Annotated in this window: 37 protein-coding genes, 1 tRNA gene and 2 pseudogenes; 18 read left to right on the forward strand and 22 right to left on the reverse strand. The window is 55.2% G+C overall.

From position 1 onward, the window contains the following. A partial coding sequence (locus ACI9KD_RS07700; protein ID WP_414980580.1) for a serine hydrolase occupies positions 1 to 470 on the reverse strand: 470 nt, incomplete at its 3' end. A gap of 102 nt (positions 471 to 572) precedes the next feature. On the opposite strand from ACI9KD_RS07700, the gene ACI9KD_RS07705 reads away from it, so the two are divergent. The 4 genes from ACI9KD_RS07705 to ACI9KD_RS07720 are packed head-to-tail and all read left to right on the forward strand — an operon-like array spanning position 573 to position 5,689. Continuing rightward, a complete protein-coding gene (locus tag ACI9KD_RS07705) occupies positions 573 to 1,751 on the forward strand; it encodes a phosphoglycerate dehydrogenase (protein ID WP_414980581.1) in 1,179 nt (392 codons plus the stop codon). Between the two features lie 12 nt (positions 1,752 to 1,763). After that, complete coding sequence (locus ACI9KD_RS07710; RefSeq protein ID WP_414980582.1) at positions 1,764 to 3,041, forward strand: purine-cytosine permease family protein; 1,278 nt, start codon at positions 1,764 to 1,766, stop codon at positions 3,039 to 3,041. A 6-nt stretch (positions 3,042 to 3,047) separates the two neighbouring features. Continuing rightward, on the forward strand, positions 3,048 to 4,601 hold the full coding sequence (locus ACI9KD_RS07715) for a hydantoinase/oxoprolinase N-terminal domain-containing protein (protein ID WP_414980583.1): 1,554 nt from the start codon (positions 3,048 to 3,050) through the stop codon (positions 4,599 to 4,601). Next, positions 4,598 to 5,689: a DUF917 domain-containing protein gene (locus ACI9KD_RS07720; RefSeq protein WP_414980584.1), complete on the forward strand. Its 1,092-nt coding sequence runs from the start codon at positions 4,598 to 4,600 to the stop codon at positions 5,687 to 5,689. Before ACI9KD_RS07715 ends, ACI9KD_RS07720 begins: the two co-directional genes overlap by 4 nt. Before the next feature lie 15 nt (positions 5,690 to 5,704). Here ACI9KD_RS07720 and ACI9KD_RS07725 read toward each other — a convergent pair whose 3' ends face one another. From ACI9KD_RS07725 to ACI9KD_RS07745, 5 genes are all read right to left on the reverse strand, one after another. Beyond that, on the reverse strand, positions 5,705 to 6,964 hold the full coding sequence (locus ACI9KD_RS07725) for a serine hydrolase domain-containing protein (protein WP_414980585.1): 1,260 nt from the start codon (positions 6,962 to 6,964) through the stop codon (positions 5,705 to 5,707). 5 nt (positions 6,965 to 6,969) lie between these two features. After that, positions 6,970 to 7,479 (reverse strand): hypothetical protein, encoded by a 510-nt coding sequence (locus tag ACI9KD_RS07730; RefSeq protein WP_414980586.1) that lies wholly within the window; start codon positions 7,477 to 7,479, stop codon positions 6,970 to 6,972. Positions 7,480 to 7,590: 111 nt separating this feature from the next. Then, positions 7,591 to 8,127: a DUF4252 domain-containing protein gene (locus ACI9KD_RS07735; RefSeq protein ID WP_414980587.1), complete on the reverse strand. Its 537-nt coding sequence runs from the start codon at positions 8,125 to 8,127 to the stop codon at positions 7,591 to 7,593. An 8-nt stretch (positions 8,128 to 8,135) separates the two neighbouring features. Further along, positions 8,136 to 8,675, reverse strand: a complete 540-nt coding sequence (locus ACI9KD_RS07740) for a DUF4252 domain-containing protein (protein ID WP_414980588.1) — start codon at positions 8,673 to 8,675, stop codon at positions 8,136 to 8,138. A gap of 150 nt (positions 8,676 to 8,825) precedes the next feature. Beyond that, positions 8,826 to 10,514, reverse strand: coding sequence for an amidohydrolase (locus ACI9KD_RS07745; RefSeq protein WP_414980589.1), 1,689 nt, complete (start codon positions 10,512 to 10,514; stop codon positions 8,826 to 8,828). A gap of 147 nt (positions 10,515 to 10,661) precedes the next feature. Here ACI9KD_RS07745 and ACI9KD_RS07750 point away from each other — a divergent pair, with 147 nt between their 5' ends. The 4 genes and pseudogenes from ACI9KD_RS07750 to ACI9KD_RS07765 all read left to right on the forward strand — a co-directional run bounded on the left by ACI9KD_RS07750 (position 10,662) and on the right by ACI9KD_RS07765 (position 15,159). Further along, positions 10,662 to 12,668 carry a M3 family metallopeptidase gene (locus ACI9KD_RS07750; RefSeq protein ID WP_414980590.1) on the forward strand — a complete coding sequence of 669 codons (2,007 nt, stop codon included), beginning with the start codon at positions 10,662 to 10,664 and terminating at the stop codon, positions 12,666 to 12,668. 172 nt (positions 12,669 to 12,840) lie between these two features. After that, positions 12,841 to 13,764: pseudogene (gene rimK / locus ACI9KD_RS07755) on the forward strand (30S ribosomal protein S6--L-glutamate ligase); the annotation flags it as partial. Beyond that, positions 13,765 to 14,043, forward strand: a complete 279-nt coding sequence (locus ACI9KD_RS07760) for a cation:proton antiporter regulatory subunit (RefSeq protein ID WP_414980616.1) — start codon at positions 13,765 to 13,767, stop codon at positions 14,041 to 14,043. Positions 14,044 to 14,088: 45 nt separating this feature from the next. Further along, positions 14,089 to 15,159 (forward strand): succinylglutamate desuccinylase/aspartoacylase family protein, encoded by a 1,071-nt coding sequence (locus tag ACI9KD_RS07765; RefSeq protein ID WP_414980591.1) that lies wholly within the window; start codon positions 14,089 to 14,091, stop codon positions 15,157 to 15,159. A gap of 42 nt (positions 15,160 to 15,201) precedes the next feature. Here the strand turns inward: ACI9KD_RS07765 and ACI9KD_RS07770 are convergent. Together ACI9KD_RS07770 and ACI9KD_RS07775 are read right to left on the reverse strand one after the other, a co-directional pair. Next, positions 15,202 to 15,278 (reverse strand) — tRNA-Arg (locus ACI9KD_RS07770). Positions 15,279 to 15,367: 89 nt separating this feature from the next. Next, positions 15,368 to 15,889, reverse strand: coding sequence for a hypothetical protein (locus tag ACI9KD_RS07775; protein WP_414980592.1), 522 nt, complete (start codon positions 15,887 to 15,889; stop codon positions 15,368 to 15,370). 353 nt (positions 15,890 to 16,242) lie between these two features. On the opposite strand from ACI9KD_RS07775, the gene ACI9KD_RS07780 reads away from it, so the two are divergent. Continuing rightward, a complete protein-coding gene (locus ACI9KD_RS07780) occupies positions 16,243 to 17,397 on the forward strand; it encodes a DUF819 family protein (RefSeq protein WP_414980593.1) in 1,155 nt (384 codons plus the stop codon). Positions 17,398 to 17,420: 23 nt separating this feature from the next. Here ACI9KD_RS07780 and ACI9KD_RS07785 read toward each other — a convergent pair whose 3' ends face one another. After that, positions 17,421 to 17,846 carry a YqaA family protein gene (locus tag ACI9KD_RS07785; protein WP_414980594.1) on the reverse strand — a complete coding sequence of 142 codons (426 nt, stop codon included), beginning with the start codon at positions 17,844 to 17,846 and terminating at the stop codon, positions 17,421 to 17,423. 189 nt (positions 17,847 to 18,035) lie between these two features. On the opposite strand from ACI9KD_RS07785, the gene ACI9KD_RS07790 reads away from it, so the two are divergent. Both ACI9KD_RS07790 and ACI9KD_RS07795 read left to right on the forward strand, forming a co-directional pair. Next, complete coding sequence (locus tag ACI9KD_RS07790) at positions 18,036 to 18,497, forward strand: (2Fe-2S)-binding protein (protein ID WP_414980595.1); 462 nt, start codon at positions 18,036 to 18,038, stop codon at positions 18,495 to 18,497. Then, positions 18,494 to 20,746 (forward strand): molybdopterin cofactor-binding domain-containing protein, encoded by a 2,253-nt coding sequence (locus ACI9KD_RS07795; protein ID WP_414980596.1) that lies wholly within the window; start codon positions 18,494 to 18,496, stop codon positions 20,744 to 20,746. Before ACI9KD_RS07790 ends, ACI9KD_RS07795 begins: the two co-directional genes overlap by 4 nt. Before the next feature lie 34 nt (positions 20,747 to 20,780). Here ACI9KD_RS07795 and ACI9KD_RS07800 read toward each other — a convergent pair whose 3' ends face one another. After that, the gene (locus tag ACI9KD_RS07800; RefSeq protein ID WP_414980597.1) at positions 20,781 to 21,818 is read right to left on the reverse strand and encodes an AraC family transcriptional regulator ligand-binding domain-containing protein; all 1,038 of its coding nucleotides are present in this window, start codon (positions 21,816 to 21,818) and stop codon (positions 20,781 to 20,783) included. A 118-nt stretch (positions 21,819 to 21,936) separates the two neighbouring features. Between ACI9KD_RS07800 and ACI9KD_RS07805 the strand changes: the two genes are divergently transcribed. The 3 genes from ACI9KD_RS07805 to ACI9KD_RS07815 are packed head-to-tail and all read left to right on the forward strand — an operon-like array spanning position 21,937 to position 23,944. Beyond that, positions 21,937 to 22,257 carry a 2Fe-2S iron-sulfur cluster-binding protein gene (locus tag ACI9KD_RS07805; protein ID WP_414980598.1) on the forward strand — a complete coding sequence of 107 codons (321 nt, stop codon included), beginning with the start codon at positions 21,937 to 21,939 and terminating at the stop codon, positions 22,255 to 22,257. Between the two features lie 25 nt (positions 22,258 to 22,282). Continuing rightward, positions 22,283 to 23,527 carry a cytochrome P450 gene (locus ACI9KD_RS07810; protein ID WP_414980599.1) on the forward strand — a complete coding sequence of 415 codons (1,245 nt, stop codon included), beginning with the start codon at positions 22,283 to 22,285 and terminating at the stop codon, positions 23,525 to 23,527. 33 nt (positions 23,528 to 23,560) lie between these two features. Beyond that, on the forward strand, positions 23,561 to 23,944 hold the full coding sequence (locus ACI9KD_RS07815; RefSeq protein WP_414980600.1) for a YchJ family protein: 384 nt from the start codon (positions 23,561 to 23,563) through the stop codon (positions 23,942 to 23,944). Positions 23,945 to 23,963: 19 nt separating this feature from the next. Here ACI9KD_RS07815 and ACI9KD_RS07820 read toward each other — a convergent pair whose 3' ends face one another. From ACI9KD_RS07820 to ACI9KD_RS07835, 4 genes are all read right to left on the reverse strand, one after another. Next, positions 23,964 to 25,115 carry a serine hydrolase domain-containing protein gene (locus tag ACI9KD_RS07820; protein ID WP_414980601.1) on the reverse strand — a complete coding sequence of 384 codons (1,152 nt, stop codon included), beginning with the start codon at positions 25,113 to 25,115 and terminating at the stop codon, positions 23,964 to 23,966. Between the two features lie 67 nt (positions 25,116 to 25,182). Then, positions 25,183 to 25,782: a hypothetical protein gene (locus ACI9KD_RS07825; RefSeq protein ID WP_414980602.1), complete on the reverse strand. Its 600-nt coding sequence runs from the start codon at positions 25,780 to 25,782 to the stop codon at positions 25,183 to 25,185. After that, positions 25,779 to 26,060, reverse strand: a complete 282-nt coding sequence (locus tag ACI9KD_RS07830) for a hypothetical protein (protein ID WP_414980603.1) — start codon at positions 26,058 to 26,060, stop codon at positions 25,779 to 25,781. Before ACI9KD_RS07830 ends, ACI9KD_RS07825 begins: the two co-directional genes overlap by 4 nt. 5 nt (positions 26,061 to 26,065) lie before the next feature. Continuing rightward, the gene (locus ACI9KD_RS07835; protein ID WP_414980604.1) at positions 26,066 to 29,263 is read right to left on the reverse strand and encodes a WD40/YVTN/BNR-like repeat-containing protein; all 3,198 of its coding nucleotides are present in this window, start codon (positions 29,261 to 29,263) and stop codon (positions 26,066 to 26,068) included. 156 nt (positions 29,264 to 29,419) lie between these two features. Here ACI9KD_RS07835 and ACI9KD_RS07840 point away from each other — a divergent pair, with 156 nt between their 5' ends. Together ACI9KD_RS07840 and ACI9KD_RS07845 are read left to right on the forward strand one after the other, a co-directional pair. Continuing rightward, positions 29,420 to 30,235: an enoyl-CoA hydratase gene (locus tag ACI9KD_RS07840; protein ID WP_414980605.1), complete on the forward strand. Its 816-nt coding sequence runs from the start codon at positions 29,420 to 29,422 to the stop codon at positions 30,233 to 30,235. A gap of 5 nt (positions 30,236 to 30,240) precedes the next feature. Then, positions 30,241 to 30,669, forward strand: a complete 429-nt coding sequence (locus ACI9KD_RS07845) for a CoA-binding protein (RefSeq protein WP_414980606.1) — start codon at positions 30,241 to 30,243, stop codon at positions 30,667 to 30,669. On the opposite strand, the gene ACI9KD_RS07850 is transcribed toward ACI9KD_RS07845, so the two are convergent. The 5 genes and pseudogenes from ACI9KD_RS07850 to ACI9KD_RS07870 all read right to left on the reverse strand — a co-directional run bounded on the left by ACI9KD_RS07850 (position 30,666) and on the right by ACI9KD_RS07870 (position 37,159). Continuing rightward, a complete protein-coding gene (locus tag ACI9KD_RS07850; RefSeq protein WP_414980607.1) occupies positions 30,666 to 31,175 on the reverse strand; it encodes a shikimate kinase in 510 nt (169 codons plus the stop codon). The genes ACI9KD_RS07845 and ACI9KD_RS07850 overlap by 4 nt on opposite strands. Then, positions 31,168 to 31,500: pseudogene (gene mscL, locus ACI9KD_RS07855) on the reverse strand (large conductance mechanosensitive channel protein MscL); the annotation flags it as partial. The gene ACI9KD_RS07850 and the pseudogene mscL, both read right to left, overlap by 8 nt. A 117-nt stretch (positions 31,501 to 31,617) precedes the next feature. Continuing rightward, the gene (locus ACI9KD_RS07860) at positions 31,618 to 33,093 is read right to left on the reverse strand and encodes an aldo/keto reductase (RefSeq protein ID WP_414980608.1); all 1,476 of its coding nucleotides are present in this window, start codon (positions 33,091 to 33,093) and stop codon (positions 31,618 to 31,620) included. Between the two features lie 2 nt (positions 33,094 to 33,095). Then, positions 33,096 to 34,598: an APC family permease gene (locus ACI9KD_RS07865; protein WP_414980609.1), complete on the reverse strand. Its 1,503-nt coding sequence runs from the start codon at positions 34,596 to 34,598 to the stop codon at positions 33,096 to 33,098. A 2-nt stretch (positions 34,599 to 34,600) separates the two neighbouring features. After that, entirely contained in the window at positions 34,601 to 37,159 is a 2,559-nt protein-coding gene (locus ACI9KD_RS07870; protein WP_414980610.1) for a M1 family metallopeptidase, read from the reverse strand. A 139-nt stretch (positions 37,160 to 37,298) separates the two neighbouring features. Here ACI9KD_RS07870 and ACI9KD_RS07875 point away from each other — a divergent pair, with 139 nt between their 5' ends. Next, positions 37,299 to 39,809: a M1 family metallopeptidase gene (locus ACI9KD_RS07875; RefSeq protein WP_414980611.1), complete on the forward strand. Its 2,511-nt coding sequence runs from the start codon at positions 37,299 to 37,301 to the stop codon at positions 39,807 to 39,809. Next, positions 39,799 to 40,305: a DUF6702 family protein gene (locus ACI9KD_RS07880; RefSeq protein ID WP_414980612.1), complete on the forward strand. Its 507-nt coding sequence runs from the start codon at positions 39,799 to 39,801 to the stop codon at positions 40,303 to 40,305. Before ACI9KD_RS07875 ends, ACI9KD_RS07880 begins: the two co-directional genes overlap by 11 nt. 17 nt (positions 40,306 to 40,322) lie before the next feature. Here the strand turns inward: ACI9KD_RS07880 and ACI9KD_RS07885 are convergent, their stop codons facing one another. The 3 genes from ACI9KD_RS07885 to ACI9KD_RS07895 all read right to left on the reverse strand — a co-directional run. Then, positions 40,323 to 41,708 carry a M24 family metallopeptidase gene (locus ACI9KD_RS07885; protein WP_414980613.1) on the reverse strand — a complete coding sequence of 462 codons (1,386 nt, stop codon included), beginning with the start codon at positions 41,706 to 41,708 and terminating at the stop codon, positions 40,323 to 40,325. A gap of 2 nt (positions 41,709 to 41,710) precedes the next feature. Continuing rightward, positions 41,711 to 43,552 (reverse strand): M1 family metallopeptidase, encoded by a 1,842-nt coding sequence (locus ACI9KD_RS07890; protein WP_414980614.1) that lies wholly within the window; start codon positions 43,550 to 43,552, stop codon positions 41,711 to 41,713. Between the two features lie 122 nt (positions 43,553 to 43,674). Then, positions 43,675 to 44,621 (reverse strand): prolyl oligopeptidase family serine peptidase (locus ACI9KD_RS07895; RefSeq protein ID WP_414980615.1); only part of this gene is annotated, 947 nt, incomplete at its 5' end.

A 44,621-nucleotide genomic window follows, 5' to 3' on the forward strand; every position in this document is an offset into this window, starting at 1 on the left:
GGCACATAGGTTTCAACGGGGGCATCCATGCTGACTGAGCCTTCGGCAACCAGCGTCGCCAGCGTGGCTGATGTCAGGACTTTGGTGACAGACCACCCGAAGTGCCGTTCCTGCGGCTCCATCTTTGGATAGGCCTCAAAGACAATCTGGCCATGATGGAGAATGACTACGCTATCGAGCAGCGTGTCGCTGGCAACATAGTCTGCAAACTCGACGCTTGCATTGTCAATGCGCACTGACGCAGCAGTGATATCACGGTTTTGAGCGATATCCAGGTCAAGGGTGGAATCCCCTCGGGCGATTGTGGCGCTGCGCAGGTAGGACTCGGCGTGCAGGTGAAACTGCAGGCTGACACTGCCGCCGATGTCAAAATTCTGCGGCGTCACGCGGGTAAATACTTCCCGGGCATCCTCTGCCCCTGCAGCGATTAACGGGGCGCTGAACAGTAGTATCGCAAGCAGTTTGAGCATGAGAAATCTCCGGAGTGTAAATATCTATCTTATGTTTTCTGACAGTCTATAGGCTATTGGACCTACAATTACGCGCTCCTGAAGCCAGGACCACCTACTTTTATGTACAAAATTCGCACCTACAACACTATCTCGGTCAAGGGACTCAACCGCTTTTTACGGGAGGGCTATGAGGTTGCCAGTGAGCTGCCGCATCCAGACGCCCTTTTGATTCGCAGCCAAAAGCTCCACGATATGGAGTTTCCGGAATCGCTTAAGGCCATCGGACGCGCGGGCGCAGGGGTGAACAATGTTCCTCTGGAACGCTGCAGCGAGGAGGGCGTTGTTGTCTTTAATGCGCCTGGTGCTAACGCCAATGCCGTGAAAGAACTAGTGCTGGCGGGGATGCTGCTGGGTTCGAGAGATATCTATACGGGAATGAAGTTTGTGGAGTCCCTTGAGCAGCAGGAGGGCCTGGATCCACTGCTTGAGAAAGAAAAGAAGCGTTTCGCGGGCACCGAGCTCATTGGAAAGACTCTAGGCGTTGTGGGTCTTGGAAACATTGGCTCTCTGGTAGCCAACATGGGTCTGGCATTGGGCATGAAGGTGATCGGATATGACCCGGCGATCAGCGTTGAGGCAGCCTGGCGCCTGTCCAGCGACGTCGAAAAAATGGATAACCTCCATAGTTTGTTTGGAAGAGCCGATTACATCAGCCTGCATCTACCTGTGCTTGATGCGACCCGCGGGTTGGTCAGCGACAGTCTGCTTGCGGGGGTCAAATCCTCTCTGGTGCTCCTCAACTTTGCCCGGGGCGAGATTGTTGATAACAGCGCCATTATCCGTGCCTTGGACGAGGGGCGAATGCATCGTTATGTGTCGGATTTCCCGGCTAACGAGACACTCCGTCATCCGGGGATTCTGCAAATGCCGCATATTGGTGCGAGTACCGGTGAGGCAGAAGAGAACTGCGCGGTCATGGTGGCCGATCAGCTCATGGATTTTCTTGAGAATGGCAACATCGCCAACTCTGTGAATTTCCCAAATATTGCTTTACCGCGCACCACGCCGGTGCGGGTCACTATCAGCAATCTAAACGTTCCCAAGGTGCTGAATCAGATCACCGCGATCATTGCCGAGCATGACATCAATATTGTCGACATGCTCAACAAGAGTCGCGCCGACCTTGCTTACAACATTATCGATCTGGAAGCCTGTCCCAGCGATGATTCCCTGGAGGCACTGCGGTCCATCGAAGAGGTCATCAACGTCCGTGTGTTAGGGTCTTGTCAGCACCCCTGACAGGACTTTGTTGTGGCTGAAAGCCTCGCTTACGACGCGGACGCACGCACACCGGTAGACCCTACGGAGGCCGTCAGCGGCTTTCAGATCGGCATTGTACTCATCGGCATTTCCATCACTCTGCCACTGATGTACAGCGCCGGTGAGCTTGCTCAGGGCATGGGCCTACGTTCTGCGATGACGGCCACGCTTATCGGCGCCTTAGCGCTCAGTCTCATGTCCATACCTGCCGCTATTGTTGGGGCGAGTACTCGGCTTTCCAGCTACATGATCATCGAGCACACCTTTGGTTATGTGGGCGCCAAGTTCATTAACTTTGGGTTTGGTGTGTTCCTTCTCGGCTGGTATGCGGTGACCGCGGAGCTCTTTGGTCGGACACTGTTTTTGGCCGCTAGTGAGCTTACGACGCTAGCGCTGCCGGAATGGACCTACACCGTTCTGTCCAGTCTTATCGTGACCGTCACCACGATTTATGGCTTTAAGGCTATTGATCGACTCGCATTGATTGCCGTACCGTTTTTACTGCTTTCCCTTGCGGGAGTTGTGGTGTTGTCGCTGCGTCAGGTTGCATTGACCGAGCTTCTGAATATGCCGGGAAGTGGGGCTATCGACATGCCCACAGGTGTTTCTGCGGTGATCGGTGCGGCCATCGTTGGGGTTGTGCTCACACCGGACCTCACTCGCTATGCGCGCACTACGCGAGATTGTGTGGTGGCATCTTTTGTCGGGCAGGGCGGGGGTATGTGTATCGCCTACATCGTCGGAATGATCCCGGTGCTGGTGTGGGGCGAGCTGGAGCCGATGACCTATATGATCCTCATGGGTTTTGGAGGTCTGGCGCTGGTGGTTCTGGTGTTCGCCACCTGGACGACTAACGTCATCAACTTGTATTCCACAGCACTGGCATCTCGTGCGTCTGTTCCGCTGGGAGACTATCGCTCGGTGGTGATCATTATGGGCGTAGTCGGCACGATGGCTGCCATCGTGGGGATTTCCGATCAACTCATCGATTTTTTGATACTCATGGGGCTTCTCGTGCCGCCGATCGCCGGTATCTATTTTGCGGATTTTTATATTCTTGGGCGCAGAGACTTTTCTGCCGATCATCTTGAGCATCGCCCCGCGATTCGTTTCAATGCCGTCGCAGTCGCTTTGGGTGCCGGCCTGGTAGCTGCCTGGCTTTATTACGCGGGAGCGTCGGTCACCACTATTGGGGCCCTGGACGCACTGCTTTTATCAATGCTGGCCTACACACTCGTTGAATGGCTAGCCAGCATGCGTAAGGGGTAAGAGTTTATGCGGATTGGTATCGATGTCGGTGGCACGCACACGGACGCGGTAATGCTTGATGGGCACAAAGTCGTAGCCTCGACCAAATTTCTGACCTCGGCGAACGTCAGGGACGGCGTGTTAGGCGCTCTGGATGTGATCTTGGAGGCTAGCGGCGTGGCTCACGAAGCCATCGAAGCGGTGATGATCGGGACCACCCAGTTCACCAATGCTGTGATCGAGCGTCGAGAGCTCGCTCCCACGGCAATCATTCGCATCGCACTCCCCTCCGGGGAAATGATTCCGCCGATGACTGATTGGCCCGAAGATATTGCCGATGCCATCGGACGTCATGCCTATATGGTGCACGGCGGATTGACCTACGACGGTTTTCCCATTGGTGTTCTCGATGATGCAGAAATTGACGGCGTCATTGACGACATAGCGGCAAAGGGTATTCAATTTGTCGCCATTTCTGCTGTGTTTTCGCCGTCGAACCCCGAGCAGGAATTCGATGTCGCGAAGCGGCTGCAAGCAAAGATCCCCGAGGTCGGCTTGACGCTGTCTCATCAGATTGGCGGCATGGGCCTGCTCGAGCGCGAGAATGCGGCCATTCTTAATGCCAGCCTTCGGCCCCTGGCCAAAAATGTCGTACAGGCTTTTGAAGATGCACTGGCTGCCAGAGATATACGCTGTCCTTTTTACATTAGCCAGAACGATGGCACCTTGATGTCCGCAGAGTTCGCCGCAGAGTTTCCTGCCCTGACCTTTGCTTCGGGGCCGACCAACTCCCTGCGCGGTGCGAGCCTGCTCACGCAGCTAAGTGATGCGGTGGTTGTGGATATCGGCGGTACCACCTCAGATATCGGCGTGCTGCAAGGCGGCTTCCCAAGACAGTCCAATGTGGCAATCAAAGTGGGTGGCGTTCGTACCAACTTTCGGATGCCGGATATTCAGGCGATTGGCTTAGGTGGTGGCAGCCGTGTCAGTGCGGACGGCGCAACTATCGGTCCCCAAAGCGTGGGTTATCGCCTGGTGACAGATGGCTTGGTGTTTGGAGGCGATACGCTCACGACTACGGATATCGCAGTTGCCGCGGGTGTCGCGGATATCGGTAGCCCGGAGAAGCTTGCGACACTCTCTGCTGATGTCGTCGAGACTGCGATGTGCCGCATGCACGAGGTCATCGATGAGGGTATTGACCAGATGAAGTCCAGTCGCGATCCAGTGCCCGTGATTCTCGTGGGTGGAGGTGCGGTTTTGGTGTCTCGAGATCTTGCCAATGCATCACAGTTACATCGGCCAGAGCACGCGGGCGTTGCCAATGCTATCGGCGCGGCGAACGCACAGGTGGGGCGGGAACTTGAGCGTATCGTGTCCTATCGCGAGCAGCCCCGAGAGCAAGTGCTAGCTGAACTTAAGACGCAGCTCAGTGCTGAACTCATCGAGGCCGGTGCCAAGCAGGCGAGCATTCGAGTCGCCGATATAGAGGAAACGGCGATCTCGTATATGGCAAATGAGTCAACGCGTTTGCGAGTGAAGATGATTGGTGATTTGGACTTTGCGGGGAGCCAGGCATGAGCGTAACGATCACTCATGAGGACATAGAAGAGCTGTGTATGGGCTCAGTGTTTCTTGCCACCGGCGGCGGTGGTGATCCCTATATCAGTCAGCTGTTGGTTACCGAAGCGCTGAAAAAGCACGGCCCGGTCACGCTCTTTCCCCTGCAGGATCTCCCGGATGATTCTCTGGTGGTTGCCGTGGGCGAAGTGGGAGCCCCCTCTATCAGCTTGGAGCATTTGCCCATTGGCAATGAGTGTCTGGAGGTGGTGGATCGTTTCGAAAAGTGGGTGGGCAGGTCCATTAGCCACCTTGTGTCCTTCGAAGTGGGTGGCGCAAACTCTGTGATTCCTCTCTTAGCCGCGGCGGCAAAAGGTATTCCTCTCATCGATGGTGACGGCATGGCCCGGGCTCTTCCCGAGGCGCAAATGATGACCTTTGCTATCGAAGGCGTGAAGCCCAGTCCCGCCGTGGCGGTGGACTATAGCGGCGGCGCTGTGTACTTCGATGTGAAGGATGCTGTCTTGTATGAGCGACAAATCCGCAATTTGTCCATGGCTATGGGTGGTATGGTCTTTACGGCCGAACACCCCATGACCAGTGAAGAGGCCCGGCGCGCGATTATCCCCGGCACAATTAGCTTTGCCTTGGAACTGGGTCGAACGCTCAAGCGTTTCTCTGGGAATGCCGCCCATATCGAAGCGCCTCTTCGGGAGCTGTTTGACGCATCCGATTACGGGCAGTTCAAGCGTCTCTATACCGGCAAGGTCGTGGATATCAGTCGCAAGACTGTCGGTGGCTTTGATGTGGGCGAAGCACTGCTGGAGTCGACGATTGATGACTCGCCGCCATTGCGTCTGACAATTAAGAATGAATTTCTACTGGCAGAGATCGACGGTCGCGTGGTCGCCAGTGTGCCGGATCTGATCACCATGGTGGATCATGAGACATCGGCGCCGATCAACGCCGAGCGCGTGCATTATGGCCAGCGAGTCAGTGTTTTTGGTATCGGTTGTCCTCCGCATTACCGAAGCGAAAAAGCGTTAAAAGTTGTAGAGCCCCGTGCCTTTGGGTTCGACATCGATTACATACCTATCGAAGACCTCTAGCCCCAGGGCAGAGCGTCAGTCGATCGTGTCTTCAATAGCTCGAACCAGTATTTGCTGGGTTTCGTGACCCACATTCGCCGCGCCACCCTCGGCATCGGGCCAGCTCGACAGCATGACAATGACGGTGTCAGCCTCCGGCGCAACATGAATTAACTGCCCGTGTACGCCACGCGCTTGCACGGAGCCTTTTCCATCGCCGACTCCCCATACAAATGAACGGTAATAGGGGCGGGTACCCGGCGCGGCTTCATAGGGCCAGCTTCGGCTGCCATCTCGCGATATGAGGTCTTCTATCCACGCTGTGGGTACTACTTGCTCCTGCCCACTCACGCCCTTGTTCAGCATAAGAAGACCGACTCTCGCGACATCTCTGAGCGTGGCATGCATACCGCCGGATGCCAGAGTGAATCCCCCGGTGTCTACAGTGATGCCGGCATCCTGCTCAGCGCCAATACGCTGCCAGATTCGCTCGGATACCAGGTCTGCAAAGCGCTGTCCTGTCGCCGCTTCAAGAACCCAGGCCATGACGTCCGTGGTACCCGATTTGTAAGCAAAGGTACCCTGCCGCCCGGGCATTCTGCCTACGGCCGGGAGAAAGACATAATTGCCCGTCACTGGCACTCCGGCGCAGTCTGGCCCCATGAGCAGTCCATCAGAGCAGTCCTGTCGTCGCACGGTGCTATCGGCTGCAGCGTAGTCTTCGTTCCATTCGGAGCCGTCGCGCATATCCAGAACATCTCGGAGGCGATCCGGTCCCCAGCCGCTATTGGCAAGGTCTGGTACGTAATCGGCAACGGTTTTGTTGAGGTCAATGAGTCCGTCTGCAGCAACACTTGCTGCGGTAAGACCGGTGATTGTTTTACTCACGGACCAAAGAAGATGTGTTCGTTCAGGGGTAAGGCTGCCGGCGTAACGCTCGAAGACGGCTTTCCCATCCTTAATCACCAAAAGGCCGTCAACGTACTGCTCCTCCATGACTTGGGAGAGCTTTGTGGGAGATCCGTCCCACTCAATAGACATGTCATCGGCCGCGACGGACAGGTCCGCAATAGGCCGTGGCGTGACAGTTCCCCGGCGGATGGCTTTGCTGGGCAGTACTTCACTCATATGGGTGTAAGCCCAGCGATTGAGTGGTCCGAACTGCCAGGTTGCGCCATTGAGTCCCGGCGGGCGCTGATCGTCGACAGCGGCTATGCTACTGCTGGCGATTGTGAGGGCCGTCAGGCCTAAGAGACCCTGTGCGAATAGCGATGCAGTAACGGTAGATCTAGGCATATGATTTAGGCGTCCGGCTGTGAAAGAGGATTGGTAAATAGTTCCTGAAGCGGCGGTGGGTTGCACAGTGTGCTCATGGCATCGGGGGGCACATTCTCGGTTACGCCTAGATCGGCGTACAAGGAGTTCAGTTCGCGCAGGGTTTCGCAGGCCTCATAGAGTTCGTACACCATGCCTGAAACCACGACCGCCGCGCCGATGTAAGGCAGTGATTCTGCGGGAATAGCGGCGATGCCCCGCGCTGCCACACGTTTGGTTCTTGCGGTCAGATTTTTACCGAAGCGACGAACCGCAGTATTGGCTTTGAGGTGTTTGGTTTTGAGCGCGCGCGTTTGTCGCTCACTGCCTGCCAACTTAGCGGAAAGTGCCGAGCTTGCTGTGCGGACTCCCAGAGTCGTGGCGAGGGCGCTCGATATAGCCGCGTTGAAGGCGCTGCTGGTAAGCAGAAGAATATTGCTCCCCAACAGTGTAAGCATGGTGAGCAGAACGGCGGTGTGCCGGATGAGTCGCAGCATCGCGTTAATTCCGTGCAGGAGCCCAGAGGGCTGACCTGCAGAGAATACGCCGGTCGTGTCCTTAACTGAATGCCGGCTTGTTACTCGAAGCAGGAGCGACGCGAAGAGTGTCTACTCTCTGCTGATAGTGCTCAGGGCAAGAGTATCTGCACCCGGTACTACGGATGACAGCGCCGAGAGATTTTCTGCGGCCATCTCGCCCATGATGTTCACGAACAACAGTTCCTCGTGATTCACGGCCACCACAGCGACGCCAAGGAGGAGGCCCTCTTGCTCTTTCACAAAGATGTGGACTCGGGAGTCGTCCTCTACGACACGAACGATTGGGCTCCAGCGCTCGTCGAAGGCTTTTGCTGTGGCTATGCCTACTTGGTCGCGAAGCACTTCATGATCAACACTCTCTGACAAGTGGGTAACACTGACCCGCACGCCCTCGAGGGATTGCAGTAGCGCCTTGGTCTCTGGGTCGTCATCCACATGTCGTGCCGCAAACTGAAGCAAACGTGGCCCAAGAGAAATAGACGTATCGGTTTTCAGGCCTTCCTGCTTCGGTGTATCAAATTGAACATAGCCTGGGTTGCGAGAGGATGCGGTGACACCACAGCCCGCAAGGAGTGTGGTGACAAGCAGTAGCGTTAGAATTTTCATGCTTTGGCCTACAGTGCCAGATCGAAGTCGACGCCAAAGTCGTCGACTACGTCGATGCCCGCGACTACGCTGTTCAGATGGGCCGGGTCAATGTCACCCAGGACATTTACAAACACGGCTTCTTCGGCATTGACCGCCATGATCATCAGGCCCTGAATGCGATCCGCGCTGTGTTTTACATAAACGTTCACGCGATCTTCAGGTTCCTGAACGCGCACGATCTGCTCCCAGTCCTGATCTGCCAGCTTGCTGCTAACCGCATCCATGCGCGCGTCGGCCGAGCTTGTATCACCGTTGGTGTTGTAAACATGGATGCGCACTGAATCCAGACTCTTGAGTGCTTCTTCGGCAACGGGATCGTCGTGCTTCATGGAGCCCACTAGCTTCAGCAGTGAACCACCGAGATTGACCATCACTCGAGGTTCACCGTAATCCTGTGACAGTTCGGAAAAGTCGACATAGCCGGGCATGTCGGCGGTTGATTCATCGGCGGACCACGCAGTTTGAGTGGCAAATACTAAGGAGATTACTAATGCTATTGCTTTCATGGTTCTGACCTTGCGTGAGACTCTGAGTAAGCAAAGTGCGCAAGGTTTGAGCAAAGGTCACGCCTTTAGCGATGAGCGGAGCATCGCATAAGACGAGCCGTCGAAGACGGCTGTATATGTCTACTTTTAGGGTGGATTTGAGCCCCTGAATCAGGCCTCGAAGACAGGTTGGCCGTCCAGATACGTGGCGACAATGGGGATGTCTTTTATCGCTGTGGGGTCTGTGGTCATTGGATCTTGGCCTAACAGTACAAAGTCAGCCAGTTTGCCCGGAGTTAGTGAGCCTTTGTCGTGCTCTTCAAAGGACGCGTAGGCGCCATTCATGGTGCACACCTGCATCGCTTCAGCGGCGGTGATTCGCTGGTTTTCACCCCACACTCGACCCTGGGAATCCTGCCGGGTGATCATGCTTTGAAGCGCCATCATGGGTTCGTAGGGGCCGGGAGTGAAGTCTGAAGCCGGCGCGACCATGATGCCCGCATCGATAAAGGAGCGGTGGGCGAACATGTCACGCATTTTGTCCGGACCATAATCCACCCACTTGTTGCCGTGGTAGTAGGCGTAGGTATAGAAGGGGGTGGGTATGGTGCCTGTCGCTTTGATGCGTTTGATTAACTGAGGGTTCACCAGTGAGCAATGCTCGATACGAAAACGCGGATTACTCCCTTTCCAGTCCGCCAGCACACGTTCGTAAGCGTTAAGAACCATATCAATGGTGACATCTCCGTTGGCGTGAATGCCTATGCGAAAATCATTGGCGACGGCCTCATCCACGGCAGCATCTATTTGTTCCTGGGACATGGTGAGAATGCCGTAGTCGTCCGTACCCTCAAACGGCGTGCTCATACGCATGGTGCGCTCGGAGGCACTGCCATCGGCGGCATACTTCACTGCGCCAACGCGCAGCATTGGGTTGCCAAATCCCGAGCGCATACCGGCTTCTTTCATGGTGGTATAAATCTCTGAGTTACCGCGCGGCATGAAGGCTACCCGGGTGTAGAGTTCTCCGGCATCGAGAGCATCCATGTAGGAAATCCAGCCTTCCAGGTCTGCAGCAGCATCGGTGGTGCTGGTCAGGCCTGATGCTGCCATGCGTTTGGTCATCAGGCTGGCGCCTTTTCGGTTGGTCTCCCGGTCTACGACGGGCCATTCGCCTACGCTGTCAAAAACGTCCATTGCCAGTTCCGCAACCTTGCCCGTGAGTTGGCCGTCCTCCCGAAAGAAACGGCCGCCTTGGGGGTCGGGCGTTTGATTGTCGACTCCGGCCATAGCAAAGGCTTTTGAGTTAACCACGGCAGTGTGGCCACCCCGGTGACGCACCATAACGGGCTGGGACGGAACTACGGCGTCGATATCTTGCAAAGTCAGCGGGCGGCCTTCATCGAACTTGGTGTCGTCGTACATGTGAGCCAGCACCCATTGCCCCTCGGGCGTCCGCTGGGCCTGCTCTTTTAACAGGGCCTGGACTTTGGAGATCTGGCGAACATTTACGTCCACGCTGATCGCCTCGTTGGCGAGGAGGGGATGCGAGTGCGCATCGATGAATCCGGGGGTTATGGTGAGTCCCCGGGCGTCGACGCGTCGGGTGTTTGGGCCGGTCAGGTTTTGAATATCATTGATGGAGCCCATCGCCATGATTCTGTTGCCTCGAATCGCCATGGCCTCGGCGAGGGAGGTGCTCACATCCATGGTGTGAAAGGTACCGCCGGTGACGATGAGATCGGCTTTGCCTACGGCCATATTTGCCCAGCTGGGTCGGCCGAAGGCGGCCATGGCGGATGCGGCCGCCAAAGTTTTGAGTAAGTGTCGTCGTTGAGTGTTCGCTGCAGAGTTGGGCATGGGCTGAAACCTTCTTATAAAATGGCTAAGCCGAGCCTACGTGGACCGTGCTTGACTGACAAGCTAAGCAAACAGGTCGACATGGCGTACTATTCATCGCCTTTCAAACGTCCTTAGCGACTTATCTTCCCCCAGGACTGCAATTTTATGAGCAACCCGTTTTTTGAGCCTCTAGCAGACACAGGCATCCCTGATTTTCCGGCGATCCGCTTTGAGCACTATCGCGAGGCTTTTGATCGCGGGTTTGAGCAGCAGCGGGAAGAGGTTCATGCCATCGCTTCTAATCCCGAGGCGGCCACCTTTGCGAATACCCTTGAAGCTCTTGAGAACAGTGGGTCTTTGCTAACTCGCGTCGAGGATGTCTTTTGGAATCTCACATCGTCGGACACAAATGACGAGTTGCAGGCGCTGGAGTGTGAAATAGCACCACAGGCTAGTGCCCACCGCAGCGGTATCTATGCCAACGTACAGCTATACGCCCGAGTACGGGCGGTGCGTGAGGTAGAGGAGTCTTTGAGTCCTGAGCAAGAGCAGCTGCTTGAGGAGACCTTGCGAACTTTTATTCGCGCCGGTGCTGAGCTCACGGACGCCCAGCGCAGTCGAGTGAGCGCGATCACCGAGCAGTTGGCCGTGCTGTGCACCCGCTTTGGTCAAAACGTGCTAAAGGACAATAACGACTACGCCTTGATTTTGCATTCACAGGACGAGCTTGCGGGTTTGCCCGACTATGTTCTTGAGATGGGGAGAGACGAGGCGCGGGCGCGGGGAATGAACGACGCCTATGTGTTCACACTTTCCCGCTCGTCCATCACGCCATTTTTACAGTACGCGGACAATCCCGCGCTGCGCGAGGAGATTTACCGTGCTTACAGCAGTTGTGGTACGCGCAGCGTCGATAACCGTCCGCTGATCCGCGAGATCGTGGCCTTGCGTAGCGAGCGTGCTGCGCTGCTGGGCTTCGCTAGTCATGCGGACTTTATGCTTGATGACCGTATGGCAAAAACAGCGGTGGCGGTGCGCGAGTTACTAGATAAGGTTTGGCAACCTTGTCAGGAACAGGTCAGCAAGGAAGCTGTGGCACTGGCTGAGTGTGCGGGTCTTGCCAGTGAACACGAGCTAGTGCCCTGGGATTGGTGGTATTACACCGAAAAACTGCGTCAGGAGCGCTTTGATCTGGATCCTGATGAGATTAAGCAGTACTTCAAACTGGAGAACGTTCGCGACGGTGTTTTTGAAGTCGCCAACAAGCTTTACGGTATTGTTTTTCGAGAGCGTGCTGATCTTCCGTTGTATCACCCCGACGTGCAGGCCTATGAAGCTACCGAGGCCGATGGAACGCTAATCGGCTACTTCTTGTTTGATTTTTATATGCGCTCCTCAAAACGCAGCGGTGCCTGGATGTCCGAGTTTCGTGCGCAGTCCTACAATGGTCAGCGCGCAGCCCCGGTGATCGTCAACTGCTGCAACTTTCCAAAATCGGAACCCTGCCTACTGGGTGTAGATGAAGTGCGAACGCTGTTTCATGAGTTTGGGCATGGCTTGCATGGTCTTTTGAGCAACGTGCGTTACGCGAGTCTGGGTGGCACCAACGTTAAACAGGACTTTGTGGAACTGCCGTCCCAGATTATGGAGCACTGGGCCATGGAACCAGAGGTGCTGAAGTCCTATGCGCGGCATGTGCAAACGGATGCACCGATACCTGATGCACTCATTAGCAAGCTCAAAGCCTCCGAGCAATTCAATCAGGGGTTTGCCACGACGGAGTATCTGGCAGCCTGCTATCTGGACCTTGCCTGGCATAGTGACCCTGATGCGGGAGCGCGCGATGTCGAAGAGTTTGAGGCTCAGGCACTGCAGGATATTGGCAAAACACCGTTGATTGATCCTCGCTATAAGGGCACCTATTTTCAGCATATCTTCAGCGGTGACCACTACTCAGCAGGCTACTACGTATACATTTGGGCGCAGGTTCTGGATGCCGACGGTTTTGAGGCCTTTAAGGAACGAGGACTGTTTGATCCGGCGACGGCGTCGGCATTTCGCACTCAGATTCTTGAGCGCGGCGGCACGGTTGACCCCATGACGTTGTACCGGGCGTTCCGAGGTAGAGACCCCGAGGTAACGCCTTTATTGAAAAATCGCGGCTTGTTGTAATCACTGTAAAGCAACTAGTCTCATATCAACGCTGTAGAATAGATCAAAAGAGCGTCTTGGCTGGGTCTTTATGCACCGCAAGGCGGTCATCTGACATTTACTTGCGTAACAGTAATGTCTGCGACTATAGATCGGTTCGTTATTCCTCCACTCCACCGTATGAGGCAGCTTTATGAAGCTAGCGATACTCTCCTGTGCACCGAATGCCTACAGTACCCGGCGCTTAAAAGAGGCCGCCGAACAACGTGGGCATACAGTTAAGGTTTTGAATACCCTGAAGTTTGCCATCGATCTTGAGGAGGGCTCGCCGGAGCTTTATTACCGCCAGAAACCCTTGAGCAGCTACGATGCAGTACTGCCAAGAATTGGAGCATCCATTACCTACTACGGCACCGCGGTAGTACGACAGTTTCAGGAAATGGACGTGTTCTGCGCCAACACAGCTCACGGGATTGCGAATTCGCGAGACAAGCTGCGCAGTCTGCAGATTCTCAGTCGACATCACATTGGGCTGCCACGAACGACCTTTGTGCGGGACCGTAAAGATGTGCTTCCTGCTATCGAGCGAGTGGGCGGCGCACCTATCGTGATCAAGCTGATTGAAGGAACTCAGGGCATCGGCGTGCTTTTGGCGGAGTCCGTTAAGCAAGCCGAGTCTATTATCGAGCTTCTGCAGAGCCAGAAGCAGAACGTGTTGATTCAGAAATTTGTCGCCGAGAGTAAGGGCAAAGATATTCGAGCATTTGTGGTGGGTGATCAGGTGGTTGCTGCCATGCGCCGGGTGGCTCAGGGTCAGGAGTTTCGCAGTAACGTGCACCGCGGTGGTGTTGCAGAGCCGGTAGAGCTGGATGAGCGTTACCGGGAGACCGCCGTGCGCTGTGCGCAGATTCTCGGTCTTCGGGTCGCGGGAGTGGATATGCTTGAGGGCAAAGATGGCCCCCAGGTGATGGAGGTCAATTCTTCGCCGGGCCTGGAAGGTATAGAAACGTGCACGGGACTGGATATCGCCGGTGCTGTGGTTGATTATCTTGCAGCCCAGGTGGACTTCCCCGAGATTGATATCCGCCAGCGCCTCACCGTCAGCAAGGGGTATGGGGTGACGGAGCTGTATATCCCCGAGGGTTCAAAGTTTGTGGGGCAGACCATTATGCAATCCACGGTGGAAGATAAGGACCTTAACGTTCTGACTCTTTATCGCGACGGTAAAGTGTTTCCTAATCCTCGCCGGGAGCGGGTGTTAGAGGCCGGTGATAAATTGCTGTGTTACGGCAAACTCGAAGCAATGCGCGACATGATTCCAGCAAGGACCCAGCGCAAGCGTCGACCAAAAGTTCAGGAGCTCGATACAGCCATCACCTCAACGAACTCCCATTAGAGTAAACATCCGAGCTGTAGGAACTGACGGAGAAACAACGCAGTCGTGACGGTAGAAAAAGCATCAGATTTGATCATTGGGAAGGTGAGTGTTGCCCCGGGTGAGCGGCAGCTTATAGATCTGCCAGTGGCGCCCATGTACACCCATGATGATCTCTCAATCACCGTGCAGGCCATACGCGGGAAGCGTCCGGGCCCCACGCTGTTTATCAGCGCGGCAATTCACGGAGACGAGATCAATGGCGTCGAAATTATCCGACGTCTTCTTCAACATCGCGCGCTCAAAAACCTTCGAGGGAGTCTGCTGGCGATTCCTATCGTGAACGTTTACGGTTTTTTGAATCACACGCGTTACTTGCCCGATGGCCGGGATCTCAATCGCTCGTTTCCCGGCTCCTCCAAAGGCTCCTTGACGGGCCGGGTGGCGTACACCTTTGTCAACGAAGTAGTAAAAAAGTGTACCCACGGCATCGATTTGCATACTGGGGCTCGGCATCGGAGCAATTTTCCGCAGATACGTGCTGACCTTGATGACCCAAAAGCAGCGGAGATGACTATGGCTTTTGGGGTTCCTTTGGCCATTGATGCAAAAATTCGTGACGGCTCTTTGCGTGATTGTGCAGGCGATTTGGGTATCCCGGTCATTTTGTATGAGGCGGGAGAAGCCCTGCGCTTTGAAGAGGTCTACATTCGTGCCGGGGTACGGGGCATCATCAACGTCATGCGCAATATTGGCATGCTTCCCACTTCGCGCAGCCGAAAGTCCTTGCCCGAGCCCATTATCAGTAATGAGACTACCTGGGTCCGGGCCGGGGAGAGCGGTGTGCTACGTACGTTTGCAGCTCTTGGCGACAAAGTCACCGAGGGGCAGACGCTCGCTATCGTCGCGGATCCCCTGGGTGCAGCGGAGTCTCCTATTGTGGCGCCCTCGGGAGGTGTCGTGATCGGGCGAACCAACCTCCCGTTGGTCTACGAAGGGGATGCAACTTTCCATATCGCGCACTACGGGCGAAGAGCGGGTGCCGTAGAAAGACATCTGGAGCAATTTCAGGAAGAGCATACGCCAGATACATCACAGCCTCCCCCGGCGTGGCAAGTAGATATGCCCATTGTTTAGGGGGCACATGGGTCGATGTTTAGAGGGAGATGCTTTAGAAATTGGTGCGCCCGGAGAGATTCGAACTCCCGACCAACTGGTTCGAAGCCAGTTACTCTATCCAGCTGAGCTACGGGCGCAATAGGTACGATGTAGCAGGGTCTTACGAAGGCTAGTGTACCGCTAATCGGGGTAAAAATTCTCGCGTTTTTTGCCCCGGCACTGCAATTTACGCAGCGGCTTCCTGTTCTACATCAGATTCTTCAACGTCGGCGTCTTTCGGCTCTAATTCTTCCAGCTTTTCTTCCAGCGCCTTCAGTTGCGCCTTTAGGTCAGCGTTTTCCGACTTCGTCTGCTTGTAAGACTTTTGCAGCAGGTCGTTAGCTGTAGTCTTCTCCGCTAGCTTCTTTTTGCTGGCGTCGAGATTTTTCTTCATTTTTGCGGGATCAAACTGTCTTAGCGTACCCAGTTCTTCGCGAACCTCAGTAAGGTCGCTTTGCAGAGTCTTGGTGCGTGCCTTCTGCTTGGCTACATCTTCCAGCAGGTTTTCGCTGCGCTGATGAAGCTCACGATTCCGCTGCTCGACCTTCTTGTTCTTCGATGCATCGATTGAGAGCGCAGAAATTTGCTCCAGCTGTTTGGCGATGACGGCCTTTTGATCTTCTGTGGCCTTCGCGAGCTTGCTAATCTCTTCTGACTTAGCATCAAGCTGCGTCTGGTATTCAGTGCGAAGCGTCTCTTCCAGCTCCATGATTTTTTCAAGGTTTCTTGCAGTAAGCATTCAGTCTGTCCGTTGATGTCCGTCTTGTTTGTCGCAGATCAACCCGGACGGTTTTTCCGGAGAGACTTCTTTCGGAGAGACTTCACTAGAGAGTCTTAACCGTAAGGCGTCTAAACGATGATCGCGTGCGGCCCGCAACGGACCGTCGATTTCATAAGCTGGGAGTGCCAAATGTGGAGACACACCTGGACGGTCGATTATGAGCGGCGCAAAGGGTACCCGTAGATGCGTGGAAGTGCAAGAAATCACTGAAAAAAAGTAAGGGGAACACGGGCTTTGACCGCGTGGCTCAGAAATCCACGGGATGCGTGTAACATGTCGGCATGTTTGTAAGCACACTCTCTATAGCGGCCGTTTTGGCAGCACTCATTGCGATCTCCGAATGGTTGGCGACGCGCACTTGGCTCCGACACTTTGGGGCCGCATTGCTGGTTATCCTGCTGACGGCCCTTGTCGCAAACCTGGGCATTATTCCTACCTACGGCCCGGAGACACCAATTTACGACGCTATATTCACTTACGTCGCGCCCCTGGGTATCTTTTGGCTGTTACTGCTGGTCGATTTACGCAGTCTCGGTCAGGTAGGTGGGCCCACGCTTCTACTGTTTCTCTTTGGTGCCTTTGGCACCGCACTGGGAGCGGCCTTAGGTCATTGGGTGGTCGGTGGAGCAGATGCGCTGGGGAGTCAGCATGCGGTTTTGGCAGGCATGTTTACCGGGACCTATGTAGGCGGCAGCGTGAATTACAACGCCGTCGCACTGGAATACGGTGTGATGGAAGATGCCGCGCTCTACGCTGGCGCAGCGGCCGTGGACAATGCCATGACCACCATTTGGATGGTGGTCTGCGTAACTCTGCCGCGTCTGCTCGCCGGATTTTGGCCTAAGCCAGCTGCACAGGCTGAGCGGGTGAGTTCGGGTCCTATACAGGATGAGGGTGAGATCGCACGTATCTTTGATCTCGCGGCGGTAATTGCTTTGGGGATTGCGGCCGTGGGCTTGTCGGAGATTATCGCGGACCTGTTACAGCAGCGCGCTGACATTGATGTGCCGTCGATATTGGTGCTCTCGACCCTGGCGCTGTGTTTGGCGCAACTACCTGTGGTGCAGCGGCTTCGCGGTGCTCGTTTGTTGGGCTTGCTGGCGGTTTATCTGTTTCTTGCAGTTATTGGTTCGCTCTGCGATGCCCAGGCGCTCATGCGTATGGGGGAGTTGGCTCCGGTGCTGGGGGTGTTTGTCCTTGTACTGGTAAGCGTCCACGGAACTGTAGTCTTTGGTGCAGCTCGACTCCTTAAAGCCGACCTGGAAACCGCAGCCGTCGCTTCTCAGGCAAATATTGGTGGAGGCACCTCCGCACTGGCGCTGGCAAGAAGTCTCGGACGCAGTGACCTCGAGCTACCTGCGATTCTGGTGGGATCTGCGGGACTGGCACTGGGTAATTACCTGGGCTTTAGCATGGTGAGTCTGCTTGGCGGCTGAACATAGGACGCTAAAGGTATTGTTTACAAAGCGTAGATCGCGATGAGCAGTACAAATCCATAGCGCAAGGCTTTGCCTATCCCTACCAAGACAAGGAAGGTGGTTAAACGCACGTTCATTACCCCTGCGATGAGCGTGAGAGCGTCGCCACCGATAGGCAGCCAAGCGAAGAGTAACGACCAGACTCCTCTACGCTGAAACCAGCGCTGGGCTCTGGCTATCTGGGCAGGCGAAAAATAGAACCAGCGTTTGTCTTGAAATTTCAGCAGTTGGCGACCAATAGCCCAGTTCACCACCGCCCCCAAGGTGTTGCCCAGCGTTGCTGTAAATAGTAGCAGTGCAGGGTCGGCACCTTCTTGTAGCGCCAGCACGAGCACGATTTCTGAGTAAAATGGCAAAATGGTGGCTGCAAGGAAGGCTGAGCCAAACAGTAGTAGATAACCTTCCAAGATTACTTCTCCATTGCCGAGTATTGCTGGGACCGCCTTACGGTAACGAGGGCAGCCGAAATTATCACAATACGCTATGCTTACTACACAATAATGCCTGTGTGCTGCCTTGTGTACATAGTTTGGATGACGCATTTAAACGGGCTTTAGCGCGGCTCTGGACAGATGGTGTAACCAGGAGGACGTAGCGTGATCGAATTTAAGCTAAACGGTAAGCAGGTATCGACTGACTCACCCGGCGATACACCCTTGCTATGGGTGATTCGCGACGAGCAGCAGCTCAAAGGGACCAAGTTTGGTTGCGGTATTGCCCAATGCGGAGCATGCACGGTGCAGCGCGACGGCGTGCCCATCCGGTCCTGCGTGCTCCCGGTGAGTGCAGTCGCAGGTTCTGAGGTCACCACCATTGAAGGTCTTGCCAGCGCAGAAGGTACGGCACTCAAAGAGGCCTGGGTCGACGCCCAGGTACCGCAGTGTGGCTATTGTCAGTCGGGACAGATTGTCACAGCGGAAGCCTTTCTTAAGTCGAACCCCAATCCCAGCGAAGAGGAAATTACCCAGGCCATGACCGGGAACCTTTGCCGCTGCATGTCCTATACCCGGATACGCAAGGCGATAAAGTCCGCTGCGCAAGCTGAGGTGAACTCATGAAGACTGTAAATACGGGCGTCAGTCGTCGAAGTTTTCTTGCGGGAAGTCTTGGTACGGGATTGATGATGGGTCTGGGTGTGGTTTTACCGGGCTGCTCAAAAGAAGAAGCGGTGAGGGAAATTGTCGCAACCGGTGGCAGTCGCATATTTTCTCCTGCGGTGTGGTTTGAGATCAATGAGGCCGGTGAGGTTCTGGTGAACATCGCCAAGGCAGAAATGGGTCAGCACGTGGGTACGGCGCTGGCGCGCATAGTTGCGGATGAGCTTGGTGCCAGCTGGGACTCGGTCAGTCTGGTGCATGTCGACACCGATCCCAAGTGGGGCTATATGGTTACTGGCGGATCCTGGTCTGTGGTCACTAGCTTTGAGATGTTGTCCAGAGCCGGTGCCGCAGGGCGCACGGTATTGATCGATGCAGCCGCCGAGCTGTTAGCTGTTGATGCGGCACAGTTGAGCGCGGAGAACGGCGTCGTATCCGGCGCGGGGCAGTCTTTGAGTTTCGCCGACATCGTTTCCCGGGGTGATATCAGCCGTACGTTCAGCGAAGACGAGCTTGCGGCAATGCCGATTAAGCCTGCGGCGGCGCGGACACTAATTGGTAAGGCTGCCTTGGCCTTAGATGTGCCGGCTAAATCCAAAGGCACCGCAGTCTATGGGCTGGATTCAGAGTTGCCCGGCATGGTTTACGCTCATCCCATTGTCGCGCCTACGCGATACGGCAGTGTGATCACTTCGATAGATGATAGTGCTGCCAAAGCGATTGGCGGATACCAGCAAACGCTGGTCATTGAGGATTCATCGGGATTTGTTCAGGGCATGGCGTTGGTGATTGCCGACAGCTTTCCCGCTGCTATGAAAGCGACGGAGGCGGTTAAAGTTGAATGGGATGTGGGCGAGACCGCGTCTGTCAGCGAGGACGATATTTTTGCCGAAGGCAAAGCGTTGGTAGATGATCCATCCAGCGGAGTCCTGTTCGTCGATGCCGGAGATACATCGGCAGCCATATCATCTGCAACAGACACTCTGTCTGCTACCTACCGAACGAGTACTGCCCTGCACTTTGCGCTTGAGCCGCAGAACGCGCTGGTGGAGTTTCGTGACGGACAATGTCACGTGCACGCAGGGAATCAGTGGCAGTCCTTGATTATTCCGACGCTGGCGCAGTCCCTGGATATGGAAGAGAAGGATATTGTGCTGCACACCTACTACCTCGGTGGTGGTTTTGGTCGGCGTTTGTTCGGGGATCAAATGATTCCCGCAGCCCATGCGGCCCGCCAATTGGGTAAGCCGGTGAAGCTGATTATGACGCGGCCTGCGGACAGCCTGTTTGATTGCGCAAGATCGCCCTCCGTTGCCCGTCTTGATGCAGCCTTTGCCGAAGATGGCAGTCTTACTGCCATAGAGCATGCCGCAGCGGCCGGCTGGCCGACATTGTCTATGGCCCCCGGTTTTATGGGTGAGGGCGTGGATGGCAAGGGTAAATTTGATGGCTTCTCGATTAATGGCTCTGATCATTGGTATTCCCTTGCCAATCATCGGGTGCGGGCAATTAACAACACGCTCGCGCAAAAGACTTTCCTCCCGGGATGGCTGCGCTCGGTGGGACCCGGGTGGATCGGTTGGGGTGTCGAGTGCTTTATGGATGAGATTGCCGCAAAGTTGGGTGTGGACCCGCTGGAGTATCGTCTATCCCTGCTAGATGCTGTAGGGAGACAAGCCGGCAGCGCGCCTATGCAGGTAGGCGGTGCTTCACGTCTCGCAGCTGTGCTGGAAGATGTGCGCATACGCTCGGGCTGGGGTTCGTCCCTGCCGGAAGGTGAGGCACTGGGTGTTGCGGTTGCCCATGGTCAGGAACGTGCGATGCCGACCTGGAGTGCCTGTGTGGCGCATGTTGCTGTCGATGGAAAAGATGTCACGGTGAAAAAGCTTTGGCAGACATTAGATTGCGGCACTGTGGTGCATCCCGATGGTGCTATGGCACAGGCAGAGGGCGCCTCACTTTGGGGTCTGAGTCTTGCGCTGTATGAAGGCACGGCCTTTGAGAATGGCCAGGTGAGGGATCGCAACCTGGATACCTACACGCCCTTGCGCATGGCTGATGTTCCAGAGCTGGACATCAAGTTTATCCAGAGCGATGAGTTTCCTACCGGCCTGGGGGAGCCGCCTTTAATTGCGGTTGCACCGGCGATCGGGAACGCAATCTTTGCTGCCACGGGGCAGCGCGTCAGAGACCTGCCGATCAGGCTCTGATTGATCTGATGACGCATAGGCAATCTTCGTCCTTTTAAAGAGATGGTGAGGATTGCCGATAATTTTTGGGGGTCATACTCGTCCAGCGCTTGAAAGCTTTTCTAAATGCAGCGGCGTCGTTGTAGCCCAGGGATGCTGCGACTGTGTCTACCGTTTGCCGAGGCTCCAGCAAATAGCGTCTGGCCAGTTCCTCCAGAAACTGTTCCCTTATTCTTCGATAGTTAGTGCCCTCACATTCAAGACGTCTCCCCAAGGTACGTTTTGACACAAACAGGGCCCGAGCTATTTCTGGTTCTCCAATCGACTCTATGGGCCGCAGGAGCATGAGTGTGCGAACGCGATCGGCCATGGAACTGCTCGACCTGGGCGTTTGTTCAAGGAGGGCATTACACAACTGCTGTGTCAGCCTGAAGGAAGCATTGTCGCTGGTTGCGTTTGCCGCCGTCGCTAACTCACCGGGTAAGACGTAGCTGTTGCTGTTGCAATCAAAACTGTAGGGCGCGTGAAGGAAGTTGTCGTAGCGCTGGGCATGCGGAGGCGGGCGGTGTGCAAACTCAATGATCGCTTCCGATGCGGGTCGCCGAAGTACCGCTTCGACGAAGGACTGCAGCACCATGGCGAAGCACTCAGCCATCGTTACCTGGGCAAATGCGTTGCCATCGATGGACATGCGCAAGCGCAGTTCACAAAGGATCCGCTCCTTGGACACGTCTATATCTATGGCAACCCAGGGCATTCGCATAGGTAAGTAATCCCTAAGCGCATAAAGCGCACTTAGCAGGTCGGGGCTGCACAAGGCCAGATATCCTAGTGGCCCATGAGCAGAGGGTTGTAGCTGCTCGCCAAGGCGTAAACCAAAATCTGCGGAGCCGAGTAACTCGCGACCATTTTTCATGATCTGAAGTTGTTGCTCACCGCTAATAAACGTCTCATCTGCGGGCATGAGGATGGTTTCGGGCAAGTCTGTACCCAGCAGGAGTTTGCTCAAATCCCGTTCCTGCAATTGCGCTACGCGCGCGACGATGCGCGAGTAAGTACTGGGTAGGAGGAACTCATTAGCGTCGAGACTCATAGTGACCCACATAAATTTTATGGCAAATTATAACCCCCCTATGGCAAATTATAACCCTCAATGCCAAGGCTTATTCAGTACAGTGGTTGGCATAAGATAAGTCACTGAGAGCCCTGCTATGCCTACGATCACCTTGATAGAGCACAACGGTACGAGCCACACGATTGAAGCTGAGGTCGGCAAGACCTTGATGATGAACGCCCTTGATAACGCCGTGCCTGGTATTGATGCTGATTGTGGTGGTGCCTGTGCCTGCGGGACCTGTCACTGTTTTGTCGAAGAGCCCTGGGCTTCGGTAACAGGCGGTACAGCAATGCTGGAAGAGTCTATGCTGGATATGCGCCCGGACCGAGCCGAGAATTCCCGTCTGAGTTGTCAGATCGATGTGTCAGACGACATGGACGGTTTAGTAGTCAGGCTTCCCGAGTATCAAATGTAGTTTGAAGTAGCTAAAGGATAATAATATGAATCAAGCGATGAAACTGCCCGACCCAGCCGTTGTAGCCCTCGAAGATATCGACGTCAGTGACTCCCGTCTTTACGAGCAGGATGCCTGGCGTCCCTATTTCGAGCGTCTTCGCGCTGAGGATCCGGTGCATTACATCGCCGACAGTCAGTTCGGGCCTTTCTGGTCGATAACACGCTTTAAAGATATCGTCGAAATCGACAGCAACTTTCAGGATTTCTCTTCTGAGCCGACGATTGTGATCGGCGATTTAACAGAAGACCTGCCCCTGGGGAATTTCATCTCCATGGATCCGCCGAAGCACGACGTGCAACGCAAAGCCGTGCAGGGTGCGGTCGCGCCCAAGAATCTTGCGGAAATGGAAAGCCTCATACGAGCGCGTGTGGGTGAAATTCTGGATCGTCTTCCGGCGGGAGAGACCTTTAACTGGGTTGATGAGGTATCCATCAATCTGACAACGCAGATGTTGGCTACCTTGTTTGATTTTCCCTTTGAGGAGCGCACCAAGCTGACCTACTGGTCCGATCTTGCTACCTCCACACCGGAGATCGCAGGTGGTGACACGGATCCCGAGGAGCGACTTGTCGGACTGCACGAGTGTCTGGAGACATTCACCCGCATCTGGCATGAGCGTAAGGACGATGGCGTTGAGACCCTGGATTTGATTCGCATGCTTCAGCGCGATCCTAATACCGCGAATATGGTCGACGATCCTATGGAGTACCTTGGCAACTTGATTTTGCTCATCGTCGGCGGCAATGACACCACCCGGAATTCCGCCAGCGCGGGGGTGCTTGCCCTGAATCAGAATCCTGCACAGTACGAGAAGCTGCGAGCCAATCCCGACTTAATTCCCTCCATGGTGTCAGAAGTAATTCGCTGGCAAACCCCGTTAATGCACATGCGCCGTACCGCGAACAGGGATGTGGAATTTCGGGGTAAGCAGATCCGTAAGGGCGACAAGGTTGTGATGTGGTACCTGTCCGGCAATTACGACGAGACCGCTATCGAAAACGCGGATCAATTTATTATTGATCGCGCCAACCCCCGACACCATATGTCCTTTGGCTTCGGTGTTCACCGTTGTATGGGTAACCGCCTGGCGGAGATGCAACTGCGTATCCTCTGGGAGGAGATTATGCGGCGTTTCAGTAAAGTAGAAGTGGTTGGCGAGCCCGAGCGTGTGTTGTCTAACTTTGTTCGCGGCATCAGTAATCTGCCGGTACGTGTTCATCCTCTATAGCTTGATCATCAACGTTCTAATCGCAGGCTTTAAATGGAAGTAACCCCCTGCCACTGTCAAAGTGGCGGGGCGTTTACGGTCTGCTGCGAGCCCTTTCTTAATGGTACTGCCTTCCCGCAAAGTGCCCAGCAACTGATGCGCTCACGCTACAGCGCGTTTGTAGTCTGTGACGAAGAGTACCTGTTGGCTACCTGGCACCCCAAAACCCGTCCCAGCCGTGTGCGTTTTGACGAACAACAGCGCTGGCTGGGTCTGAGTATTCGCAATACTCAAGAGGGTGCTGCGGGAGACCAATCGGGCACGGTAGAGTTTGTTGCGCGATTCAAGATCGCCGGCAAAGGTCATCGACTTGTGGAGGTGGGTCGCTTTGAGAGCCTCGATGGCCGGTGGTACTACCTCGATGGTAAGCACCTCTAGAACTTTCCCAAGGCGCTTGTTATTGGGAGTGAGTGCTGCTGCCGAGCAGGCGTTTGAGTGATTCCTTGGCCAATGCGCTGACATCGAGACTGGCATCGTTACACATCATCATCAGGGAGCGATGCTTGTTGGGAATCCGCGCGTAATAGGTGGAGGTGCCCAGCCAGCCGCCACTGTGCTCAAAGAGCGTCAAGCCTTGTTTAGTACTGACAAATTGTCCGTTTGCGTAGAGTCTGCCGTCGTCCTCATGAGGACTGCTGGGAGAGTTCATCAGCGCCATCAACTCCTTGGGATCGTTGCCTAGCTTCGGCTCATAGAAATGTCTGTCCCAGATCAGCATGTCATCGAGGTTGGTATGCAAGCCTCCGTCACCGACCCAGAACAGGTTCGTCATGTCGATCACATACTCGCCGGCGTCATTCCTTTTGTAGCCGTCGGCGCGATTGACGACGATCTCTACCGGGTCATCGCTAAAGAAAGTGTTTTGCATGCCCAGGGGTTTGAAAATTCGTCTATCCGCATACTCGCGGAGAGTCTCACCGGACACCTCCTCTACGAGCATCGACAGTAGGAAGTAAGCGATGTTGCTGTATAGAAAACCTTCATTCGGCGCTTGAGCCAGAGGTAGCTGAGCAACCACCGCATAGAATTCGTCAATGCTCAGATAATCTTCGTTGCCTAAGCGAAAGTCCCCGCCGGCAGCCGACTTAAGGTCTATGGCGTTCTCCGCCTTGGGTCCTTCATAGGAGCCTGCCACTAAATCATAGTCACCCATGCCCGCGACATGACCGAGCATAGCGGTGATGGTGACTTTGGCTTCGTAGGGCTTTAGCTTCGGCAAATAATCATGGATGTCGACGTCTAGGTTTATCTTGCCTTCGTCAGCCAGCAGTAGCACGGACATGGCTGTGAACTGCTTTGAGACCGAGGCCATACGATGCAAGTGGCTGCCGTCCAAGGGTACATGGAGTTCCATGTTGGCTAGGCCGTAACCGGTTTTGTGAATCCATTGCCCGTCTTGAGCGACACCCACGGTGCAGCCGGGGTCGTCGGCTTTGATGTGCGAAAAGATAGCGTCTATCTCTTGCGTAAAGTTTGTCTGTGCAAAGCCGGGCAGCGTAAAAACGCCGAGCAAACAACCGCCAAAAGCCGTTATTAAACGAGTAGGCATACGCTGCATTTCCTTTTTTGTCGGACTAAGAGACTGTTTTGTCGAATTGCGGGGCAGCGGTAAACCCTCACTGACGAATCAGTTTAGCCAGATGAGCGACTACCGTAGATTGCGGCATTCCCTGGGTATGTTTCGCGAGGTCTCGGGTGCCTGGTCGCTGGGCGACTACGCTTTGCTGATCCCGGGAGTAGTAAAAATTGTGCCCACTGCTTAGCGCGCTAAATCGCGCTTTCAGAGGGTCCAGTACTCGGTCAGAGCCGCCCCAGGCGAACCATGCCCAAGGGAAATCCCGTTTCTCCTCGGGGCAGGGCGCTGCTCGGCGAGAGCTTTCCAGTGAACGCTTGGCCTCCCGTAAGTCCCGATCACAGAGGTAGAAAAGATTGAGTACCTGCACATAGCCACCAGCAACAATGGGCGTATCGGCTTGTGCGTAGGATTGACGCAGAACCGAGAGCACCGTCGGCAGAAACTTGTCACCGGACAGCGCGATGGGAGCGAGCCTGCTACTGCGCTTACTAGCGGTGGCGGAGCCTGGATTCTTGCCAATAATGCATCCTAGCGCTATGTCCTGATCGCTCGGGGCGCTGATCGGATCGAGGTAGATGCGAGTATCGAAACGAAAGCGATGGCCACTAATCGCTTTAAACCGGGCCCAGAAGTGACTCAATCTTCCTCTTTTTTGGGTTCTTTGGAAGCTTCGTCTGCAAATTCTTCACGACACTCGCTATGCACTTCCTTGATACAGGACGTTTTGTTGGCGCGGCGATTGCAGCGCTGCTCTTCTATGAGCACACGATATTCACAGGCCTCTATTGCGGCATTCTTAGCCTCGGCTTCAATTTCGCCGCCGTAATAGGTATAGGGATCGGTTTGCGCCGATCCCATCTGGCTGAGTAAGCCCATGGCCAGCACACTGCCGGCCACAAGCCAAAAGCCGCGAGGCATAATCCCTACTCCGCTACTAGCGCGATCATATCCATACCCTGGGTTTTGATCTGCTCGTTTAGGGCTGGAACCTGGGTATTCCATACTCCCTGCAGAATTGAGAGTTGTGCCTCAATGGTCTCGCTCAGCTCCGCTTTCACCGCTAGTGCCTGACTAGGGGGTGCCGCATCTCCCGCCGCGACCATGCGCATGAGGCTGGCCAGCTTGTCGTTAAGGCGGATCGGAAAGTTGAGAGGGTCTTGTCGGCTTTGATTTTTAGTCTGATAGAGAGCTTCTTCTACGCCGGTTATGGACTCACCCAGCTCCAAAATATTACCCAGTAGCGCGGAAGGCTCCTCAGCACTATCGCCTTCCTTAATCAAGCGAGCCTCTAGCGCGTCGAGTTGTGATCTGAAACCGCGTATCTGACCAATTTCCCGGTGCATGCGCGAAAGCAGGTCCCGGGTTTCGGTGACGAAACCGAACTGTGCGGCGAAATCCTCGGCTGTTGCGCTGGATCGTGGGTCCGCCACCACCTCAAAGGCAACGTCCTGTTGCTCCCCGTCCACACTAAGCTCAGCGCGATACTGTCCGGGCACGGCTCTAGGCCCCGTTTTCATATCTGACCAGAGAATCAAACCGTCAAAGCGTTGCATACCCGGATAGTCGAGATCCCAGACGTGGCGATTCAAACCAGCATCTGCGGTTAACACGCGGGTATCGGGTTTGCCCGTGAGGTCTTTGGTGGCCTCTTCATCATCGGGGCCTGGCTCCCGGGCCCAGGTCCAGATAGCTTCATCATCACCTTCCTTGAACACAGAGAGTTCGATGCTCGTATCGTTATCCAGATTTTCCGGAAGAGAGTAGTAAAGAGCGACGCCTTCTGTGGGGTTGGTTCCGGCAGGTCCATTATCCCGATCCCAGCCTTTGGACAGAATGCGATAGGACGGGTCGGGGCTATACAGATGCGCGGCTTTTTCGTGATTGTCACTCAGCTGTCGTAAGGCGCTAAGATCATCCATGATCCAGAAGCCGCGGCCCTGAGTCGCCGCGATCAGGTCGCCGTCTTTGATCTGCATGTCCGTTACCGGAACGATCGGCAGATTAAGCTGAATAGGGCTCCAGTCTCCGCCATTGTTCAGTGAGTAGTAGGCGCCACGCTCGGTGCCGGCAAAGAGCAGCCCTTCGCGTTGCGGGTCAGCCCGGAGGACCCTGGTGAAATGCTCACTGGGTATGTTGCCGCTGATGCGCTTCCAGCTTTTGCCCCAGTTGTCTGTGTAGAACAGGTAAGGCTTGAAGTCATCCATCTTGTAACGGGTGGCTGCCAGATAAGCGCCCCCCTTATTAAAGGGGTCAATATCAATGCTATTGACCATGGCCCAGTCCGGCAGTGCTGAGGGTGTAACGTCTGCCCAGTTCTCGCCGCCATCACGAGTCACATGGACTTTGCCATCATCACTACCCGCCCAGAGTACGTCGGCTTCGTGATGCGATTCGCTCAGTACAAACACCGTTCCGTAATATTCAACGCCGGTATCGTCTTTGGTAATGGGACCGCCAGACTTGCCCATGCGGCTTTTGTCATTGACGGTGAGATCGGGGCTGATTTGCGTCCAGCTATAGCCCAGGTCATCACTGCGAAATACCGCATTGGCTGCGACAAACAGTACGTCCGGGTCATGCTTGGAGAAAGAAATCGGGTAGTTCCACTGGAAGCGGTACTTCACTTCTGCCGCGCCCCAACCCATGGGGTTATCCGGCCAGACATCCAGGGCACGTCGCTCGCCCGTGCGATGGTTTACCAACCGCATGAAGCCACCGTAAGAACCGCCAACCACGACATCCGGATCATCGGGTTTGGCGGCAATGTGTCCGCTTTCGCCTCCCGCCGTGGGCTCCCAGTCACGCACGCCGATAGATGGGCCCATGGCCGAGCGCGACCGAATGCGGACAGCAGAGTTGTCCTGCTGTCCACCAAGAAGACGATAGGGGAAGTCATTGTCCGTCGACACGCGGTAGAACTGCACCGTGGGCTGATTTGCCTGAGTAGACCAGGTCTTGCCGCGATCGTAGGACACGTTAGCGCCACCATCGTTTGACTGGATCATACGCATGGGGTCCGCGGGGTCGATCCACAGATCGTGGTTGTCGCCGTGAGGTGTATCTATCTCACTAAATGTTTTTCCGCCGTCCTTTGAGAAGTGGAAACGCACATTAGCGACGTAGACGGCTTCTTCATCGGCGGGATCGGCAAAGATGCGCGTGTAATACCAGGCACGTTGGCGGAGATTGCGATTCTCACTAGTCTTCGTCCAGCTTTTGCCGCCATCTCGAGATCGGAATACACCGCCGTCTTCGGCCTCGATGATCGCGTAGACGTTCTTGTTGTTACTCGGAGAGACGGTCACGCCGCTGATACCGATGGTGCCCTGAGGCAGTCCCTCGTTGCGGGTCAGTTCTTCCCAGCTATCACCACCGTCAACACTTTTGTAAAGTCCGGAACCCTCGCCACCGCTTTCCAGTGAGTAGGGTGTGCGTTTTACACGCCAGAAGCTGGCATAGAGGATGCGAGGGTTGCTGGGGTCCATCGCTAGATCGACCGCACCGACCTCATTGTTAACAAACAGCACTTTTTCCCAGCTTTCGCCGCCGTTTGTCGTGCGAAAAACACCGCGTTGCTCATTGGGTCCAAACAAATGCCCCATAACGGCGGCGTAAGCGACGTCCGGGTTGGTGGGGTGTATGCGTACCCGGGAAATATGCTGCGAGTCCTCAAGGCCAACTCGCGCCCAGGTGTCGCCCGCGTCCAGGGATTTCCACATGCCATCGCCTGGAGATACATTGCCCCGGACTGTCTTCTCGCCCGTGCCTACATAGATAACGTTGGGATCCCAGTCGGAAACGGCTACGGCGCCGATGGAGCCTCCAAAGTAACCATCGGAAATATTGTCCCAGGAAGCTCCGCCGTTATCGGTTGTCCAAACACCGCCGCCGGTAGACCCAAAATAGTACTTATCCCGGTCACCAGGTAGTCCGGCTACGGCAGCCGAACGACCGCCACGAAAAGGCCCGACTTCACGCCATTCCAGTGCGCGTATTTCTGCGGGGAAACTGTCGGGATCTATGTCTGCATAGAGGCTGGTAGAACCTAGAGCTGCGGCAATGGCAAGGCTTGCGGCTGCGTAGAGCGGGCGGAAAACTGAGCGACGATGAAGTGGCGTCATAAAATGTCCTGTCGACTTAGTGAGAGCAATTTTTATGGGACCAAGACCCTACCACAGGAGCCGGCGGAACTTTACTATGCAGAGATACCAAATTGGTGTGGCAGCTGTGGCATAACGCCGACACCAGACCACGGTCGTTAAGAGGAGTTTATTTGCATGTCAGATACAGCCCTGAACATGGACGCACCGCTAAGCGAGGCGACCCGCAATAATGTGCGCTGGATTACGCTTGATCGAGAGAGGCAGCGCAACCCTTTGTCACTGCAGATGCTCAATGTCCTTACCGAAGCTTTGGATCGGGCCGGAGTAGATCCCTCTGTGCGGGCTATCGTGATTGCTGCGAATGGGCCGGTTTTTTCGGCGGGACATGATCTGCGGGAGATGAGTCAGCGCGACGGAGAAGAGCGCGCCGCGCAAATAGCGCGCATGCGCGAGATTCTCGACTGCTGTTCTCAGATGATGCTAGCTATCGTGAACTCTCCCAAAGCGATCATCGCCTGCGTGCAGGGCACGGCGACTGCCGCAGGATGCCAGCTTGTGTCCGCCTGCGATCTTGCCATTGCTGCAGACACGGCGACGTTCTGCACCCCCGGTGTCAATATGGGCGGATTCTGCACAACGCCTCTGGTAGGCATTGGTCGTAACGTGCATCGCAAGCACGCGATGGCTCTGGCTCTGACGGGCGATGCGTTCAGTGCCGAGGACGCTGTGCGATTTGGATTAATCAACGAGTGTGTGGCTGCTGATTCTTTAGTGGATCGAACGACTGAATTGGCAGAACGTATCGCCGCTAAGTCGGCCCAGGGCATTCGCCACGGTAAAGCCGATTTTTATCGCCAGATTGATATGCCCATCGAAGATGCCTTTGTTTACGCCAACGAGGCGATGGTGCGGGCAATGACCTCGGCGGATGCCGAGGAGGGCAAGGCGGCATTCTTTGAAAAACGCCCGCCGAACTGGGGAGATGCCTGAGTCTCGTGCCCCTGAATACTGACGCGGATATTGCCGAGGTTTTGCGCTCGGTTAAGACCGTGGCCTTACTGGGCGCGAGTCACAAGCCTGAGCGTCCAAGTTACGGTGTCATGCGATTCCTCTTGCTCAAGGGCTACACCGTGTTTCCGGTGAACCCTGGGCTTGCCGGTACCGAATTGTTGGGGCAAAGCGTTTATGGCGCTCTTGCTGATATTCCGCAGCTCGTCGATATGGTCGATGTGTTTCGAAACGCACGTTTTCTCCCCCAGATTGTCGAGGAGGTGATTCAGTGCAAGGCCAGGATTCTATGGATGCAGTTAGACGTTATTGACCTCGAAGCTGCAAAGCTTGCGGAGGCTAATGGTGTTTCTGTAGTGATGGATCGCTGTCCGGCTATTGAATGGCCACGCCTAAAGGCGGTGGGTTTACTTTAGTTGTCAGAGACGGCTTGCAGGAGCGCATCTGTGGGCGTAGTGACCTGAGTCTTCTTTCCCGCAAATACTTCAAACAGCTCTAAGTGAGCAACTCTCGAGCAACTGTCATTTCTGTTGGGGTAGTCTTTGATCCAGCCCAGCAGCATCTCCAGGTTGGCGTCTTGAGCATCTTTGGAGGCGTACTTGTGTGATTCCCAGGGTCTTGCGTGGGCATGTGCGACACATGCGTCCACCGACAGGTCGAGAAAGATAAGTTCCTCGGCAAACGGCGCCGCTAAAGCAATCAGATCCGCATAACAGCCTTCGATTACCCAGTCCTTATGCGATTGCGTAAATGCGGCAATCTCAACGCTGGATTCCCGCAGGGGCTTTCGCTGAGGTGGCGTTGTTGCTTGCCAGGCGAGGGTATCGAGATCCAGGTGGGCAAGTCCGGCATCGGTTGACATACGTTGAGCTAATGTCGACTTACCCGAGGCAGAGTTTCCAAAGATAACTGCTTTAGTCAATGTTGCGGGCCTGAAGTTTGTTGATGGACCGTATAAGCAAGAAGACAGCAAACGCCACGATGACGAAGCTGAGCACTGCATTAAAGAACAGGCCGTAGCTTATGGTCACTGCACCAGCTTCCCGGGCCACAGCCACGGTACTGTAAGGGCCTGCGGTAGCTTCCTCTTTTAAGGTGATAAAGAGATTTGAAAAGTCGACGCCGCCCAGCAGTAGCCCTATGGGAGGCATAATGACGTCAGCGACCAGGCTCTTTACGATGGTGCCAAAGGCGCCACCAATAATGATACCGACGACCATATCAACCACATTGCCACGCGGGGCAAACTTTTTGAATTCCTAAAGCATGGGGTGTTCTTCTCTAATTAGAATGTTGGGATTTGTGTCTGCGCGACACAAATGCCGACGCCGCGTTTTAGCAAGACCCAAGATAGCGTTATGGCATCATCTGACGCCGTTCTGAGGCGGACAAATAGCATCCGCTTCTATTTCCACAAGGTACTCGTCACCCACAAGTTCCGCGCGCACGAGGGTGTTGGCGGGCTGAACATGTCCAAAGCGTTCCCCGTGCACCCGAGCCACCGCCTCCCAATCATCCATGTTGCGGATGAATATACGGGTGCGGACGACGTTTTCCAGACAGCCACCTAGCGACTGAAGTGCGCCTTCTAGCTTGTCGATCACATAGTGCGTTTGGGTGATGGGATCCTGCGCACCGATAACGCGATCATGATGTGTGGCCGTAGTTCCGGATACGTAGATAGCATCACCTTTGCGAACCGCTCGGGAAAATCCGGCGAGGTCTTCCCAGACTGTTCCGCTAAGGGCCAGAGTCTGGCCATCCGATCCCGGACTTGTCGGATAGGGCGCAGGAAGCGTTTCTATGTGGTGACTCAGGTCCCCGGATGCAGTCAAAAAGGGCGGCTTGCGATACTCGTCGCCGCAATCGCCGTGAATAGGGGTCAAAGTACCCAACGCATTTTCGATGGCTGCGCGACTCTCCTTACTGAGCGTGAAGTCGAGCAACTGTTTGTTGTTCTCTATGTGCTCGCTCTGTCCGAGACGTGCGCCGATGATCACGGCTCCTACGGCAGGTTGTTCCAGAATAAAACGACTGGCGATATTGGCAACAGACACATCGTGCTGCCCAGCTGCAGCATGGAGTACCGCAAGCAGGTTTTGAAACCGCGGCCAGCCGCCTGCTTCATCAATGTAGCGCTTGTACTTCATCTGTGACCAAGTGGCGAGTGTCGACTGATCCGGCTCGGGCGTGTTGAGCCAACGCTCGGACAAGAAACCTCCGGCGAGGGTGCCAAAGGCAAGAAGCTTGACGTTTTTTTCCGCGCAGAGTTTGAGCATGCCGTTTGCGGCACGCTGATCCAAAAGAGAGAAGCAGACTTGGTTAGACACAATATCAATGCCGGATTCCAGCACAACGCGCAGATGCGCGGTGTCAAAGTTGGTAAGACCCAGATGGCCAATCAGACCTTCTTCCTTAAGTTCCTTCAGGTAGCTCAGATCGTCTAGATAACTGGGGTCAGCGTAGTTCCAGGCATGATATTGCAACAGCTGTACCTGATCGGTCTGTAGACGATCCAGTGCACGCTGTACCGCCTCACGAACTGTTTCACGACTGGCACCACCGGGTTTTGGAACCCACTTTGTGAGTAGTTGCGCAGGCTGACCATCGAGATAGTTACGGGCGAAGTGGCCGGCTATTTCTTCGGATGACCCATAGTGGTCGGCCATGTCGAAGGTGCTGAGGCCCGCGGCCGTGTAGGCCTGCATACTACGCGCCGATTCGTCGAGATTTACAGACTCGCCGTCTCGCTCCATGTCGGCAATTTGCCATAGGCCGGTGACCACGCGAGAGATGCGCAGGTCGGGTGCCAAGTCTGTGTAGCGTTCCTGAGAGTTCATTGTTACTCCGGTGGCAATTGCTTAAATAGTTGGTCGAGATTCGCGCCGCTTCTTTTGAGCTTAGCTCGCTCCAGAAAGTAAATGGCGCTTCCTATACCCATGACGATGAGCCAAATGGGCGTTGAGTGGAAGTACCAGGCAGACAGCTCTGTGCTGAGATCTTTGTGGGTATGAATGAGCAAAAAACCCGCGAGGAGGAATATGCCAAGCCAGGCCAATGCCAGCTGGGAGGGACGATGACTGAGCACGGTAACCCGCGCCGCCAGTTCCGGATTGCGTCCTGGAAGCGTGACCACGGTGAGACACATGAGCAGAAAGTTCACGAGCATCGACGTCACCATAATGTCGATCCCGAGAAAGAAGTCGCTGGCAAAGTGACTGCCCAGAATTCCCAGGGTCGCCATAAGACCGCTCACTATGATGGCTGTTTGAGGCGTGTGGCGCCGGGGATGCACGGCGCCCAGAGCGCTAGGGAAAATACCGTCTTTTGCCCAGGCAAACATCAGTCGGGACACGGCCAACAGCATCGCCGGCAGATCGTTAAGCAGCGCAATAGCGGCGCCCGCGATGATGGCTACAGCCCAGGCTCCCGGGAGTACGTAGCCGAGTAAGCCCGGCGCGGTAACGTCTCTTTGCAGGGATTCGTCGGCGACAAACTGCCAGGGAACGGTGTGGTACACCGCAGAAGTAAACAAAAAATAAAAGGAACCGACGCTGAGCATGGCGATCCCGATGGCCAGAGGAAGATTCCGACCGGGATTTCGCGCCTCGCCCCCTGCCTGGGCGATGGAATCAAAGCCGATGAAACTTGAGAACAGGATAGCGGCGGCGGCCAAAAAGGTCTTCAGATCAAATGCCGAGTCCGTACTCTCGCTCATGACTCGACCCTCTCGTGCCAACAAGCCGGCCGCAAAGTCTGTGGCGTCGTGGGAGAAACCCGCGATAACAACGATGGCGCCGAGGCTGAACATGAGAAACATGAGCGGGATCAGCGTGCGCGCATAAAATCGCGATCCTAAAAGGTTCGTGCCAACAAAGCCCCAGAGCATAGCCAGAGCAAGACCCACCCGCACGGCGCCGGTATCAAGAAGCGCGGCCGTATCTATCCACTCCAATGCGAGCGCAATGTCGCGAAGAAAGGGCACGATGATGTAGGCAATGACACCGATGACGATGGAGAGCCCAAACCACTGGGAGAAACTGGCGACGAAGCCCAGATAGGGGCTCAGGCCACGGCTTGCATAAAGGTAGCTACCGCCCGCACGAGGCATGGCCGAAGCCAGAATGGCGTAGGCCAGGGCCGCCAACACTGCCGGCAGTGCGGCGAATAAAAATGCGGGGAGGACCCAGGAGCCTATGCCGGGCACGTTCCGCTGAATCATAAAGGGCACGACATAGACCGATGCACCGAGCATGGAGCAAATACCGGTTGCTGCCAGCGCGCCTAAGCCGAGTTCTCGCCGCAGGCCTCCGTTGCCCTGCGATTGCCTGCCTGTCTCAGTCATACCTAGTTTTTACTACCCTGTATCTTGCTGGCCCGAAACAGCGGGTCCGCCGCTTGCAATATTTTCATACGCAGCTGGGGATTGTAGTTTGGCCTTTCCTGTAAAAACTGCCTTACGACGTCTGCTGCAGCCAAAGATCTGTGCGTGCTCAAGACCCCGTTTAACCAGGCACTGGGAAAGAAAATATCTCCCGTGACCTGAATTTCCTCGAGTAACTCCAGGCTGGGCAAAAGATAGGCAAAGGCATGCTCCAGGCGAGTAGGGTCGTTCAGTCTCTGCAGGGCATCGCTCACCCAAACCTCTGTCGCGCGATTCGCTGGATTCTTGAGAGACTCGAAAAAGGCGTCCCGAATATCAGGGTCTTTTGCTAAAGCAGGAGAAATGTAGTCGAGGCGGCGGAGTCGGTCGGGGTTGTCGGTTTCCCCGCGCTGCCTGGCGATAATCGCATCGGCCCGATCCGGGAGTCGTACGGCGAGTATCTCCGCCAGACGAATTCGCTCCGACTCCTGCGGACTGAGTTGATCAACGGTTTGCTCGCCACTCCAAATTGCATAGACCTTGGCGAGCGCAGAATCGGATAGCGCTATCTGCGTGAACAGCTCGAAGTACACTTTGGTCATACTGCGGGAGTCTTGGGCCAGCATGGTCTCCCAGACTTTGGCTTCTAAACCCAACATTTGTTGCCCGCGCTCCTGATCACTTAGAAGGCTGAAGTACAGGTAGTGGAGCTGATTGGCGGCGAGTTCGATGAGTAGCTCGTTGGTTTCTGATACAAGAATGGATTGCAGGGTGTCGAAATAATCGGTGACGCTTCCAGACGGTGTTGTGATGAGATTCTCAAAGCTGATGACCAAAAGTACGCCACGCTGTAATGGAGTGAGCGACTCCCAGGCCTGAAAGAGTTTCGGGTCGGCGGGAAAGCGGCCATAACCAAGGCCATCGGCATTAAATAGTAGAGTCTGCTGTGGGTTTTTCTGCAGTGCTGTCGGGAGCGGGACTTCCCCGGCGGCAAGCAGGCTGGTTTCGGCGTTGTGGTCCAGGGATAGCAATGTAAATTGCTGGGGCCACTCGCGGGCGATGCCTGCGGGATCAAGTTGTTTGAGGACCCATGGCCCCTCGTTCGCATCGCTCTGAAGATTTCTAGCCAGTTTGAAGTGAGGCATGCCTGCCGTGTTCACCCAAACCTCGCTCCAGCTTGCCAGGTCAATATCAGTTTTTTTGTCGAGGATCTCGATGAGTGCGGGCCATGTTGCATTGGCATAGGCATAGCGAGTCAGGTATGACTGGAGACCTTCACGAAAGGCCTCTTCACCCAGCAGCAGCTCTAGCTGGCGCATCATGATCGGCGCCTTGTGATAGATAATAGGTCCGTACATTTGTCCCGCAAGATTTAGGTTGTCTAGCCTTTGGCGAATGGGGTTTGCCCCTTCGCTGCGATCGACACCGTAGGCTTGTGGGTAGTGGCTTATGAGGAAGTTAAGCGCGTGATCTGTGTCGGGAAATTGCGGGTTAACGATTTTGTCGGCCATGAAATTTGCGAAAACTTCTTTGGTCCACACATCGTCGAACCAGCGCATGGTGACGAGATTGCCAAACCACATGTGTGCGGTTTCGTGAGCGATGAGCTGCGCTCGATTGAGCAACTGCTTTTCCGAGGGCGCTTCCTCCAGTAACAGCGACGAAGCGCGGTACTGTATGGCGCCGACATGTTCCATGCCGCCATAGGGAAAGTCAGGAATTAGGGCAAAGCCAAACTTGGCAAAGGGATAGGGAATGCCGCTGTAGTTTTCCAGCCAATCCAAGGACTGTGCATGCGCTTCAAAAATGGCATCGATGTTTCGGGTGACTTTATCGCTATCGGTCTCCCGATGAATAATCGTCATTTTTCGGCCGCGTAATCCCCGTTCTACTGTCTCAAACTGACCTGCGACAAAAGAGAAGAGGTAGGAAGGAAGAGGGTCAGTGGCAGCGAAGCGAAACACTCTGCGGTCATCTTTGACTTCGTTACTCAAGACAGCCCCGTTGCCCATGGCGACCCAGGCAGCGGGTGTTTCGAGGGTCAAGCTATAGCGGGCTTTGAGGTCAGGCTGATCGAGTACCGGAAAGGCCCTGCGAGCGCGATCCGGCACGAAGAGCGTGAATAGGTATTCTGGATTACGGTTGATCGAGTCCTGAGGTGCTTTAAAGACCACGGAGATTTCATTCTCACCCAGTCTCAGTGATGACTTGGGCACAATGATGTGTTCGCTGCTGAACTCGTGAATCACAGGCTTCTGCTGTGCGCTCACAGCCAGTACATCCTTCGCCTGTTGCGCAAAATCGATCTGCAGAGGGGCATCAATACTCGCGAGGTCGAAGCGCATGATCACGCGACCTTCCAGAGGCTTGGCAGCGTCTTCGGGAACGGATAACTGCAGGTCGTACGTGAGTGCTGTTATCCGCTGCGCGCGCTCCAGCGCGAGCGACGCCGATACTCCGGATTCAACCAGCATGCTCTGTCCCTCACAGCCAGCGAGGACCCAGATCATCAGTGCCGTCGACAACTTGATTATGCGTTTCACGAATATGTCTCATGGTTTTTAGATGACGGACGATACCTGATTGTTGACGCGCTGGCGCGTTGGTCGTGCGCACTCCCCCATAGCCCCGCCGCTTCTGCTAAGCTCAGCGGTTAGTTTTGCTCTTGGTAAGTACTTAATTATGCGTTTCGGCACACTTATTCCCGCTATGGGACTAGTCATTGCAGGCTTTGGGCCTGTTTCTCTTTCCACGCAGGCCACGCAGGCCACGCAGGCTCAGGATGTTGTGGGTTCCGGCGCCGATGCCTTTGCGCAACTCGGTCAGGAGCTCCCGTCTCCTAACGTCTACCGCACGGCCTCCGGAGCGCCGGGGCATAAATACTGGCAACAGCAGGCGGACTACGATATCGACGCGCGCCTTGATGCTGATGCACGGCGCATCGATGCCAGTGCCCGCATTGTTTACACCAATAACTCGCCAGATACCCTGCGCTATCTTTGGCTGCAGCTAGATCAGAACCGCTTCAAGCAAGATTCACTGGATCGACGTTCGCGGACTGTGAACAGCGATGAGGTGTCTTACCGAAGTCTTCGGGAGCATCAGGCTGTTTCTATCGGTGACTACGGTTACCGCAAGCTGAGCTTTCGCGGTGAGGCGGGCGAAGCGTTGCCCTTTGTTGTGGTTGATACCATGGTGCGCGTCGACCTACCCCAGCCATTGGCCTCGGGTCAGTACATCAGTTTTGATCTTGAGTGGACCTTTGACATCATCGAGCGAGATACCGTGCGCAGCCGCGGGGGTTATGAGCAGTTCTACGAGTCAGATACGCAGATTTTCTTCCTCTCTCAGTGGTTCCCACGTCTGGCCGCTTACAGTGATTACGACGGCTGGCATAACAAAGCGTTTCTGGGCAGGGGTGAATTTACCCTGGAGTTTGGAGACTACGATGTTTCTCTGACAGTTCCCGATAACCACATCATTTCCTCAACGGGCGCGCTGGCGAATCCCGATGATGTGCTCACTGAGGTGCAGCAAGAGCGCCTTGCCCAAGCGGGATCAGACAAGCCGCGCTTTATCGTGACACCCGAAGAAGCGTTGGCGAACGAAAAGTCCAAGGCGACAGGCACGCGAACCTGGCGTTTTGAAGCAGAGAACGTCAGAGACTTTGCCTGGGCCAGCTCCAGCAAGTTTATCTGGGATGCCATGGTGCATGAGCAACCGGGTGCCAAGCATGAGCGTGTGTTTGCCATGTCCTTCTACCCTAATGAAGCCGAGCCGGTCTGGTCGAAGTACTCGACTCAGGCGGTGGTGCATACCATGGACGTCTATAGCCGCTTCTCTTTTGATTACCCCTATCCCACAGCACAGTCTGTAAACACCTGGGAGGGTGGTGGCATGGAATACCCCATGATCACCTTTAATGGCTATCGACCTGACCCGCCCCGCGCTAATCCAGAGGATCCCGAGTCAGCTGAATCCCGTGCCGCGGCAGAGTTGGCTTATTCCCGTCGTATCAAGTACGGCCTTATCGGCGTCGTCATTCATGAGGTGGGGCACATTTACTTCCCCATGGTAGTGAACTCCGATGAGCGGCAGTGGACCTGGATGGACGAGGGCCTGAACACTTTCTTGGAATACGTAGCGGAGCTTGAGTGGGAAGAAGACTTCCCGGCATTTCGCCGTATTTCGGATCCATTGATCAATGAGATTAATGTGCTGGATATGATTCCTGAGTACATGATGTCACCGAATCAGGTGCCGGTCATGACGCAGTCTGACTCTGTTCTGCGCCTGGGGCCGAACGCCTACAGTAAGCCCGCCGCGGCATTGACGGTATTGCGCGAAACCGTGATGGGTCGAGAGCTGTTTGATTTTGCATTCCGCGAATATGCTCAACGCTGGAAATTTAAGCGGCCTACGCCGGCGGATTTCTTCCGTACTATGGAAGACGCTTCCGGTGTGGATCTGGACTGGTTCTGGCGTGCATGGTTCTACACGACGGACTACGTTGATATGGCAATCACCGATGTGCGTGCCTATCGTCTCAAGCACGGTGATCCCGATGTGGATTACCCTCTTGATCGCGAAGAGCATGTGCGGGATAACCCCTTGCCGGTGAATGTCGCCCGGAATCAGGCCGAAGGCATTGTGCCTCGCGAAGAGCGCTTCGAGGCCTTGCAGGATCTGTACAGCAAGAACGATCGGTACACGGTAACGAACAAAGATCGTAACGATGCTGCGGACAAGTTCGACAAACTGGAGCCCTGGGAGCAACGTGCCTTTAGCAAGGCCATCGAGGACGACAAACTGTTCTACTTCGTCGACTTTGAAAATCTCGGTGGTGTTCCATCGCCGCTAATGCTGCATATCGGATACGAAGATGGCAGTGAGCGCGACTTGGACATTCCCGCAGAGATCTGGCGTAGGAATGCGATTAAGGTCACTCACCGCCTGATCGAAGATAAGCCCATTGCCTACATTAGCCTTGATCCACGGCATCAGACTGCGGATGCCAACTACAGCAATAATCGTTTCCCCTCAGCTATCCATCAGTCGCGTTTGTCAGCGTACAAAGCTGACGCTGTGAAGCGTAATCTCATGGCAGATATGCTGTATGAGTTAAAGGATAGTCCCAAGGTGGATTTGGATAATGGTAAATCGGTACCGTTGAAAGCGGCGAATGGTCGCTAGGGCGAGGGACGTAGACTCCATAGCTCGAACTGGGGCAGCACTGCGCTGCATCGTCGGCGTAGTGCTGCTCTTGTCAGCGCTGCCGGGCTTTGCCCACCGAGGCCACGCGGTGTGGACTGATATTGTTTGGGCTGGCGAGAGCTTTGAAATCGTTCATCGTATGCATCTGGCTGATGCCATCGTCGTCAATCGCTATATGGGCGGCACTGAGCCCATCGAAGAGACCCGCAGTCTTGCCAGAGTTGCTCTTTACGTTGAAGCGCGTTTTGAGCTATTGGGTGTCGTCAAGCAGGGTGAGAGCGTTGCGCCTATAACTTTGGAAACCATCGGGGCCGAGATCGAGGATGACTTTTTACTCATCTATCAGGAGTGGGTGACCTCACTTCCAGCGCAGTTTCCCCTTGTCGATAATTTCATACTGCTGGACGTTGAGCCGGAAGCTCAGGCGTTTATCAAGATTAAGGCCCCGGGCCTAGATGAAGAAAGAGAGCGCTAAGCCCGGGTTCTAGCCGTCTAGTGCTGCCGGGGAATGAGTGTAATTTCCGTTTGGCGACCATCCAGATAACGTACAGACTCACCATCAAAGAACGCGTCTTCTTCGGTCATAAAACGCACCACTTTTCCGTCCCACTCCGGCACCGCAGCCTCGGCATTTAACTCAATGGACCAGGCAGTATTGGGATTTACCGGGTAAGTGCCGCGAGGACCTTTTTTGGGGCTCTGATCCTCCCAAGATCCGATTGATGCGCCAGCGCCATGTCCCTGAAGCCCAATGGGGTGTGTGTAGATTGTTGCGTTGATGTTTTGTGCTTCTACGGCCTTGCGCGCGGCGGCGAGCACGTCGTTTCCTGAACGGCCGGTTTTAAATGCAGCCAGCAAAGCGTCCTGCACCTTGTTGGCGCTGGCCAGCCCATCTCGCAAGCCCTGGGGCGCATCGGTTTCGCCCGGGCGCAGAACATAGGCGTGGTGCTGGGTATCGGTATTGAGTCTTAGGTAGGTAATACCGAAGTCTACGTGCAGAAAGTCCCCGGGCATGATGACGTCGCCGCTATCAATGCTCATGTTCGCGATGGAGAACGTTGATTGCTCTGCTCTTTGCACATGCACACTGGGATGAAACCAGGTACTGAGTCCAAGGTCGGAAATGCGCTGTCGTAAGTGCCAGCGCAGATCACCGGTGGTGGTGATTCCCGGGGTGATGGTTGCCTCCGAGAACATCTCGGCAATAATGGCATGCGCAATACGTACGATCTGCGGGTAGCTGCTTATCTCGGCGGCGGTACGTGTCTCCAGCCAGCCCAGAGCCAGGCCATTTTTTTCTACCAGTCTGTCGGTGAGCGGGCCTAGGGCGTTTTCCAGCTTACGTCGCATACCTGCACTGAGTCCGTCCGCGAGGGGAAAGTCGTCTGAGGTGTTGATAGCGATGGTCCTGGGATCGCGCTCGCGCACGATCTCGGCGACGCGCTCCCACTGATCGCCCTGTTCTTCCGGATTCCAGGCAGCGGGGAAAAGGTCTGCCACCGGGTAGCGCGAGACGGCCATGCGTTCAACGCCTGCGTCTCCACCACGGTCATGGAAAATCATGATGGTGGTGCGTCGCGCTGCAAGCCATGTCGCCGGCAGCATCGTCTTTACCACGGGGTCCTCGTCATACTCGCCGGCCACCAGAATCCACATATCAACACCTTCGCGACGCATCAGTGGTGCGATTAAGGTGTCCAGCCGTTCCTTTAGCCAGGCATCCACTACGGCGGCGCGCTGATCCAGATCGAGAATTTGCGGCATGCGCGGGTCGGCCAGCTCCTGGCTTTGCGCGACTGCACTACCCAGGGAGATCGCGCAGCCCAAGCTTAGTGCCAGCTTACGCAGTGTTGGAGCAATGTCTGTGAAAGTCGTCATGGTTAGTCTCTTTGCCAGCCGAAGTCTTTAGCCATGCGCGTAAAGCGCTCTATGTTGTTTTGCACTTGCTCGTCAGTCTGCCCGGAACAATCGTCGATAATCGGGAGTGATCTCAAGATTTTGCTGTCGGGATCAATGAGTATTCGTGCACCCTCTGGTACAGACAGGGACTGCGGTCCTGACGACAAATCCACAACGTTAAGCTCGCCGTTGATACTCACATCTACAGGCATGGGGAAGTCGCGATTACCGGGTACCTTCCACTCAAGCGAGAGCTTGCCGTCGGTTTGCGAGCTGATCAGCTCCGGCATACCTGCTTCTCGAAGATAGGTTTCGACGATCCACGAAACATCCTCACCCGCCTCTTCGGACATGATCGCAATAAAGTCTTCGGTGGAACGATAACGCGATTGAATGGGGTAACTGAGGGACCAGGGTTCGGCCGTGTCGTAAATCATCCGTCGCGTACCGGCCCAAAATGCCTCTTCACCGATGTAGCGCCGCAGGCTGTGGAGCATCCATGAGCCCTTTGTGTAGATATCGCGGTTATCAAAGGCTTCCCCCGCGTCTTCCACGGCAGGATTGGCAACGGGGAGACAGTGCTCATTGTTGGTGTATGCACCGTACATTTGGTCGAAGTAGCCAATGGCGCCGACGGTTTCTTCAGCATAGACTGCTTGCATGTAAGCCCCGTAACCTTCGTGCAGCCAGGCATCTTCTGGTCGTGCATGAGTCATGACATTGCCAAACCACTCATGCGCGAGCTCGTGATGGAGCAGCCCGTCGAAGCCATAGCGGCCGCGTTTGTACTGCTCTCCGTAGCCATTGATGGTCTGGTGCTCCATACCCAGATGCGGGGTCTCTACGAAACCTGCTTTCTCATCACCCCAAGGATACGGTCCCAGGAGCCGCTCGAAAAATTCCAGATCTGGAACAACGTCTGACTCGACCAGTGCACGAGCTTTGTCGGCATTCGCCTCTAGGGCCCAGAACTGGATAGGATAGCTAACACCGTTGATGCCTGCGTACTGTGTCTCGATGAGTTCGAAGGGGCCGCCATTAATGGCTACGGCGTATCCTGAATAGGGGTGTCGCGAACGCCAGTGCCAGGTATCAAAGCCATCATCACCCTCGTCCATCCCAGTGAGTACGCCTACTGATGCGATTTTCACTCCTTTTGGCGCAGAAATAGCCAGGTCGATACCGTTGTCGGGTTTGTCCGCAAAGTTGTCCTTGCAGGGCCACCACAAATCACAGCCGTCACCTTGCACCGCGGTGGCGAACCAGGGTGTCCCGTTGACTTCGGACCAAACAAAACCACCAAACCAGGGCGGCGCCAAAGCAACATGGGGCTTGCCGCCGTAGGCGATAGTAATCGTGGTGCTAGCGCCGGCATTCAACGCTGAAGGCAGCGTCACCATGAAGGAGCCAGCATCGCGGCGGACCTCCAGCTCCGTGTCTCCGAGCATCGCGCTATGGATCTCAAGCTTGGGATCTAGGTCGAGTTGCACCGTGTCCAGAGCACTCAGCGCTTCGAAATTCACCGAGACACGGCCCTCAATAGACCGGGTTTCCGGCATCACTTTGAGTGACAGTGCGTAGTGCTTCACGTCAAACGCTGCCTGCATGGCGGTCATTTTTTTTCCGGACTTTGCGGTGTCTGGATGAAGATCGTCGGGATGGGGTTCACCGCGGGCCGCGGCTTCTAAAGCCTCTATTACGGAGGCCGGGACCATTGCCGTGTCACCGGCCATTTGATGGCTGCAGCCGCTTACCGCAGTGGCAAGAAGGCAGCTGCCGAGCACGGCTCGAACCGTTGTTAGTGGATTCTCAATGTAGCTCACGCTGGAGTCACTCCCTCATAGACGGTGCAGAACGTTGGGTCGAAGCTTTACGACGATGCAAGGCTGAAGTGTAACCCCTTGCCCGAAGAGTTGTGGCAGGAGAAGGCACTTTGTGGAGGTATCTAGGGCATGAGATAGCGATCGAAGTGCGCAATCATCTTGCCAAACAGATAACGAGAATAGTGGGCCTCGCGACTCCAGCTGTGCGTGGCGCCCGGAGCGAAGGCAAAATCAAAGTCTTTGCCTTCCTTGATCAACAGGTCCGCCAGCGCCGCCGTTGTTTTGAAGGGCACGACTTGATCCTGCATTCCATGGATAATCAATAAGTGATCTTCAAGATTCGCTGCATAGCGTGCAGCGGTATTGAGAAACACCTCGGGATGCGTGTCTGGTTGACGTACGATGGCAACATCATCGGTACCAAAAAAATGCGGATCCACCGCCGCGGCTGCGGCGACGCCCGCACGAAACAATCCGGGTTTCTTGAGAAGCGTATAAATCGAGAGTGTTCCGCCGTAGCTGCTTCCCCAGATACCCAATCGCTCCGTATCGATGTAGGGGACAGTCTTTAGATACTCTACGGCGCTTACGATGTCTTCGATATCGTCTCCGGCAAAGTCCACGAGAAACTCCTCGCGAAAGTCTTTGCCATAGCCGGTGCTGCCGCGCATATCGACCTGTATGACGATGTATCCTTTCTGTACCAGTAACTGCTGGACGCGGTTGTATATGCCTCCCCAGCGATTACGAACGGTGTTGGAGTACATGGGGCCAAAGAGCACGGGGTACTGTTTACCCGGTTCCAGTGTGGGTGGCTCCAGAATGCGTGCGTGCAGGCGATAATCATCAATATGGCTGGGAAAGCCGACATAACGACTCCTTGCCCATTCCTGCTCGCCAAAGGCCTCAAGAGGGGAGTCGGTGACGCGCTGAAGATTCGTCCCCTTGGAGCTAACGGTATAAATGTCCGCAGGCTGGGCGTCGTTGCTGTGCACAAAAGCCACGCGACTTGCGTCAGGCGAGGGGTAGCCCTCGTTGTTGCCTGACAGAGGCGTGACGCGCCGGGGTG

The organism is Congregibacter sp. (assembly GCF_047617445.1).
Lineage (GTDB): Bacteria > Pseudomonadota > Gammaproteobacteria > Pseudomonadales > Halieaceae > Congregibacter.

Coding starts and splice junctions, on each gene's coding strand:
- ACI9KD_RS07705 (WP_414980581.1), top strand. CDS start 573: ATGTACAAAATTCGCACCTACAACACTATCTCGGTCAAGGGACTCAAC.
- ACI9KD_RS07715 (WP_414980583.1), top strand. CDS start 3,048: ATGCGGATTGGTATCGATGTCGGTGGCACGCACACGGACGCGGTAATG.
- ACI9KD_RS07720 (WP_414980584.1), top strand. CDS start 4,598: ATGAGCGTAACGATCACTCATGAGGACATAGAAGAGCTGTGTATGGGC.
- ACI9KD_RS07725 (WP_414980585.1), bottom strand. CDS start 6,964: ATGCCTAGATCTACCGTTACTGCATCGCTATTCGCACAGGGTCTCTTA.
- ACI9KD_RS07730 (WP_414980586.1), bottom strand. CDS start 7,479: ATGCTGCGACTCATCCGGCACACCGCCGTTCTGCTCACCATGCTTACA.
- ACI9KD_RS07735 (WP_414980587.1), bottom strand. CDS start 8,127: ATGAAAATTCTAACGCTACTGCTTGTCACCACACTCCTTGCGGGCTGT.
- ACI9KD_RS07740 (WP_414980588.1), bottom strand. CDS start 8,675: ATGAAAGCAATAGCATTAGTAATCTCCTTAGTATTTGCCACTCAAACT.
- ACI9KD_RS07745 (WP_414980589.1), bottom strand. CDS start 10,514: ATGCCCAACTCTGCAGCGAACACTCAACGACGACACTTACTCAAAACT.
- ACI9KD_RS07750 (WP_414980590.1), top strand. CDS start 10,662: ATGAGCAACCCGTTTTTTGAGCCTCTAGCAGACACAGGCATCCCTGAT.
- ACI9KD_RS07775 (WP_414980592.1), bottom strand. CDS start 15,889: ATGGAGCTGGAAGAGACGCTTCGCACTGAATACCAGACGCAGCTTGAT.
- ACI9KD_RS07780 (WP_414980593.1), top strand. CDS start 16,243: ATGTTTGTAAGCACACTCTCTATAGCGGCCGTTTTGGCAGCACTCATT.
- ACI9KD_RS07795 (WP_414980596.1), top strand. CDS start 18,494: ATGAAGACTGTAAATACGGGCGTCAGTCGTCGAAGTTTTCTTGCGGGA.
- ACI9KD_RS07800 (WP_414980597.1), bottom strand. CDS start 21,818: ATGAGTCTCGACGCTAATGAGTTCCTCCTACCCAGTACTTACTCGCGC.
- ACI9KD_RS07805 (WP_414980598.1), top strand. CDS start 21,937: ATGCCTACGATCACCTTGATAGAGCACAACGGTACGAGCCACACGATT.
- ACI9KD_RS07810 (WP_414980599.1), top strand. CDS start 22,283: ATGAATCAAGCGATGAAACTGCCCGACCCAGCCGTTGTAGCCCTCGAA.
- ACI9KD_RS07815 (WP_414980600.1), top strand. CDS start 23,561: ATGGAAGTAACCCCCTGCCACTGTCAAAGTGGCGGGGCGTTTACGGTC.
- ACI9KD_RS07820 (WP_414980601.1), bottom strand. CDS start 25,115: ATGCCTACTCGTTTAATAACGGCTTTTGGCGGTTGTTTGCTCGGCGTT.
- ACI9KD_RS07830 (WP_414980603.1), bottom strand. CDS start 26,060: ATGCCTCGCGGCTTTTGGCTTGTGGCCGGCAGTGTGCTGGCCATGGGC.
- ACI9KD_RS07835 (WP_414980604.1), bottom strand. CDS start 29,263: ATGACGCCACTTCATCGTCGCTCAGTTTTCCGCCCGCTCTACGCAGCC.
- ACI9KD_RS07840 (WP_414980605.1), top strand. CDS start 29,420: ATGTCAGATACAGCCCTGAACATGGACGCACCGCTAAGCGAGGCGACC.
- ACI9KD_RS07860 (WP_414980608.1), bottom strand. CDS start 33,093: ATGAACTCTCAGGAACGCTACACAGACTTGGCACCCGACCTGCGCATC.
- ACI9KD_RS07865 (WP_414980609.1), bottom strand. CDS start 34,598: ATGACTGAGACAGGCAGGCAATCGCAGGGCAACGGAGGCCTGCGGCGA.
- ACI9KD_RS07875 (WP_414980611.1), top strand. CDS start 37,299: ATGCGTTTCGGCACACTTATTCCCGCTATGGGACTAGTCATTGCAGGC.
- ACI9KD_RS07880 (WP_414980612.1), top strand. CDS start 39,799: ATGGTCGCTAGGGCGAGGGACGTAGACTCCATAGCTCGAACTGGGGCA.
- ACI9KD_RS07885 (WP_414980613.1), bottom strand. CDS start 41,708: ATGACGACTTTCACAGACATTGCTCCAACACTGCGTAAGCTGGCACTA.